A 57,671-nucleotide genomic window follows, 5' to 3' on the forward strand; every position below is an offset into this window, starting at 1 on the left:
AACAGGTCAGGAATAACCATTATTTCGCTTCGACGACCTTGTTCAGGCAGGCAATCCATCGTTTTTTTACGGAAATATTACCGGAACTTGCCGGGAACCTGTCGTGCCGTATTAATGACAACTTCCAAGTTCTGAATCCTGCATCTTCAAGTTAAGCGGGTATAAAATGAGCCCAGATCACCTTCCACACTACACTAAAATTTTAGAAGACGGAACAGATATACGGCTTGATGCAGCATTTACACTTGCTTGGAATAATTATGATAATAAAGAAAGACTGGCCGAAGTTTTAAATCTAGAACAGAAAAAAAACGGAGGAAAACATATCATGACAGCGGGGGGGCACTATCTTGAATGTGCTTTCCATTTATATCGAGAGATGTTTAGCGGATCATCTAAAAAATCCAAAACTTTCAGAGCATCAGGATTGCTAGATCTGGCCCTAATACGAAAAAATATTGATTATCACTATTATGATAGCCTATTCCCAGAAGTTAATATAATTTCTAGAATACTTAATGATTTTCTGGATATTGATATCCCAGATGATCAGCTGTTGAATAAAAATTATGGTGACATTCTTAACAAAGTTAAAACAAAAACGATATGGTATTTCGCAAGCTATAATAACATATGATAAAAAAAATTATAAAAATTATTATAATAGACGATATAGCCTCGGACAGCTCAAAGGAAAAGACGTTGAGGAAACATTCCAATTATTACGTGATAAAAGCCCACACTTAGGTGCAAAGGGAACTCCGATTTATTTATCTATGCCACTATTAAGTTGTGATAGTATATTGATATCAGATATGTAATATGGAGAGACTCAGATTTTTCCTTAGACATATTATTAATCGTAAATCAGAGGATAATCGCCGATCATAAAGTATCATCAATCATTCCGTAGCTATATCTGTAATATACTGACTTTAAACCGTTTGTATAAAATTCATGTGTTTGTTAATTCTTAATTAAAACAAAAAATTACGAATGCTGTGCGGAGTGTTGGATCATTATAATTATCGATACTTTCCAACCTTGGGAAAATAGTGAAAAAGCTGATCTTATAACAGCACTTGGAGTGCTTAGCTTATGTGAAAACTACACGCGATTTAATGATTGCTTCAGATACGCGCTGACAATCATTGATGAAAAATGAGCATTTGATTGGTGGCAACTAGCTGCTCGCTGGTGAATATCCCAGAAGAATAAATATGGATAATAGTTTTGTATTGCGTGAAAATATTTATCAAGATTGCGAAGGAAAATAATGCAAGATTTATTGATTGAGATCGAACTCTACGATAAAACTATTCAAACATAATTATTTATAACTTAATAAGGAAGTAGAATGAAATTTCCTCGGGTAGGTGTTACACATCTTATTGAAAGAATAGAAGACTTATACTTAGATGAAATCTACAGCGCCGAAAGCATCACGTTAACAACATCTTCACAACCCAATAGTGCTCCTCATGTTGGAACATTGCTTACTTTTTCATATGTTTTTAACATTGCAAGTTATTTTAAAAAAAAGTATGCCAAGAAAGTAAATATCGTCATCGACTTATTAGATAATGCCCCAAGCCAAAGAAAGGTGGTTAATGGCGTTGAATATCAGTATATGTTGAAGCAGAGTAATAATGGGTTGAATATATTTGGAGTTAATAGAGAAATATATAATAACTGCCTAAGAATTTTATCATTATTTTCAGCTGCCGATTATAAAATTCGCGATTACAGTGATTTTTGTCTTAATTCGAATTTCTACTATGCTTTAAATGAAATGTTAGTCGAAAACATTTATTTCAATAAAATAACCAATCCGGGAGGAAGGTCTGTTCATATCAGAGCTCCTTGCCCGGAATGTGGGATAATTGAAAAAGACCCATCATCCTCTCCTGTCGTGCTTAATGAAGATAAAGAAGTAAAACTCAGTGCAATATGTCCTATACATGGTACGCATGAAACCATAGTTAAATCGAGTAAACCTGTTTTCTTAGATACCGGAACAGCACCACGAGACATAGCTAAGCAATATACGTTAGCAAAGAATAGTATAGACAACGGTACGCTCGAAATTATGATTGATGGTAGCGACTGGGCTGGAAACTGGTTTCATGATGTGATATTACCCGGATACTGCAAATTAGGTATTTCTACGAAGTACATACCCAAAAAGATTTATACTCCAGTGGTTATCACCGATAATGGCTTAAAGCTATCCAAATCTATATATATGAACAAAGGGTATGGCAGCGATATACCACCATTTCTTCTAGACATAACCAAGCTGGACGATTTAGGCATGGAATCCTATCTCTGGACTTTGTATATGCTAACCGCTCAGTGGGTTGAAATGCCGGAGAGATTATTTCATGCGCTTCCCATAAATGAAATAGTGAGTAAACTATGAATCCATTTGAACACCATTCTCTATCAAAAATTGTTGAACGCTATAAAAGAGATGGTTTTTACATAATAAAAAAATGTGTAAATGGCACTGATCTGAAAATAATGTCGGATTATTTAACAAATAAATGGCAAGCTTATTTCCAAAAGGAAGGTTATAAGAAACCACATACTAAACTCGAGCTTCATGGTGATACCTTACTTATTTCTCCAGCCTTCAGAAAGTTGGCACTCAACGATCATCTACTAAAGCTTGCTACTCTGTTACAAGGTGATGATATTCAGATTAATTATTTTGGTGCCCAGATAAATCCAAAACAGAAACCCGAAAAAAATGGAATGCCCATTCATAGAGATGGCGGTGAATTGTATGAAAATTTAGGTTATCCGTTCCCAGATCTTGGCGTAAAGTTTGCACTGTGGCTAACAGACGGTATGGAGTTAAATCGTGGAAACTTTATAGTAATCCTTGGTACACAATATCGTGAAGTAGAAAGTAATAATGACGAAACGTACAGTTTGAAAATAGAAGCTGGCGACGTGATAATGTTTGATCCGAGAATGTTACATGGCAGAGGTCCTAACCATAGTGATATTATACGGCAAGTGATATTTATGGAATATGGTCCTAGGTGGTTAGAGCCGAAATGGAATAATAGCAACTTATTAACAATTAAAAGTAATTTAAGACCAATTGAGTTTCAGTTATATTCATTATTTGATGATCCTTGGCGCTCTTTTGCACCACGCTGGATAGAAAAACCCCTTCACCGTCATCTGAATAAGGATTGAATTAATGAGCATCAGTATTTCGACATTAAATTATCTTTGCGAACTTAAAAAAAATCACGATATACAAGGAAATATATTAACTCTTGGAAAACAGATGGTATTTTTCGATTATGATACTTTAAACAGAGTGCTAAAAGAAAAAGATATACCAAATTGCAATGTAAATAAGAGTTGTGAATTTTCCCAAGACTTTGAACACCTGAAATTTGTTGAACCATATTCGCAATACTGTAATGATAAAGCTGTAATATCATCCTTATTTGGAGTTTCACCAAAAGTAATGGACATTACTGACGAATCCTATGTCGACTTTAGGCAGGATCTTAATTATAAGGTTGGCAATTGCTATGAACAGAAATTTTCTTTTATACTGGACGCAGGTACTATCGAACACATTTATGATATCCGTACTGCTCTTAATAATATTGATGCGATGTTAGTAAAGGGTGGCCTTGTCGTTCATATAACACCTGCTCATGGTTTTTTGGATCATGGCTACTATCAAATCAGCCCTCAGTTATATTATGACTTTTATTCATCTCGTGGGTATCAAATACAGCACTGTTACCTAGCCGAGATGTCTGTCAGAAAAACAAATCATTCTCAGCAAACATTTTGGCACTGGGACTGGAGTATTTCCAGGAAGAAACTAATATCTGAAAAAATGCTATTAGTCTACTTCTGTGCCAAAAAAATAAGTAATAGTGTCAATAACTTTGAAGCACCTGTCCAGGTTTTTAATGATCAGATAACCAATTCAAACATTAATAATGAGTCAATTCCTTGGGGACTAAAAAAGGTTGCCAACCTTCAACCTTTAAATGTATGAGAGCAGATATGTCGATTGGTATTCTGAAAGAGCTTATCACCAGCGAACGTCGCGTTATTGCCAACCCTGAAACTGTAAAAGCTTTATGTGATTTGGGCTATGTTGTTATTGTTGAGGGAGGTGCAGGTGAGGCCATAAATATTTCTGATCAAGAGTATATGTTAGCAGGAGCTAACATTAGTGATGCGGAGACGATTTGGAATAACTGTGATTACATCATTAAATACAAAGCGCCTATCCCAGAAGAGTACAACAGAATTCAGGAAGATCAGCATATATTTGCGATTTTTCATGCAGAAGACAATGAAGACCTTATCCGGATCTTATTAGAAAAAAAGGTTACTGCGGTTTCTCTTGAATTTTGTCATGATGGCAATAGTTTCTGCCTTGCCAAAGCTGGCGGAGCCATGGCAGGACGAATTGCGGCTATATACGCACTCTATCACTCGTTGTTACCAAGCGGTAGAGCTGGCAAGATTATCTGCAATGATAAGTCGATTAACCCAGTGACAAATGCCCTGATAATTGGTAGCGGCAATGTCGCAAAAGCTGCGGCCAAAACTTTCATTGAGAATGGATGTGAGGTGACTTTCTTGGTATCTGGAGAACGATCTCTGGATAAATTAAAAACTGAGATGTTTGACTTCGATTTTAATGCTTATATCAATGAGCCTAAGCGCCTGACAGAGATGCTTAAAGTAGCTGATATTGTGATTGGCGCTATACTGATATCAACCTATGATACGCCAACAATGATCTCTGAAGATATGGTTATTAGTATGAAGCGAGGTTCAATCTTAATTGATGCTACTGCCGGTTATGGTCCCGGGTATATAGAAACCTTTGCGCATAATACAAACTTGCGTGACCCCTATTTTTATCTACATGATGTAATGCATATCAAGATCGACAATCTTCCAGCCGCTGCCCCTATTAGCAGTGTGGCATATGCTAACGAAGTTTACCGACCTTATCTTATCGAGTGCTTTCAACACATTCAATCCAGCGGAATAATGAGTGAAACTTTTCGCAACGGTATGATTACCGAAAATGGAGAAGTTACTCATAGTGTAATTAAACATCATCAGGAAATACTACAATGGAATTTTTAAAGAAAAGCCTCACACAAGAATGTGAACCATTTATCATTGCTACGGTTGGGATGCCATGCTGTGAACCTGACGGAATTGATTTACTTCTGCGAAATGGTGTAAATGTATTGCGATACAATATTGCAGCTGATTTAGGCTATTTAGAACATAGTCGAAGAATAAAACTGGCGCGTGGCGAGATATCTAAAGCTGGCAAGGCAGGTAATGTTGCGATTATGCTTGATTTGCCGTTTCCCGGAAGAAAAATCAGGATTGGAATGCTGCCTGAAAGGAAGCATACAGTGAAGAAAGGTGAAATTGTGACCTTCAAAACTGGCAAGGAAAGTATTAATTTTCATGACTTTATTCCGGTTAATTACCCTAATATTGCACGTTTTGTCGAACCGGGAAAAGATATTAGCATTGGTGATGGGGAACTGGCTCTTAAGGTTAAACAGCAACTGTCAGATGAAAGCTTCAGTGCAGTTGCCCTGAATGATGGTTTTATACCTTGCCAGAAGTCGGTTAATTTTGGGCATATCGTTGAAGCAGAAATAGATGAGGAAATGTTGGCTTTTGTAGCGGAAACTCGACCTGACTGGATTGCTCTTTCATTTATCAATGATGTTCAGCAGTTAACTAAGTCTTTCGAAATAATGTCCCGATACGGGATTACACGATTAAACACTTCCTTCGTTATTAAAATAGAGACACAGCAAGGGGTAGATAACATTCATCAATTTATAAAATTAGTTGATGCAGTTATTATTGCACGTGGTGATCTTGCAGTTAGCGCAGATTACTTCAGACTTGGTATTAACCAAAAACTTCTAACTGATGCTTGTAAGAGAGCCAAAATGCCAGTTATCTTATCAACACAAATTCTTGAAAGCAGTTGTGAGTGGCATGTACCGGCCAGAGCAGAAATTTCAGGTCTAACGTATGCTATTCTTGACGGTATTAATGGTATTATGTTAGCTAAGGAAACTAGCAGTTTGAATAATATCTCACGTCCATTGATAGTGATGAACGAAATTATCAATGAGTGTAAGAAATTTAAATTACAGTAGAGAAAGGAGTGATATAGTTTGAAATTACTTTCCGCGGCAGATACTATTATATTAAGTCTTCATGAAAATGCATGGAATATGATAGTATCAGGAATGAAAACTCATGAATTCAGAAGACGATTTCGCCGAGAACAAACATTGGCTTTTATATATGTAACTCATCCCGTAAAAGAAATTAAGGGTGTGATTTTTTTGGATAAACCAATAGAGGGAGATGCTGAGAAAATTGCCAAAATAGCTGAATCTTCTATTCCTGGGAATGGAAAGTCAGTTTATGAATATTTTATTGAGAAAGATTTTGGTCTGGCTATTCCCGTGAGAAGTATACGTAAAATTAAACCTCTAAGGTTGGACTACTTACGAGAAAAATATAATTTTACTGCCCCCCAGTTTTACTTATCACTAAAAGACAGAGATTCGCTGTATTGTGAATTAATTCAGGCAATTTTGTAATCCCTCTCTAGTTCCTCGACAGGAATTTAGCCATACTGGTTGTTTTCTGTTTGAGGAATTTATTTGCGCTATTTTCATTCTGTTTACCTAATGGAAGCATCAGCGTGTATGGCTGAAATGCCCACTGTTCCGCCGTGCTGGCGACCCGCTTCCAAGCATCCTGGAGAAGCAAAGCCCCTAACTTTTTCCCTTGATATTCCACATCGACAGCCAGACGGCCGAGAAGCACTACAGGGATAGGATCTGGCATATTGCGTTTAAGCGATGGTGTAGATTCAATATGATTAATTGAACCGGCGCTTAGACAATAATAACCGATAACGTCTTTTGTGTCTTCCTTGCAAATAACAAATGTGCGGCTCGCGCCGAGCTTATTATTTTTTAAAGCCCGGCATGAAAGCCATTCGTTTAATGTTTCATGCTGGCAATAAAAATCATTTATATTATGTTCAGCCATTAATATTTCAGGTGCGCTTATTCCCATGGTACTTTATATTCCATGAGTTTTTAAAACCTGCATTATCAGAAAGCGGTTGCTCCAGCATCTGCATGAACGCATGATATTTTTCGTCGTTAATGAAAAAGTGGCTCTGATTGAGTATGGCCTATTCGGCAGCACGTCAGGCAGCATCCAAGATGAAATCAGTTCGGGTCTTTGAGTGCAGGTTTGCTGCATGGTCAATAAGCTCCCGCTGGAAGGCTTTCGCCCGGATGTTGATCGGGGTTTCTTTAGGTTGTGTTCTCATGAATCATCTGTGTAGCAAATTGATAGACAGCCATTATAGCAGTCGTGTAACTAACAGCTAATTTTGTCCGTGAGACTAGAGTCACCATTCAAGATTGTAAAGAGGTAGGAACATACACCGATTCTAGGTCAACAGAATATTATTGTTTGGCAGGTATTGCACAAGGTATTGATGAATGGGAGGATGTTGTCAGAGACAAATCTATTTCAAATAGAGCATGGGCCCACCATGGAATGGGCGACGGTAATATTTATTACAACCCCATTAAGGGACAAATCCTATTTTCACATTGGGCGGGTATGGTTCGTGTTTATAGTTCAAGGGGCTTTAATGACAGCTACACCGAAGATCATCGGCTCGTTTCCGTGTAAGAAAGTGGCGGATTAATCCGATGTATCAGATGTGAAACAGTAGCAAGAACACACAAGAGGTCTGAATGAGTTCAGAGAAAATAGCTTTCATTTTTCCTACCGCAAAAGATGCCGAAGGTAGGGAAGGGCCGATCCTTAATTTTCAATGTGCAGCATTACCTGTTGAAATGAAACTCGCTATTGCAGCTGCTTTTGTTGGACTTCAACAATCTAAAAACTACCTGATTTCTATAGATGTTACTGATAGAAATGGCACAACAGTTTTAAACGGTCAGGCAAAAGAAATACCCGTAAAAATACCAGTAACCGCTAATGATCCTGAGGCAGAACCAACTGACGTGCCTGGGTTTTTGAGTATTTCAGTTTTGACTAGAGTAGCAAATACCGGTGTTCATATAATAAGATGTTCTATAGCCCATGCTGATACGCCTGACGAGACTATTCATGAAACAGAAGCCCGCTTTAGGGTAAATCTTACCGGAGGCGTGCAATGAACAATGAAAATTCTGTCATTGATGGTATGCAATTTTCTAATGGTCGGTGGTTAGCTAGTAATATTTCACCAAGTAGACATTCACATGATAATGGTTCATCATTAAAACCGGGTAGCGGAGATGGTGGAGGTGGAGATATGTTGGAAGCTCGTGTTGCGAGACTTGAGTCTGATGTTGAGCATATTAAAGCCAGTATGAGCGATATGAAGGCCGATCTGAAATCGGTTACTGGTGATGTCAGCTCAATGAAGACCGACGTTGCTGTTATCATGCAAAAATTAGATGGAATAAGTAGCGTACTATCTAAGGTACCAACAGATGACAAATTGAACGTCAAATTTGAGATGATTAACACCAAAATTAGTGAAGTGAAAAGCGAAGTTACGCTACAGGAAGCCAAGACGGAAAGTAAAATCAAAGACGCAAGATTACATATAATTTTGTGGATACTTGGCTTACCATCTCTCGCTTTTGCGCTCTATCACGCTTATCTGCTACTCTAAAATCATACATCAGCCCGCAAAGCCCACGAGGGGCTTTTCATTTCTAGGCCGCTTAACTGCGGTTTTTTTATGGAGTTTCCCCATGCCAGTATCAACAGAATCAGAATCCAGAACTGGCGATTTGTCCGAAACGCTGAAAGCGATAAAATTCACGTTCCGTAGCTGCTGTTTAGCTTCCTTAACCGTTAACGGCACACGGGTAATAAGGCGTTGTTTTTGTTGATGAAGTGAAGATATTCGCTTCACTATACAGCGTGGCATCCGTGACAAAATAGCGGCTGTTTTGCGCCGCTTTCAGACAACTAATGTGGTGTTTTGTGACTTCCGCGAACGCTTTGGCATCGTTGGTATTCCCACTCATTTCAAATGGTTTAATCTTTCTTGGTGCTAAGGATATTTTCAATGAGTAAATATGAAAAGCTTGGTATTGGTGTTAACTATAAGTCATCTTTTTCGAAAGAAATTTATAAAAATATTCAACATATTGATGTTCTTGAAGTACACTCCAAAAAATTTTTTTGGGATAAGGAAGACACTTATTTAGAAAAATGCTGTAACGAGGTACCGATTATATTTCATGGTCTTGATATGTCATTGGGAAGCGAGGAGAGCTTGGATAGTGAGTATATATATCTGTCATCTTTCAAGTTGCTTCTTTGTTGGCTGCACTCACTCACCCCGGTCACATCGTTATCTATGCTCCCGGGGATTCGCTCCCTTGCCATCGCGATCCATCTTGAAATCCATAGGGTATATAACATTTTTAATTGAATCGCTGATTTCTCTTGCAGAAGAGAAAGTGGTTATTTTTAGTTCTCATGATGATAGATTTTTACAGAATTGGATTTTATTACTTATGAAATAAAAGGTAACAAAATATCCTGTTCCTCTATTTAGAACTCACAATGTAGTTTATATTCGCTCGTTAACATTAAACGAGCGAATATGGGTTCAATTACATAATCACGTCAGCGGCCGTATCATTTTCATCCTCACTCACAGTAAACCACGGGAAATATTGGCTCTGTCGCAGCCAGCCTTTTGCGGTAATAACTCGGATTTCCCGCCCAATCGGATCATAAATATGCGTATCGGCATAGGCCCCTTTTCTGGCGCTATCATCACTCACATATCGCCAGTCGTTGAGGAAATAGGGCTGATAAGTTCGTATCGTCTGTCCCTTATTGTCATATTCAGTGCGTCCCGTGACCGCCCAGCGCGTTTTGGTATCTTCCATTTTTGTCACCAGAGAACCATCTTGGTTACGTTGCCAAGCTTCGCCTGCCTCATGCCGTACAGATGCTTGCAACAAACGGCCAAAACCATCACTGAATGCGACTTGCTGATGAATTTGCTGCCCAGAATCGCGGTCATAGCGATCCGGGGTCAGCGTAAGGTTATGGGGAGGTAAACCGATGCTGTTAGTTAACAGATTAACCAATGGCGTACTAGCCTGTTGACTTTGCAACCAACGGCGGCGAGCCAGTGCACAAATACGCCAATCTTTCGTGATAATCCGTAAATCACGCAGTGTCTTTTGCTCTTCCTGCGTTAATGTGTTGAAGGTTTCCTGACTGAATAGTGGCATCCAACTGTCTGGTGCATAGACCAGACACTGCGCGACAGGGAGTGGTCCGGTCAGAGCAATGGCAGTATTGATATCGATTGGTGGAGAGAATGGTTTTTCTTCCGGTGAGGAGTAACCTGTTTTCACACCATTTTCGATTCCCCAGAAACGTTGTGTGACAGGGCGTCCTAATGCATCCAAGATTATGAGATGCACATTATCATTGATATCAGTCAGTTGCACAGGTGTGAGAAAACGCCAGTCATAATTGGCTAAGACAGTCAAACCAGCCGCGTCTTGGGTTTGAGTGATGACACAGTAGTGGGTATCCCATTGCAGCGTCGTTTTCCCGGTTAACAGGGTGTTACGTTGTGCGACAGGACGCCAAAATTGTGCCTCAGTTCCGTAATCGGTATAGCCTTGACGTGCTACCCAGACTTTGTTTTCGCCGGTGCGTGGAAACAGATAAGGCTCTTGTTGATATCCTGCTTGTGTCAGAATGCCGGGTAATTCATCTGGCGTGATACCGCCATCAAATGCGGATAACAGAGATTCTGTTAATACCGCCGTTTCGGTAAAGGCGATTAAAGCTTGTCGTGTCGGTATTTCCAATGGTGCTTGGTTTTTCCCATCGGTATAGAACGTTCTTTGCTGATTAAGGTATTCGTGTGGTTTGTCATCGGCAATCAGACTATTTTCAGCACATAGGGCTTCCAGATTTAAACCATCAACAGGCACCTGTTTGGCATCGTAAGTAAAGGCATCACTGCGTGTACCATCCGGTAATCCCAGCACTCTGAGTTCATTACCGGTTAGATGGTGCCAACTGGATTGCTGGCAGGTTAATCGCAATAGTTGTTGTTGATCGTCATAACTGCTGGCAAATAGCGTATCCGGTAGTGTATCGGGATACGGATTGGTTGTTGGTTGATTGCGGCGGGGATATTGCATTGAAACCTGTTTCAGAGGTTGCCCGAATTGGTCGCTGGACAGCGTAATATCCTGATTGCACTGAGGATCACCGATAATACGTTCATAGTGATAACTACGGCTTTCCACGACCGAGGCCCAAAGCACCGGGGAACCGGTAGTGCCATCTTGTAATTGGCGCACTTGTGGACGAGATTCAGTCACTGCATAGGGGATATTTTGCTGTTCGCTGTCATCCAGCCCGTAGAGCTCACTACGCAGTAGCTGACCTTTTAGTGCCCGGTTGAACCAGTACAGATTATCATCATTTTCCGGTGTCGCCGGAACATCTTTGCCCTCTTTCCAGCGAGTAAAGCGTGGCGTAAAACCGGTGAACGCTTGTTTATCACCACGCCAATACCCGGCAGATAGCGTATTGTCTACCTCCGAGACTCCGGTGGCATACCAGTTTTTGGTGAGTGCCGGTGGTGTGCGTTCCGGGGCATTGCCTTGAGCGAGTTGATGGCTGTCTGTCTGCTCAACATAACCAAAGCCACGAAATTCCCGTTCACGTCCATCCCAAGCGCCGTGAGCGTAACGTAACGTGGTCACTAATTTATTGCCGCTGATTTCATCCTCGGTCTCTGTTTGCCACAGAGTATGGACCGGGAAGGGCAGGTAACAGACCGGTGTTTGTCCGGTCGCCAAGGCTGCGGCTTTGTCATCCAACCAGAACTGGGAGGAGCTACGGTAATGCAGGGTGTGATGAGCGCCCATATTGTTGTTCATTTCACTGAGCAACCACGGTTTCGCATTGGTCAGATCGCAGCGCCAATGATGTGGCGCCATATGCGGTACGCTCAGGATCAGGCTGACAGCCCCTAATCCCTGAACATCAGCCACTTGTAGCTGGCAAGTATCATCAAAACGCAGGCCGTCAGGAAAACGGAGTGTGAATGGTTTTGCAAAGCTGTTACCACTTTCATTCTTGAAAATCTCCAGACGGTCAGTATGAACATAAATCAAATCGGCAGGACCACTGCCATCCAGATCGGCCAGATGAACTCGGTCGGGATTAAAGTTGTTGGCAGATTGGCTGAATCCCGGCAATGTAATTGGCTGACCAAAACGGCCATGTCCCAGATTTGGCCAGCAGGTGACTTGAGTTGCACTAACTTCAACCAGATGTGCTTGGCCCGAACCGAGTACGTCACTAAATGCTACTAACTTACGGGCATCGGCACCCGGTAACGGCAGGGTGATATCACCGGATTGCACCACATCCCGCCCTTGGGTAAAACCATCACGGTTATTAGCATACAAGCGCACACTTTTGGGGCCAATCAGTACTAAATCGGACAGCCCGGCCCCCATTAAATCGGCAAGTTGAGCACGGGGATGAGAATATTCTATCGGCAAGGCATCTAATGGTGTAAAGCGTGTCCAGCTACCATCTGGGTGTTGGCTGTGATAACCCCTTAGCCCCGGTCCGGTGATAACCCAGTCCAGTTGCCCGTCACCGTTAATATCCATCAGTGAGGCGTTATCCTGCAAAGCTGGCGTGATGAGAAGGAGTTGCATTTTCCCCCAGGTGACCGCATTCATCTCTTCCCCGGCTTGGCGTTGGGCAGATCGATACCACCAGCCATTTCTATCCTGATATAGAATACCGGGTACGCCTTCTCCTTTCAGGTCAAGCAGTTGCCAGCGCTGAATGGCGTTGAAATTTGCCAGTACATCCATTGATTGCCAGCGTGCTTTTTGTTCTGGCTCAAAAGGCTGGTAAGCCAGCTCCAGTGGTGGCAGTGAGATGACGGTATTGTTGTCCTCATGACCTATCCGACGGACAGAAACGAGCGTGCTGATCACCGCGTTTTCATCGTAATCCAGTATCAGACGTGAAACCAACGCGGGTTCATCGTCCCCTTTTGCTTGACCAGACAGGGTTTGTAGATGGTGAAACATCAGGATTTGACGGCATAAGCGCCGGGTGCGCAATTCAAAACCGTATTCATAACGGGAAAAACGGTCTTGGCGGCAAAGCCAGAGACTTGAGGCTTTAAACGGCGGTATTTCAGATAAGCTGTTTTTGCGTTCACCGTAATCAAATACTAAACAGAACAACCAGCCAGATTTGAGTGGGTCATCTCCGTTGAGCGTGGGAAAAACGTCGCTGGCGGTCAGGTTACCGTAATGTATTGCTTGCAGATAGCGTTGAACGGTTGCATTCGAGTGGGCTGCGAGCTCGTCAGTTTCGCAATCTGTTTCATCTTCGGCTCGATATTGATAATAAATCTGTTCGCCGTGGGATGATACCGAAGCTTCCAACAGCCATTGTGCCGTTTGGTTAACATATTGCGCTGTTTGCGTAGCATCTAGTGGATTGCTGATACGTGCTTGAGGATTTTTGCCCAGTAAATGGACCTGTCCGTCGGGGCTGTATATCAGCCAGAAATCGGTTGTGCCGGTTGTTTGGGGTTGCCAGTATTCCAACCGGCTAAAGTGGCTTTCTAAACGAGAACGATAACCGGTAACGGTGAATGTCGCCCCTAAATTGATGCCCTGCAATGAGGATTCATTGCGGATATCAGCTTGACCTGCCTCATTTAATGCTACGACCAACACTTCACCTTCCGGCCCCAGAAAAGTATCGGTTTCATCGTAATTCGGCACGCCGGTACTGGTGCGACGACGAATTGTCATGACGTTGCAGTCCCAACCGAGACCAAACGGGCTGTTACCGGTTCCACTGTTGTAATTCAGAGTGAGTGAGGGGGCGTAACCACGCCCGGCAGAAATGGGTAATGGCAGGGATAAGGCAGCCATACCATCCGGCCCGGTGGGTGTTAACGCTTCACCCATACCGGTAATAGCACCGCCGCCCTTGGGTAATGACAACTCGGCAACACTGAATGTCTGTGAATTCTGCATGAAAACTCCTTACAGGCTCCGATTCGGAGCCTGTTTTAGTACGTTGGGACGGTTATTTAATGGTGTAGCGAATATGCAAAATGATATCGTTCAGGGTTTTTAGCATAGTGGCTTGTTTACCTTTGTCCGGCGTTGATGCATTTGGGAAGCTCAGGGTCAGCGTGCCTTGATCAATGGCGATACCTTCGAATGGCAGGAATTTGCCATCGTTGAAATCGAGCTGAAACTGGCCGCTGTCATTCATACCGTGAGAAATTGCCAATGCTTCACAACCGTTAGCTAATCCGGCTTTATCGCTGTAAGACAATATTGCCTGCACATCCTGATAGGGTCCTAGCAGCGCGGGCAGGGTGACACTGATCTGTTTGATACGTCGGATTTTGCCAATGGATTCCGGGTAATCCTCACGAATTTTCAAATCAGCTAATGAAATGGATGCCTGCAAAGAGGTTTTAGTGTCCGTGCCGGTGCCAAATGCCAAATTATTATTACCACTGCCGGCACTGCCTGAGCCTTCATTCACCAGCTTCTCGATTTCCTGAGTTAGGGAGAATGGGCCTTTATCTTGCGGTAACTCAGCATAAACTTCGGCCAGCGACACTGTGCGTTCGACCTCCAGTGCACGTTTATCGCGTTTCAAATGGGCATCTTCCATTTGTGCCAGACTTAGCATTAAAGTTTCACCAGCAAGCAGGCCGGCATAGGTTCCTTGCCAGGCACCCGGTTTAATGAAGCGGGCAGAGTCATCATTGAGTTCCCAACGGTAAGCCTGTTCTGCCATTAAACAACGTGCGACAGCCAAATCGTAGAACTGGAAGTAAATCGCCGCCAGCCGGCCACGTAGCCAGTTGTACAACGCTTGATTGCTGAACTTACGTTGCAGGAAGGTCAGTTGAGATCGGGTCTGTTCTTGCTGGGTTTTCAGGCTGTTTTTTTGCAATACGGCGGCTTCACGGCGTACTGCCAACGATTTAAGTTGGGCGTCGAGTTGTTTCAGCTCCGCTTCGGCATTATTACGCTGGATCTCCCACTCCTGACGGCGGCGACGGTAGGTTTCAGATTGGCTAATTTTATCCGCTTCGGTGTTCATAACATTAGCGGAGAATTCCATCACATAACCTGTTGCCTCAGCGATAGCTCCCCAGCGACTACCACCACCGGCGAAGCCGAAGATGTTAGGCACCAAATCAGCCGCCGCGCCAGCCAGACGGGATGCTTGAACTGCCGTGGTGAGCCCGGCCGCGGTCGCTCGTAGCGTCATGGCTTGGTTTTCGCCAGCGTTGATGTTTTCATCGTACAGCTTGCTGTAACTCTCAAAGCGCGATTGTGCCCCCGCTTTGGATTTTTCCAGCACGGTTTTCTCGGCATCCAATTCTTCAATGGTTTTGTCCTGAATGCTCAGGTTAGTCAATATCAGCTCTGCGGCCTGATTTTGTAATAACGCATTGAGTGCTTCCGCGTCCTGACGTTCGATAATATTTTGTAATGTGGAGCCGAACTGGGTGAGCTGGCTAACCATGCCGCGTGCATTTTCCAGCATGTGCGGGAAACGCCACAGGGACATAAATGGCTCTGGTAGATTGCCTCCGCCTTGAGATGTGGCAACCGCCGCGCTGAGTAACGCTTTCGGGTCCGCCGGCGTGGCATAGATTGGCAGATAGAGCGGCTGACCGTCGATAGAGAGGTTATGACGCAGGTTGTATACTCTCTGAGCTAATGTCTGCCAGTAATTCATCATCACTTCATTGATTTGTGGCAAGAAGAGATCGGTCAGGGTATTGGCGCTGAGCAATGCTAAAAGTGCCGGTGTACTCTGCCGCAGAGCGACTATTGAGCTGGCGTGAGCATTTTGGGTAGTAATATCAGCGGCTCTGTCCAGCCGTGGATCACTCCATGTGGTACTCAGCGGCAGATAAGGTTTATCGCCTAACAGATGCAGCGCTTGCATATACCACATCTTCGCTTCGTTAAGTGTATCTCGCTCCAGTTGGCGGTAAGCGTGATCGCCGCGTGCTATCAACAGATCAAGGGTGCGCATAAAGGTTGAGACTTTGTAGTGCATTGGATCGTGTTGTGCTACCGCGTCAGGATCGACGGAATCTAAAGGATCACTGTTCCAACTGGTGTCTTCCAGTAACGGGCGGACGTTCCACTGGTAGTTTTGAATCTGGCCGTGGACAATGTACCCGGATGGGCTCCAGACATATTTCAGCCAGCGGTTAGCTTCGTCAAAGTTTTGTTCATGCAACAAACGTTGAGCAACCAGCATCGGGGTATAGTAGAACAGTTCCCAGAAATAAAGGCTGTTAGCGCCGGTGAAATCCATCGGTTCAGTTTTTTGATTTTCTATAAAAATAGGATCACGGTTTTTTTCATTACCTTTGGGATAATAACCTTGAAAATTCGTACCATTCTTAAACCAAAACTCGCCAATTTTTATTGGATCAGCAGAATATTTTACAAATAAATAAATCCAGCTATCGTTCCCTTTATTATCCACTGGTTTTGTATTGTTACTACGCTCTTTTACGGATATATAAGTTTCAGAGAGATTAATTAATTGATTTTTATCTGTTAGTTCACCCTGATAAATGACATTTTTTTGATCAGATTGTTTTTCACTGTTTCCTAACATAATTGTGATATTTTTGCTGTTACCATGAAGACTTGAGTCGTATATTGGTAATGTTGCAGTAAAATTATCACTCCATAAAACAGGCTCCTGAATATTCTGAGTTTCCATACTCAGAATTGTATCGATTCCGGTAGAAGCGCGTGCAACCAACTGGCGGGCGAATAGAGTATTCAGGCGAGTACGATAGGCTTGCCATTGCATATATTGCGCACCATTTTCATTATGGTGAAGGGTCAGGGCATTATCGGTACTCACCTTGCGGGTGACAGGAATAGTGAAACTTTCATAACCTAGCTTGCGCCCATCCTCCGCCAATGCAGTAAAGGTGACATCAATACTGGCTGAATTATTATTAAAATTCAGACCAGTGCCATCTATTTCGAGGGTATTAAATTGATAATACATTTCATCAAAACTAGGTGATGGCTGAACGGAGACATCTTTATCCGCGGTAAAAGTTTGTTCTTTGCTACCCGCTTTTACTATTACCTGAACTTTTGCAGCAGGAATTGCAGTTTTGATCTCTTCCGCGTTATAGACATCAGTAGCAATAATACGGAGCCCATTATTTGTGTCCTCCATATAGAGATATTGCTTAAATAAAGGTTCTTGATCAGAAGTGTCTATAATGTAGCCGTTATCACTATTGGTAACTTCTGAATATAGGCTTTTCCCCCAATTAGGAAGAAAGACACTTACTTTACCAATTTGGTTATCCCGATAAAACAGTAATCTACCCTGACTATTATTAGTGGTGTTTCCACTATATTGATAAACCGGGTATATTAACTTCTTATTTGATGTCCATTGTGTATTGACACTCAGATTGGTATAGATAATAAATTTATCACCTAATTTGCCATATTTTTTTATCAGGTCGCACTGATGACGAGTTCGCTCATCAGCTCCTTCATAGGTAATTCTTAACTTAGGTGAGATATGGATTTTTAAATCACTTGATGAGGCTTGGTAACGGATAATTGGAATATCTCCGCCATGCACCATACTGAGGTTATATTCTCCTCTGCCATAACTGTTATTGCTATTTACCGATGAAGGGATTTCATAATCCTCTGCATAGCGATTATTCACTCTTCTGACATTATTAGTATCGAATTGTTGATAACTATTATCCCGATAAACATTGCTCTGTTCTGGGGTCATATCTTTGGATGCCATATCGGCAAAGATATATAGCCCTTGCATTGCAGCGGTTTTATAACTATCCAGTGTATCCTGTTGATTATAAAACATCACCAGCAACGTATCTTCACCCTGATAACCGGCACAATAGAGCCCAGGCGCTTTATTTTTTGCCAGCCCTAGTTTGGATATTTTTTCATTGACATCAAAGGTAATTGGCGTATTCCAGGTGCCGTCATAACGGATATGCGCTAATTTCAGCTCATAACGATAATCTGTCTCGGTTTGATAGCCATCTTTACTATTTCCGGTCTGTTTGGTGATCTCCTTTTGTTCCAACCAGAGCAGATACAAGCGGGATTTGTACATTACTGGCCGAATCGTGCTTTGGTAAGGATTAATTGGACAATCAATTTTGTGCCACTCGCTCCAGGCGTTAGCCGCGAATTTACCGTCGCTGAATTTACTGTGATCGACACTGCGCCAATAATATTCACCGGTATCAGTTTCACTGAGGCCGATAAAATAGGTTAGCCCTTGATCGTTATTAATATTATCGTGATACGCGCTAACAACTTTAAGATTAGCCACCTGTTCAAACGAAGTCAGATAAGACATAAAGGCGTCTTCGACCGTATCGGCGTTTAATTGGCTTTGGCTGACGGATTGCAGTAATGCGTCCATCATTTTGGTTTGCCCGATGCGCATGGTCGGATCAATATAGTTTTCTGGATAGTAAACTAATTGAGAAACACCCGTCCAGGTGCTGTAGCGTTTGTTGTATTTGTCCCAGTCGATAAAGAATTGGCGGCTGATAACCCCTGAATTAGCATTTTCTTCCACATTTTCCAATGCCCGGTTGACGTACAGTTGAATGCTGGCAATGGCTTCAGCGATCCGGGTGGTTTTGATTGCAGCGGAAACTTGATTATCAATCAGTAAATATTGATACAAGTCATCACGGCTTTTAATAGCCGCCGCTGCCTTAGCAACTTGACGGATATAGTAGGTGCTTAATGCGGCACTGCGAGATTCATCCAGAAAAGCGTGTAATGTATTGGCCTGTTGTGAATTCAATCCGGCGGTTAACACGCCTGCCGCATTTTCCCACTGGGCATAGGTCGGTGTCTCTTTCATTGATTGAATATAATCCAGCCCGACCAAAGCGGAAACGCCCTGCGGGGCGACATTCAATTGTTGTGCAACATTAATCCATTGCAGGATAGTATCGATAGATGTCCAACAGGAGAACGCATTTTCTTGCGTCACTGGCGGAAGATGTTGATGGTTTTGTGCTTGAGTACTGGCTTGCAACAGCAAATTAGCATCAAGATTCATGGCGTCAGCCAGTTGTTCTGCCGTTAACGTGTTAGCTTCAAATGCCGCTAATACAGAAGAGGCTTTTTCACCTAGAGCGTTCACCCAATCTGCAAAACGCGTCAGCATGATCAATGAAAGGACATCATGTGCAGGTATTGCCTCAGTTGACGTGCTAAACATCTCTGGTTTTGTCACAAACAGGCGGAAGGCGTTTTCGTTGATGCCGGTGGAATGGTAAACCATTTCTAATTGTGCCAGAGCCTGACAATACTGAACGATATGTTCCTGCGTTTCTACTGCTTCCGATGAATCCGGCGTATATTGAGTATTCAACCAGTCCCAGAATTTTTCTGCTGTCATTGCGCCGTCGCCGGGCTGTAACTTATCTGCCCAAAGCAGTACTGAATGGGCGACATTTTCCGATGATAATTGCAAGGTGGCCGCAATATAGGGCGCCATGGCATGTAGTAAATCTGCTTTGTCTTTGTCAAAACCTTGTAAACCATGGTAGACGGCATCTAGCAGATTCTTAATTTCAGGCGTGAGCGTTTTGTTATAGCTGGTGGCGGTCATGACAAATAACTGGAATACACTCCACTTCTGTGTCTGTAACCAGCCGGTAATGGTATTGAGTTTTCTGATCAAGGTAGCCAATTGCTTATCACTGATAGCGGATAAATTAGTTTCCCCTTCACCCACAGCAACCAGCAATAAATCCAATTCATCAATGGTTAATTGATGGATTTCTGCCAGTAATTTCCCGATATATAAATTGGAAAGATTCTTTAGGCTATTTTTAATCTTTCCGTCTTTGTTATTATGGTCGGTAATTTTAAGCAAGCGGTAGAGTGAGACATCATCGATATTAAATGCACGCTTGAGTATGGTTTTGCGCCAATCACCGGTGCTACCTAGATTTAAATCAATCTCTTCATCTCCGGTAGAAAAATATTGACCGCTCAGTAATGGTGTATTAAACAGGCGATCAAATTGGCTAGGTTGATTATTATATGAGCGTTGTGAAATAAGCGCGTTGCATAGTATTAGGGCAGTGTCAGCATTAACAGCATAACGCTGCATATAATATTTAGTCAGAAAAACTTTACCTAATACTTCTGTGTTGATATCCAGTTGTGGATTAACACTGCGCACAATGCCTTCCAGAATAGTGGGTGACAATTCTGTTGCACGGGATAAGCGAATTGCTTTATTGAGTTTTAGCAGGAAAGAGTATTGGTTATATTCCTCAACGGTAAATTTTGCGGCAGCATAGGCGTAATTAGTATTAGGAAGTACTCTTGTTAGGCCAATTTCAAAAGGTTGACTGATATCTGTGGTACTTAATGTGATATGTTCTGAATATTCTATGTTGACCTGAGGAGCTCCTTCAGTTCTAACAAGTTCTCTTTTGTCATTTAACTTAATGGATAAATAAGAGGCATTCCAGAAATCTTTGAATTTGTAATTTAACTGGTAATTCTCACCACCGTGGGGAAAGAGTTCTACGTCTACTTGATAAGCATTTGTTGTATATTCGCGGGTAATCCGATATACCTTGACCGTGCCATCACTGTTATTGACTACCGGAGTAATGAGCTGGTTATTACTATATTCCTGTTGACCGAAATTACTGGCTTTACCAATAAATTGGCTAAGTTCTTCATCACTTAAATTGTAATAACGTTTAAGGTATTCCGGCATAGCCAGTGAGGCCGGTTCGATATTGCCAAAATTTTTCTTATAAAGTTCCTCGGCATTACCTTCGGTAATCTCCTCCGTCAGAATATTAAACAACTCAGGTGAAATTGAAGCGTTAATACCCAATAGGGAGGCTTGATGCATTAGCCCGGCAATTGCCGATGATGCATTGAGTTGCTCAAGTCCAGGATCTTGTAACTGGATAACTTTACGCACGTTTTCATAAGCGTCGTGGTAAGGCGTTTCGCCGGAAGGACGGAAAGTGGAGAGCATTTCCATCACTTTTGTATAATTATCCAGCTTAGACTCAGTTTTAATACTTTCCAATAATAGCTCGTTGGACAAAGAGAGTGTGGAAAGTTCTGTATCCATATTTTGTTGACTGAGCGCCATTGATTTGAGATCTGGGCGGCGGGTCTCCAGATAATAAACGGAGTCACTTGCGTGTAAATTGCGTGCCTCACGATAAAGCTCAGTCAAATAAGCAGCGGGGGAGAACATGGAGGAAACGGTACCCGGCGCGACATATTGACTGGCTCTGCCGCCAAATTGACTGTTATAGCCTATCAGTTCGGCATTAGGGGCGATGATGGCAAGATGTACGGCATTTTGTAATTGAGGATTGGCGCGTTTGAGAATACGCGCTTCATATAGCCGATTATCCTTTTGGGCCTGTTGTGCATCATGATATAAGTCGTGTGCTTCGGACCAAGAGAGGTGAGCAGAGACTTGCTGATGAAATTCGTTAAAAGAACTGTGGCTAATATCTGTCAGACAGTGAAAACCACACTGGCTTTTTAATACATCAGGCATCTCTTTTACAGACTCGTTCATATTTATTCCTTTTAAATCATAAAGTAAATGAAACAGCCTTGTTGCTTTTACATCATGGATCAATAAAGAGAGTGATTCCGTTCCATCGGAAGAAGGGATAATCAAAGATAGGTTTTGAGAAATCGCTGAGATAATAGTTTGCGAATGAAAAATAGACCTAATCTTGATCTCTCGGAGAATCACTATCTCACTGTTTTCTTTAAATAGCTGTTGCAAAAAAAGCAGATGCGAAATTTGCAACTGACTTGCTAATAAGCGTTGAATGGAAATGGCACTCTGTCGTTCACATAATGAACTGTGCGAGAAGGGTAAAGTTCAGTGATGGTGAATATAGATTATGTAATTTAATTGATGTTAAATATGTGATTATTTTATGTTGAACATTATGAGTGTTTTTACAACCAATTGAAATATTTAATTAAATTGTTAATGTTGCCTGTTTTTTCTTAATAATAACATGTGGTGTTTATTTAAAAATATTATTGTGATGTAAGGGTGAATTACGTTTATTTTGCAACAATAATAAAAAATGTTTGATAACTGCTAAGAATAAAGATGATAAAACTCAATCTCAGTTAATGCATATTTCAATGTTAAATAATGCAAAGAAGAAAAGTTGTTGTAATGTTTCATTGTTAATATTCCATTCTATCTCGGATGGAACAATTAATTAGAATAGAAGGATATATGATGCTATTTTGTTCAAAGCACTTGAAATATTTTATGGAATCGGCGAAAAGAGAGTCATTCACTTTAGCAGCGGATACGCTTTGTATTACTCCTTCCCCCCTAAGTAGGATCATATATCAATTGGAGCAACGTGTGGGCTGTCAATTGTTTGAAAGATTGCCGGGAAGGACTAAATTGACTGACGAAGGGATGGCCTTATATCAGGAGCTATTGCCGTGTTATGAGAGAATTCAACGAGTTGAGGATAATTGGCATTATCGTAGAAACGGGAGATTAGTGAACGCCGGCAAACTTATTATTGGGACCAGTGGAGAATATATTAATAAAATTTCGGCAGTGATAAAAAGAGCGGTGCAACGTTATCATTATCGTGATATTTACATAAAAAACAATTTTCTGGTTGATGATTCAGCAAGAAAAGAGGCAATATTTTCTTCTTTAATGAAAGAAGATATAACCGTCTATGTGACGACTGAACATTATCCTGACAACGATGATATTATAAGAATAGATGGAACTTATCAGGTGCTGCGTCTTGCTATCGCTAATGATATTTTAGGATCGGAAAATCATGCTGATGATATTATATCCACATTGCCTTTGGCTCAGCATAATAGTGCTTTCTTGAAACAATGTGACGGCCTTACTCCACTGAATTGTCTACCTAAGTACCAAAATTTAACTTTGCTAACTGTTCCTGATTTTACTCATCGGTTGGATTTAGTGAGATCAGGTATCGCGATAAGTTTAATGACACCTAATGAAGTGCTTTGTTCTGCTGATATTGATAAAGGTATTGCCTTTTTAAATTTTAAATCGTATCCAACACCATTAGTGAAATATTGTGCTTATACTCTCAGACATAAATATAAAGAGCCATTGAATTTACTTATTTCTGATTTAATTATTTAGAAATAGATTAAATGGATAGATTGCAGAAGGTTTTGTTAATTGTTTTATAGCTAGAATATTTATTTTTATGTAATTAAAATAAGTAAGAAAATTATTAGGTAAATTTCTTCTTATGGTTTTCGGTAAAATTATTAAATCCCCTAAAATATTTTTTAGGGGATTTTCTATTACTATATTAATTAATGGCTATTTTATCCAACTCAATTTTCTCTGGATGACGTCAAGTTGCCTGTATAAGTATTACGTACATTCCTATGAGTGGCAGCAGATTGATTAATATCTTGTAATAATACATAGGTATCTCTACCTTGATGTTTCATTGAAATAACCTCGAACGGTGTTTCTCTGGGGAATAGTATTTCTGCTTGTCCCGCTTCTGGTCCATTGGCTCTTATTTTCAATTTTTCAACAAAGCTTTTCCTCGAATCATCTAAATCCATTTTAAATACTTTCTCCGCACTTTCGTTATTATACTTAGATTTTGCTGCCACATTGACACCTGCATTGGTTAAAAATGCCATTTTGACATATCGAGTTTCACTGGTTTCTTTTTTATGCACAAAATTCAGAAAACCACGATGGGCCGATGTTGATAAATAAGCATTATCTGAAACGATATCACCAACGTTGATGCTATTTCCTTCCTGTGGAGAGTGCCAAGGTGAGGGGGTGGAATTATCCACATAGGTCATCACTCGATAAGTTACCCGCATTTGTCTATCTTGCAGGGCAGATAATGAGGAATCTAAATCTTTCACTATCGATGTAATACTGTTTTCTCTTATTGCAGTATTAATTTGCGAGCTATCCGTGGTGTAATCTTTAATTGGGCTAGTATCTACACCGGGATTGTTGGTCAATAATTGATGGGCTTCTTGCTCTGTTTGGGCAGCGATAGCTCTTTGGCGTTTGAAAGTTTGAGGTTTCGCCATTTTTTTATAAACGGCTTCTTCCATTCCTGTAAAGGAACCCTGTTTTATTATCGCTTCTTCTGTTCTGTTAGCCGGAGATAATCCCTGAACATCAAATTGTGTCACCGGATTATTTCTCACCATGCGATATAAATTCAGCCCATCAATTGTTCCGGCCGGGTCCGCACTTAACCATCTGCCTGCCCACGGTTGGTAATAACGGTAGCCGTAATAATACAGCCCGGTAGCATCACGCTCTTTACCTGAATAGCGAATGGTTTTATAGCTAGATTCAATTTGATTCCTTGCTGCCCACAGTGCTGTACCGCCAAATGGATAATATTCTTCCTCACTGATAATTTGTCCTTCGCTATCTAATTCAAGTTGGCTGGAACCAATAAGATTATCGTAGCTGTAACGAAGTTGATTGTTGTTGATATCTTCGGGTTTTCCGCTCTCCCAATGTAATACCCGGACTTGCGCACGACCAGCTTTACCGAGTGTGATAACTTGCAAATATTCCGTGGTAGTGCTGCCATGTTGTGTTGTGCGTAGTTCTAGCCCCGGCAGATAAGTGACTCTTTGCTGTTGCGCGATATTCTGAGTTTGTTGTTCATTCACTTTTAGCTGTCGTGTGCCGTTGCTATCGTAGCGATACCACTCATTTCCTGCGCTACTGTTGACTTGTTTCAATTCGCCTCGCGGTGTCCATATTAGAACTTGACCGGATAATAAGTTGGTTTGATGGCCTCCCGCATCAAATAAGGCATCAACTTGGGTTGGATCTTCGGTCAGTGTGCTGAGTACCGCACGGTTGCTGTAATTAGAAACCGTTATATTCGCCGTGTAGTTATTTTGCGTGGCAGGTGAACTATGCTGAATTTTCATCAAATTGCCGCCACGGTCATAACTATAGGTACGAGTATAGTTAGTGTAGGTGTTGTTATCAGCAGGTAGCGCAGGAGAGGGAAGCTGGTTATTTTGCTGACCAATATTGGCCATTTCACGCCCGGTGGCACTGATAAGCTGATACAGAGAATCATAGGTATAGCTATTCTCCGGGACCACTTTCTGATTACGCCAAAAGCGGGTAGCTTCCGCATCGTTACGGATATTGATCACATTGCCTACTGGATCATATTGATAGCGTAGGTCTTGCAACACCTTAGCGTCTGATGGACGGCGAGTGGTAATGCCGATAAGCCGCTGAGTTTCCGGTTCATAGCTGTATTCGGTGATAACCCCGTTACCGTGCTCTTCGCGTAATTTTTGTCCGGCGGCGGAGTAGGTCAGCGATTTGATAATCACTTGTTCGGCCTGACCTTTTAATGTTAACCAACAACCTTTTAACTGCCCGGCCACATCATAGGCTTGCCGCTGAATGTTGCCTTTGGCATCGGTTTGGCTAAGTAAAGCCCCGGAGGCATCGGTTCTATTTTGGGTGGTATAGACATCACTACTCAGTTTTTGCGGCCAGAGGCTTTGGTCTTCACCTGTCCAATCGGCATCTTGGTTATCGACGAGCAGTTGCTGAGATTGTGATAAAACGGCGCCGGTCAGGGCAAGGCTGTTGAGTTGAGTGAGCCCTGCGGTATCGTAATGGCGGACACACTGACCAGCAAGGTTGTGTTCTTTTTCCTGCGGCGTATTGCCGGCCCAGATAAGGCGCTCGGTCGTTTTCTCTTCTGTCTGTGCTTGTTCGGTGATAGCGAGCAGGCGACCGGGTAGGGTGTTATCTTCATAAAGGTGGTTTTGGCGGACACCGGTTGCGTTGATGGTTAATACCGGGCGACCTTCAATATCGTTGAGGGTAATTGTTCTGCCTGCATCGATGCTCTCTGTTCGCAGGATATTGCCGGTCAAATTATGCAGCCAGATAAAATTCGGTTGTACGGCGTTGTTAGTCTGTTTGGCGTCATACAGGCGAGGATCAATGCTTTGGTTCAAATATCCGCCGGCATTATATTGATGGCGGGTAATACGGGTATCGGTATTTGTTTCTGCGGTAGCGCGGTGAAAACTAATATTACGGATAGCGAGTCCACGGTTATCGTGAACACTGACGGTGGGCGTATGGTGATAAAGTTTTGGGTCAATGTTTTTCATCATTTACTTCCTTTGTTATGTTAATTGAATTCAGTCCTTTTACATAATAAGGATAATTTTTCTATTGAGGTAATTGAAATAACGTTGGTACGTAAAATGATTTCTAATGACAGGCCCTGATTAGGGCCTGTTGCAGGTGATGGTTATTCGAGAATAGTGTAACGAATGTGCAGAATAATATCGGTCAGCATCTGTAATATGGTTTTTTGTTTACTGGTGGCATTGGGGAAACTTAGCGTTAATGTCCCCTTGTCATTAATATCGATCCCTTCAAACGGTAGGAATTTGCCATCGTTGAAATCGAGCTGAAACTGACCGTTGTCATTCAGGCCGTGGGAGAGCGCCAAGGCTTTACAACCTTTAGCTAAGCCGGTGGCGTCGCCACCATAAGACAGAACAGCTTGAACATCTTGATATGGTCCCAATAGTGCCGGTAAGGAGACACTAATTTGTTTAATGCGGCGTGTTTTGCCTAACTGCATGTCATCTGGGTAATCATCTTTGAGTTTCAGGTCTTGCAGGGTTAGTGTCGCGGATAGCGTATTGCTGGTTAATTTCAATTGATTGCCGTCGTTACCGGCGGCAGTCTCTTTACCTCCTTGTAGCAACGCTTCAATTTTATCTTTCAAAGCAAAGCTTTTTTCCCCTAAGGATTGGTACACCTGCGCCAGAGAAACCGTGCGTTCCACTTCCAGTGCACGTTGCTCTTGTTTCAGATGGGCATCTTCCATTTGTGCCAGATTTAACATTAGAGTTTCACCAGCGAGCAGGCCAGCATAGGTTCCTTGCCAGGCTCCCGGTTTAATAAAGCGTGCAGAGGAATCGTTAGTTTCCCAACGGTAAGCTTGTTCTGCCATCAGACAACGGGCGACGACTAAATCGTAAAATTGGAAATAAATGGCAGCTAACCGACCACGTAACCAGTTGTATAGCGCTTGATTGCTGAATTTTCGTTGCAGGAAGGCCAGTTGTGCTTGAGTTTGTTCCTGTTGGGTTTTCAGGCTGGTTTTCTGTAATACGGCTGCTTCGCGGCGTACCGTTAGCGATTTGAGTTGAGCATCGATTTGTTTCATCTCTGCTTCGGCATTATTACGCTGGATTTCCCACTCTTGACGGCGACGGCGCCATATTTCAGATTGAGAGACTTTCTCCGCTTCAATTAATAGACCGTCTGCGGCGATCCCGCCACCAATAGCAATGGCATTGGCAATTGCTCCAAAGCGCGTTCCCCCGACCGCAAAGCCGTAGATATTGGGTACCATCTCCAGTGCGGCGGCAGCCATGTGCAAACCTTTCAATCCGCTGGTAATACTTTGGGAAGCTATTCGCATATCCAGAGCTTGACGTTCACCGGCGTTGACATCTTCGTCGTATAATTTGCTGTAGTTATCAAAGCGCGATTGTGCCCCGGCTTTGGATTTTTCCAGCACGGTTTTTTCAGTGTCTATTTCTTCAATGGTTTTGTCCTGAATGCTGAGCGTCGTTAATATCAGCTCTTTGGCTTGATTTTGCAGCAGAGCATTTAGGGCCTCAGCATCTTGGCGTTCAATAATATTTTGCAACGTGGAGCCGAACTGTGTGAGTTGAGCGACCATGCTGCGGGCATTTTCTAACATATGCGGGAAGCGCCACAGGGACATAAATGGTTGTGGAAGCGAGCCTCCTCCCTGAGACGTAGCAACGGCGGCGCTGAGTAACGCTTTCGGATCGGCCGGTGTGGCATACATCGGCAGATAGAGCGGTTGACCATCGATGGAGAGATTATGACGCAAGTTATACAGGCGCAGTTCCAGTTTGTTCCAGTAGCTCAACATAACGTCGTTGATTTGTGGCAGGAAAAGATCGGTCAGGGTATTCGCGGAGCGCAATAATAATGCTGGTGTTTGCGTGCCTTGTCGTAGGGTGGTTATTGCGTAGGAATATGCTTTTTGTGTGGTCGTGTCTGCGGCATTGTCCAGACGTGGATTGTTCCATGCAGAACTCAACGGCAGATAGGGTTTATCGCCCAACAGGTGCAGTGCCTGCATATACCACATTTTGGCCTCATTCAGCGTATCCCGCTCCAGTTGGCGATAGGCGTGATCGCCACGAGCCATCAGCAGATCGAGAGTGCGCATAAAGGTGGCCACTTTGTAGTGCATGGGATCGTGCTGTGCCACCGCATCGGGATCGACGGAATCCAAAGGATCACTGTTCCAACTGGTATTTTCCAGTAACGGGCGCACATTCCAGTGGTAGTTTTTAATTTGACCTCGAACAATATAACCGGATGGGCTCCAGACATATTTTAGCCAACGGTTAGCTTCATCGAAGTTTTGTTCATGTAGCAAACGTTGAGCAACCAGCATCGGGGTATAGTAGAACAGTTCCCAGAAATAGAGGCTGTTAGCGCCGCAGAAATCCATAGGATCCGTATAATGGGATAGAATAGAAACATCAAAGAAGCCTTTATATTTTATAATTCCTTTTGTTTCACCATATTGAGTCGTTGCTGAGTCATAATTGGCATCATTAATTAGAATAAATTTCTTTTGAATTTCATTGAAATAGAAGAAAGCGGGTTCCCAGGTACCTTGATAGAATACTTTGTTGTATTCAACCCCTAATTTAACGCCTTCATTGGTATAAAATTGTTGCTCATAAGGGACAAAAAGAATAACATTGGTTTCGGTGTCAGCCAATATTCCTTGGTAATATGGCCGCATTGCAGTATTACCGTCAATATTCCCTATGTAAATTTTAAACTGGCGCTTATTACCATGTGTGTTTTGATCGTATTTAGGGAGAGTAAATTTAACATAAAAGCCTTTACCTAACTGTGGTTCTTGAATATTCTGAGTTTCCATACTTAGAATCGTATCAATACCCGTAGTGGCGCGTTCAACTAATTGGCGAGCAAATAGGGTATTAAGACGAACGCGATAGGCTCCCCATTGCATATATTGAGCGCCATTCTTGTCATGAAAAAGCGTTAGAGCATTATCGGTTTTAACCTTTTGGATAACAGGGATATTGAAAATTTCATAACCCAATTTGCGTCCATCATCTGCCAGTGCGGTAAAAGTGACATCAATACTGGCTGAATTGTTAGTAAAATTCAGATTAGAGCCATCTATTTCGAGAGCATTAAATTGGTAACACATTTCTTCAAAGCTAGGTGATGGTTGAACGGAGACATCTTTATTCGCTGTAAGAGAGTATTCTTTGCCAGCGTTGATTGTGATTTGAACCTTTTCAGAAGAGATTGCTGTGTTGATATCTACTGGCCCTGAGACATCAGTAGCAGTCCCTTTGTGATCAGTCATATAGATGTATTGCTTAAGATCATCCGGTTTATTCAGAGAATCTTCTACATAATCATCACCAATGGTTTCATCGTCCTTGTTAAGAGAGCGTCCAGCTCCAGGAATCCAAGCTCCTACTTTAGATGAATAATTTGTGTCTCGGTGGAATAGTAGTCTCCCTTGATTGAGATCACTAGCGTTTCTACTATATTGATAGACCGGGTAAAACATGAATTTATTTGATGAGTTATTCGGATTGATTCCCAAACTGGTATAAATAATAAATTTATCTCCCAGTTTTCCATATTTCTTCATTAGCTCGCATTGAATACGTTCTCGTCCTTCTTTTCCCTCATGAATTATTCTTAATTTCGGTGAAATCTTGATTTTTAAATCACTTGATGCAACTTCATAGTTGATAACTATATTACCGCCATATACTTGGCTCAGATTATATTCCCCCCAATCATGGCTGTTGCTATGATTGATCAATGAAGGAATTTCATAATCCTCTGCATATCGGTTATTTATTCTTATGACGCTATTAGTATCAGAATTAGTATCGAAATGTGTATAACCGTTATCTCGATAAGAGTTGCATTGCTCATTGGTCATCTCTTTGGAAGACATATCGGAGAAAATATAAAATCCTTGCATTGGAGAAGTTTTATAATCGTCCAATTTCTCTTTTTTTCTATAAAACATTACCAGTAGTGTATCTTCCCCTTGATAACCTGCGCAATAGAGTCCGGGAGCTTGAGATTTTGCCAGTTCTAATGCTGATATTTTGCTATTCACATCAAAGGCTATTGGTGTATTCCAGGTACCATCATAACGAATATGAGCCAATTTTAATTCATAGTAATAGTCAGTAATGACTTTATTATCTTTATCTTGTTTAGCTATTTCCTTTTGTTCCAGCCAAATCAGATATAAGCGGGATTTATAGATAACTGGGCGAATGGTGCTTTGGTAGGGATTAATTGCGCAGTCAATTTTGTGCCATTCACTCCAGGCATTAGCAGCGAATTTACCATCGTTGAATTTACTGTGATCGACGCTGCGCCAGTAATATTGATTAACTTCTGTTTTGCTGTGTCCAATAAAGTAGGTCAGCCCTTGGTTATTATTAACATTGTCATGATAAGCACTAATGACTTCCAAATTAGCGACTTGTTCAAACGAGGTCAGGTAAGATTTAAATGCATCTTCTACCGTATTGGCATTTAATTGGCTCTGGCTGACAGATTGCAATAGCGTATCCATCATTTTTGTTTGTCCAATACGCATTGTCGGGTCGATATAATTTTCGGGATAGTAAGCTAATTGTGAAACGCCAGCCCAAGTGCTGTAGCGTTTATTATATTTATCCCAATCGATAAAAAATTGACGAGTAATAACATCAGAAATGGCATGGGTTTCTATATTTTCCAGTGCCCGGTTGACGTACAATTGAATACTGGCAATGGCTTCGGCAATGCGTGTGGTTTTTATTGCAGCAGAAACTTGGTTATCAATGAGTAAATATTGGTACAAATCGTCACGGCTTTTAATTGCTGCTGCCCGGTTAGCAATCTTGCCAATATAATAGTTGCTTAATGCAGTACTGCGAGATTCGTCCAGAAATGCGTGTAGAGTATTCATTTGTTGAGTGTCTAACCCGGCAGTTAATACCATAACTGCGTTTTCCCATTGGGAATAGGTCGGTGTTTTTTGAGACGGTTGTATATAATCCAATGCTATCAGGGATGAAATACCCTGCGGGGAGATATTAAAATCATTTGCTACATTGGTCCATTGCAGAATAATGTCGATGGATTGCCAATTGGAGAATGTATTTTCTTTAGTCACCTGCTTATAATTTTGTGCCTGAATACTGGCTTGTTCCAGTAAATTAGCATCAAGGTTCATGGCATTAGCCAGTTGTTCTGCGGTTAAAGTTTTATTTTCAAAAGCGGTTAGAATAGGAGAGGCTTTTTCACCTAGTGTGTTAACCCAATTAGCAAAGCGGGTTAGGATGATTAATGTTGGTGCATTATGGGCTGGTGTCGCTTTATCAGGTTCATCAGAAATGCCAAAAATGGTTGGTTGTTCTATGAACAGGCGGAAAGCGTTTTCATTAATACCGGAAGAACGATAAATCATTGTTAATTGTGCCAGACAGTGACAGTACTGAATAATTTGTTCCTGCATTTCTGGTGGTTTTGATAATTCTGAAATGTCTTTATTTTGTAACCAGTTCCAGAATTTTTTTGCCGTTATTTTATTTTCGCTTGGTTTTATCTTATCAGCCCAGAGAAGAATAGAATGTGCGACATTTTCAGACGGTAATTGTAGCGTTGCGGCAATATAAGGTGCTATGGCAGCCAGAAGATCTGTTTTCTCTTTGTCAAAATTTTGCAAACCATTGTAGACCGTATTTAGTAAGTTTCGAATTTCAGGCGTTAGCGTTTTGTCATAGTTGGTGGTAGTCATTAAAAATAACTGATAGACACTCCACTTTTGTGTATGCAACCAATCGCTTAGGGTATCGAGTTTGTTAATCAGTTCCTGTAAGTTTTCATCATCAATTGTATAGAGATCTCTCTTATCTTCACCGATAGTCATCAGTAACAAATACAGTTCATCAATCGTTAATTGATGAATATCGGCCAGTAGTTTAGTCATATAAAGATTGGAAAGATTATTTATATTATTAGCAATTTTTCCATCTTTATTTTCATGATTAGCAATATGGAGCAATCGATAAAGAGAAATATCATCGACATTAAAAGCACGTTTAAGTACTGTTTTGTGCCAATTATTGGTGCTATTCAGATTTAAGTCAATGTCGGTATTTCCAACAGCAAAATATTGCCCGTTGAGTGGTGGGGTATTAAATAGGCGATCAAATTGGCTAGGTTGATTACGATAGGAATGCTGTGAAATAGGTGCGTTACATAGTATTAAGGCAGTTTCAGTATCAATGTTGTATTTCTTCATATAGTATTTAACTAGAAAGATTTTTCCTAAGACCGTTGGGTTAATACTCTGTTCTGGAACAATTTCATCTATTTTTAAAAATGGCAGGTTTACGGCTCGTGATAATAAAATAATTTTATTGATTTTTAGTAAATGTATTTTCTGAGTGTTGAGTTCATTATCTGGATATTTGTGAATAAATTGGCTGAGTTCTTCATCACTCAAATTATAATAACTTTTCAGATATTCTGGCATTGCCAGCCAGGTAGAGTCAATATCGCCAAAATTCTTTTTATAAATTTCCTCTGCATTAGCCTCGGTAATCTCTTCCGTCAGGAGATTAAACAATTCCGGCGAGATAGAGTTATCAATCCCTAATAGTGAAGCTTGATGCATTAATTCAGCAACAGCGGGTGATTTCTGAAATTGCTCAAGTTGAGGATCTTGTAATTGGATAGCTTTACGCACATTTTCGTAAGCATCATGATAAGGTATCGTACCGGAAGGACGGAAAGTGGATAACATTTCCATCACTTTAGTATCGCTGTCCAGATTAGACTTATTAGCTTTAATTCCTTTCAACAAAATTTCATTAGACAGAGAAAGCGTGGAAAGCTCGGTGTCCATATTTTTCTGATTGAGCTCCATTGATTGGAGATCTGGTCGGCGTTCATCCAGATGATAAACAGAGTCGCTGGCATGTAAATTACGTGCTTCACGATAGAGTTCAGTTAAATAAGCGGCGGGGGAGAACATAGAGGAAACTGAACCCGGGGCCACATATTGGCTGGCTCGGCTACCGAATTCATTATTGTAGCCTCGCAATTCAGCATGAGGGAGGGTAATACCGAGGTGTACTGCGTTTTGCAACTGCGGGTTAGCGCGTTTGAGAATACGTGCTTCATATAATTGATTCTCTTTTTGTTCCTGTTGTGCATCACGATATAAGCGATTGGTCTCTGACCAGGAGAGATGATCAGAGACTTGCTGGCGGAATTCATTAAAAGAATAGTGGCAAATATCGGTCAGACAATTAATACCACATTGGCTTTGTAATACATCAGGTATCTCTTTATTCACGTATGCGTTCATGTTTATTCCTTTTAAATCATAAGGTAAATGAAACATCCGTGTGATCTCTGTACCATTGATACAATAAAAGAATGATTCCGTTCTATGGGAAGATGAGGATAATCACTATGTCACTGTTTTCTTCAAATAGCTGTTGCAAAAAAAGCAGCCGCAAAATTTGCAATTGGTTTTTGATTAAATCTGGATGTGGAAAATCAGTAAAGGTCAGTTTTTTTTATATATCGTGGACTGCTTCTTTTGGGAATGGGGTATTTTGTCATTGCATCCGTCATTATATTTACAATAACTTAATCTTTTGTTGAATTTGTAACACTTCCTTACAAAATCTACTTTTTGTAAATTAAGAAAATGAAAATTTTTCTTGCTATTTGATGATGATTTAATAATCATAACTTAAGTTCCATCATATTAGACAGTATGAAGGACCTTTCAACTCCTGTTCCCTTATTCAAAGGGATTAATCGATGGGAATATATTTCGTCTTCCTGTCGTTCAACTTGCTATTACTCACGGCATAAGCGGTGTTTCTTATCTGTGGTAATAGGATTTTTACTATCTTGTTTCTTTAGTGATGCAATCAATCACGGCTATTCCTGACAGGATATTTATGCTGATGAAGGTGATTGATATCCGGGCGGGGAAATAACGTTAAAAGAAGGAAGTAAAACTAATGGCTATATCAGATCCACGCTTATGCTTTGATTGTAAACGGTTTCTGAAAAACTGGGTGGAATTTCAGTTGGTGGATGAACAGGGAAAGCCGCTGGTTAACATGCCTTATCGCCTGATCAGTCACGGAACCCCAGGTTATGTGCGCCAAGGGAAAACCGATGGTTTTGGTGTGCTCAGAGAAGAGGAGTTGTTGCCTCATCCGGTGACGCTATATATTGATGCTCAGCCGCTAGCCGATGAGATGGAACAGCGTCCGTTGCGGGAAATACGCGGTGAAGAGGCTTCGGTAGTAAAACCAAAAGCAGAAGCCGAAGGCCATCAATATCGCTATGTGACTATCGGGCAGATTAGTGATGGGTTGCCGGTGATTAAAGATTGGAAAGATTCTAAAGATATTCCACCGCCTTATCATTTCCCGGACCCGGAACCAAAAGGCTATCAGGTTCATCCGTTAAATCGCCGGTATGTACTGGAAGTATGTCCTTTCCGGGCTTGGGTTTTATTGTTGCATCATCAGAAAGAGTATTCCATTGTGAATGCTTATAACCAGTGTTTGATGAGCGTGCTGGCTTATGCCGGTAAGGATGTTGATGTTGAAGGTTCTGTACTTCACTTTTTTAACCGGCAAATGGTCGATGTCTCGAAGCTGCCTTATCGGGTGGAAAAAATGTCAGCAACGCCTGTAGTTTATGATGTGCCGTTCAGTGAACGTTATACCCGGATAATGTTTATTGATTCAAAAACGGCAGACAATAAACAGGGTGATACCCGACTGTTTTATATCGCCAGCAACAGTGATGTTCTTGTTAGCTGGCGGGGCACAGCCAGTCTGACGAATGACCTGACTGATATTACCTTCCAGCCGTTAAGTTTGAGTTGCGATGATGAAAAAGCCCTGTGCAGCGGGTTTATTCACCGTGGCAAAGTTCATAAAGGATTTTGGGATGCATTCAGTTTGGTTGGGAAGTTAAAAGTCCCTGGTGAGAAAACTAAAGAAGTATTCAGCGATATTCTGGATTTGGCTACAAGAAAAAGGTTATTTATCTGTGGTCACAGTCTGGGAGGTGCATTGGCATTACTGCACAGTGCACAATTGAAAGAATACCATCCCTGTCTCTACAGTTACGGGATGCCAAGAACATTAACCCGCAGTGCAGTACAGGAATTATCTTCTATTATCCATTTTCGTCATGTTAATGAAAATGACCCCATTCCTTTGGTGCCCTTTGAACAGGATATGGATAATGTTTTCTTCAATTACTGGACGTTGGCGGGGTATGACTGGGAAATCATGAAATTATTGTCACCCTCACCGATTATTCAGGCAATTAAGCAGGCGACAGCCAGTAAAGAAATTTATCTTCATCATGGCAAAGTGATTCATTTTTTAAAAGCCAGTGCCTGCCCGGAATGGCTGATTGCCGCCAGTAATGTGTCACTGATAACCAGATTGAGTGCAGAGGAAATATTAAGTAATACGACAAAACTGTATTTAATTCCTGAGCTGGATAAAGAAACAGAACACTTTTTCTCTCAGGCCGGTGAACAACAAAATGCCCTGTTTAATCAGCTAAGCCCGCAAGAGCAGGATAAACTGTTTGATGAAAATAAAAATCCTGAATTAAAAGATAGAGTAAGTATTCTTAATCACAGTTCATATAAATATGCCGGTTATATTGATGCACGTCTTAAAGAGTTATGTGAACCGGATAAAATGACGGCTTATCAGGACAGTCAGCGTCAATTTAAGGAGAAAATGGATGTTTATAAGAGACTGATACCCGATGCTGTTTACTACCGTAATCTCTGTTTTCTGGAAATGGATAAACAGTTAATAAAATCATTGGCCGTCAGTCAGCAAGAAGAAAAAGGGAAACTGGCTTTACAGTACTACTGCGATGATAAGGAACTTTCAGTATGAGGATATTCAAAATCACACTGTCATTATTACTATTATCTTTTATTTACTGGTCGATGGGCGATACCTTTTTTAACTGGCTATTTCCCTTTTCATCTAAGGGGCCGTGGATAACAGTGGAAGGCGTCATGCCGAAATACACCGAGCCGTATGTAGCGGCAAGGTATATCTCAAAATCTTGTCTTGAATATGAGTTTGATGCGGGTATGTCACCTCATAAAGTACCGACTCATAATGTTCTTTACCGAGAGGTAACTACTGATCCCCAAACCGGTTATTTTCAGACGAAATTGCCTTTTAGTGGCGGAGGTTGGTGTAAATGGAAAATTGAGCAGGCTTATGTATCGGCGAATTATACCGATGTCAGTCACCTGGTGAAAGATGCTGTACCCTATTCGGGGACAGGTTTAACCGCTTTTATCAACGATGCCGAACGAGAAATTTACTCTGAAGCCTCTGAGACGCGCGCAGTGAATACTATAGACTACAGACCGGTTATTTACCCTGTTTTGAAAATGGTTGAGGGACGTCCAAACAGAGTTTCCTTACTGGGTGTAGTGGATTCGTTTCCTTTTCGGCTAAAATTAATTCCAGGAGCGGAATGGAAAATCACTTTTAAACCTAAACTGGATGAAACTAAAATGCCGAAAGTTATAGTAACTAGGAAAGGTGAATGGGTTGAATATCCCGGAGGACATATTGAAATCAATACCCAAATGGCAGATACCCGTTACATAAAGTAACTCCACCAAGGCTATATTACTAATTTATTTAAACACCAACATCAGAAATAAGGAGTCCATATGAACGATGGATTACACTTTCTCTGTCATATTATCGATTTGCCGGAGAAAACTTTTGCGGTAGCTGAATTTTCCTTGCAGGAAGAATTATCCGAATTATTTACCCTATCCTTAACAGCTGGTCAGTAAACGGGCTGATATTGATCTGGAATCATTGCTATTACAGTCTGTGAAATTCCGGGTGGTTTTCAACGATATTGAGCAACGTCAGGTTAGCGGCATTATCACACAGGCTGTACGGGGGGATACGCATGCGCATCGCACCCTTTATTACCTCACCGTCCAGCCCGCTCTCTGGCGGATGAACTTGAATCAGGACAGCCGGATTTATCATCGGCAAAGCGTGCCGGAAATTCTCACTAGTTTGCTGAAAAAACATTGCATCCTGTTTGATTGCCAACTGGATGAGTTTCATTACACACGGGAGTATGTGACGCAAAAACGGGAGTCCGATTATGCCTTCTTTGCCCGGTTAGTTGCCGAAGAAGGGCTGAATTTCTGGTTTGAAGACGACAAGCTGTTTTTCAGTGACAGCCATTTAGGAATGACGGCCAATTTACCGCTGGTCTACAACCCGCAGATAGAGACGGCCACCGAAATGAATGTGATTAATCAAGTGCGTCTGGGCGTCTCCATGACCCCGACGCGGGTCATTTATAAGGACTACAATCCCCAGAATCCCGCTTACCGCCTGACACACCGGGCCAATGTTGATCCGCGTGTCGAGGGGCAGAAAACCCTGTTTGAGCTTTTTGAAAGCTACGGCCGCTTTCAGAAAGACGCGGAGGCGAAACCGTTTGTCCAGCGCCGTCAGCAGGCCGTCGAGAATCAACGTCAGGCCGGTAGCGGGCAAAGCAACTGTTTTAAACTGATGCCCGGTAAAATCTTTGGCCTCAGCGAACACTCGGTTGATGCCATGAACACTCGCTGGCAAATCGTGACGATTCACCATTACGGCAAATGTCCGCAGGCACTGCAAGAAGGTGGCGGAGAATCAGGATTTTATCTGCATAACGAATTCAGTTTTATTTCGGGTTATAACGATTGGCGAGCGCTATATCGCTACAAACCGCTGGCGGATGGTGATGAAGTGGCAACCGTGGTTGGCCCGGAAGGGGAAGAGATTTATGTCAATGAAGAGGGGTGTATCCGCATCCATTTTCACTGGGATCGTTATGATAAAGCCGATGAAAACGCCTCCTGTTGGGTGCGGTTCGCCCAAGGCTGGAATGGCAGTGGTTACGGTTTTATGGCGGTTCCTCGTATCGGTCAGGAGGTGATTGTCTCCTATCTGAACGGCGATATTGATCGTCCGATTGTCACCGGTTGCACCTACAACGGTTTAAACCGGCCACCGTTAAATTTACCCGTTGAAAAGACCCGCACGACATTTAAAACCCAGACCCACAAAGGGGAAGGTTTTAATGAATTGCGCTTTGAAGATGAGAAAGACCGGGAGGAGATTTACCTGCACGGGCAAAAAGATCTGACCGCCCATATTCAACACGATGCTTACTGGCATATTAAACATGACCATAAACAGCGCATCGATAATAACCGCTATAGCGAAATTTCAGTGGATGATCATCAACATATCAGGGGATCGGGGAAATACAGCACCGATGGAGATGTTTCACACCGTATCTCAGGCAGTCAACATTTACAGATCGGGGATGCATTGGTGGCTGAAAGCGGTCAGGAAACACACCTGAAAAGCGGCGGTAAAATGGTGTTGGAAGCGGCGTCAGAGATTACCTTAAAAGTCGGCGGTCATTTTATACGGATAACCCCCGGCGGTATTCTGACTTCCCCTAATTTATTGGTCGGGCAAGGTTCTGCCGGTACTGGCCGTGGGTTGTCTCTGCAACTACCGGAAGGAGTTGCGCCTCTGCCGGGGGTTAAATTCCCTGCCAAACCGTTTTGTGCTGTGCTGGCTCGACAGGAAGCAAATTGGATTATTGATAATCCGGAGGATAAATGAACAAGTCAATAAATTGGCAACAGTGGCTGAGTATCCCTAATAAACCATCGGTTTTCTTTATGCTCAATTCACTCGCGAAACCTAACCCCGTGGCGCTCTTTTATAGCAATGACTGGGTAGAACAGGCTTTTCCGCTATACAGCAATACACCGATGGATCACATGCTGACGCAAAGTCCCTGGCTGGTTCAGCCCAAGTCAGGCTGTCTGTCAGTAATCGGTCATCTGCTTGATAACCATCCTCCAAGCAATAATAGTTGGGGTTGGGCTTACCGCAGTGATGAGTCATGGATACAGCAGCTTAATCATTGGCGCTCACGCCAGCAGGTGATATTACAGGAGAAACAGGTGCTTTTACGCAGTATGGATGCGCGTATCCTCAGTCAGTTATTACCGGTAATGATCGTCAGCGATTGGTCAGGGTTCCTAACACCAGTGTGTGAATTAATGATAGATACACCTGAGCCACAGATCTATTGCCGCCCCGAGAATTGTGGTCACGGTGGGAGTGAACAACCCTTTGTTTTGGGGCCTCATTTACTTGAGGCGTGGTTCCATTCTGATTACGCCTTACAAGGGCAGGTATTCGTACTTATTAGCGATTTATGGGAAAACCACGGTGAATTGGCGGAGAAACTGAATAAGCCAGAAGGGAAATTACAGGAACGGATTATTGATTGGCTGAAATCGCGTTTAGAAAGTGGAGGTAGTATTAGTCACCTGACCAATGCAGATTATTTACAGACGCTCGATGAACAATATACGGCCATTAAGTAAGAGTATGATGGTTAATATTTTACGAATTTATAAGTCGGTCATTGTGGCGATTTTAAACAAGAAGAAGTGCGGTTAACTTCTTCTTGTGAAATATTAAATTTAAATCTCTAATTAATGAAATAATGGTAAAGTCAAGTTGTGGTTGGTGTAAATTAGTAATTTATTTAATGTTATACTGGGGTTGGTTTAATGGGAATATTGTCGGTATTTTTTTAATTAATTGAAATATAAAATATGAATTTTAATTAAAATAATTAATCTAACATAGTGATAAGTTATATTTATTTTATAATCATTATACAAGTATTAAATAAATATTAATAATGGAAGTGGTGAAATCCAATATCAATTAATACATGTCCTAATGTAAAAGAATGCAAAGTAGAAACATCATTGTCATGTTCTATGGTTAATATTCTATTTCTGGAATGAAAACAAGAGGGTATGTGATGATATTTTGTTCAAAGCAACTAAAGTATTTTATGGAATCAGCTAAGAAAGAGTCATTCACGTTAGCAGCGGATACGCTTTGCATTACTCCCTCTCCACTTAGCAGGCTCGTATATCAACTGGAACAGCGTGTAGGTTGCCAATTATTTGAACGATTACCGGGAAAAACAAAGCTTACGGAAGAGGGTAAGGCATTATATCAGGAGTTGTTGCCGTGTTATGAAAGGATTCAGAAAGTTGAGGATAACTGGAATTGTCGTCAAAATTATAAATTATCAAACAGAGACAAACTGGTTATTGGCACAAGTGGAGAATATGTTAACAAGATATCTACAGTCGTAAAAAGAGCGGTGCAACGTTATCATTACCGTGATATTTGTATAATCAACAATTTTCTCTTTGATGATTTAATAAGGCAAGATGCGGTATTTTCTTCCTTAATAAAAGGAGATATAACGGTTTATGTGACGACTGAATGTTATCCAGATAATGATGATATCATCAGGATAGATGGTGCTTATCAAAAGTTGTCTCTTGCCGTATCCAATGATATTTTAGAACCAGAGAGTCATGTTGATGAAATAATATATAGCTTTCCTTTGGTTCAGCATAATAGTACCTTTTTAAAACAGTGCGATAATTTTATGCCATTGAATTATCTGCCTGAATACCAGAATTTAGCGTTATTGACGATCCCTGATTTTACTAATAGATTGGATCTGGTAAAAGCGGGTGTCGCGATAAGTTTAATGACAGCTAATGAAATGCGCTACTCTACCCATATTGATAAAAATATAGCATTTCTGGATTTTGAATCACGTCCAGCACCATCGGTAAGGTATTGTGCTTATACTCTCAGGAATAAATATAAAGAGCCATTAAATTCATTAATTTCTGATTTGATATTTTAAATATTATCATAATTATATGATGTTTAATGTTAAAATAATTTATTAACATTCAATAAAATAATAAGAATAATCAAGCCATGAGATAAATATTCTCTCATGGCTTGTTCCTAATTATTTCTGGATAAAGTTTATTTTACTATTGTATCCTTTTCTATAAGCGTGGCGAATTTCAGAGAAAGTTATTGCCTCGGCATATTCATTCGGGCCTTCTTTCCTTCTTTTTCCTGTTTTCCAAGGCTTGTCTGAATTTAGTTGCTCGATAGTCAATTTTTCACCGTTATATCCAGCCATAACAAATCTGAAATCAGGTGATGCTAATTGTTTTATAAACCAATCCATACCTAATTTACTTGTTTGTCTAAAGAATGCCGTTGCAATAGTATTTTTTAGCCATGATTGATCTGCTGCGGATAAAGTGCTTTCAAGTTCTCCTGCATTTCCTGCGGAAGCAAATTTCGTTAATATATCTCTCTGCCTTTGAATAGTGAAATCGCTACCATCACTATTTTTTAAAATAAATGCGTCTAATTTCTGGAATCGTTTTTGGCCGGATAACCCACTGAAAAGTCCCTTTGACGGTAGAAGATTTTTTATTTTACTTTGAATATCTAATTTTCCTTTATTTTCTACCATATGAAAACTCCATGACGCAGTGTAAGCATATTGTTGTTCATAGGCTTCCTGTTTAATTTTATCCGTAGCTGAATCCGCCTTTATACCTATAGCATCCAGATATTTACGTGAGTTAATTCTTATATTTTTCTCATTCAATTTAGGTGGACTGTCTTCTTTAAGATTTTGAGAAATTCTAAAATAATCAGACAGACTTAATTCACCCATGATACCAAGCCCGGCATTATATTCATCGATGGTAACAGGATTCTTATTAGCCGCGAATGCCTTCCCCATTTCTGATCCGCGGTGATGGCTGAAACCATATATCACAGTGTGTTCGACATCTTTAATTTCAGGTGCTCTACCATCAGTATCATGATATTTAATGGGATTATTCCTCACCATGCGATATAAATTCAGCCCATCGATTGTTCCCGCTGGATCGGCACTTAACCATCGTCCTATCCACGGTTGGTAATACCGATAGCCGTAGTAATACAACCCGGTCGCATCCCGCTCTTTGCCTGAATAACGGATGGTTTTATAACTGGCTTCTGTCTGATTCCTTGCTGCCCATAATGCCGTGCCACCATAAGGATAGTACTCTTCCTCACTGATAATCTGTCCTTCGCTATCTAATTCAAGTTGACTAGAGCCGATAAGATTATCGTAGCTGTAACGTAACTGATTATTGTCGATAGCTTCCGGTTTACCGCTATCCCAATGCAATACTCGTACCTGCGCCCGGCCCGCTTCGCCTACGGTGATAACTTGCAAATCTTCGGTTGTGGTCGTGCTGTTTTGTGTTAGACGAAGTTCCAGGCTCGGTAAATACGTTATTCGCTGTATTTGAGCGTTGTTGCTGGTCCGTTGTTCATTGACTTTTAATACCCTTCTTCCGTTACCGTTATAACGATACCATTCCCGATCATCATTGGCGCTGTTGTCCCGTTTAACCAATGTTACTTGTTGCAGTTCACCGCGAATATTCCAGTTCAGGTTTTGTCCCGGTATCAAGGTATTTTGATGTCCGCCTACATCAAACAAAGCATCTACTTGCGCTGGATCTTCGGTCAGTGTGCTTAACACTGCGCGGTTACTGCGATTTGAAACCGTTATATTGGTGGTGTAGTTATTTTGCGTAGCCGGTGAACTGTGCTGGATTTTGTTCAGATTTCCGCCACAGTCATAAGTATAAGTACGGGTATAGTTGGTATAGGTGTTGTTATCAGAAGGTAGCGCGGGTGAGGGAAATTGGTGACTTTGTTGACCTATATTCGCCATTTCGCGCCCGGTGGCACTGATAAGCTGATACAGGGAATCGTAGGTATAAGTGTTTTCCGGCACCACTTTCTGATTGTGCCAAAAGCGGGTAGCTTCTGCGTCATTACGGATACTGATGACATTGCCTACCGGGTCATATTCATAGCGCAGATCTTGCAGCACTTTAGTGTCTGACGGATTGGCATCTGACGAACGGCGGGTTTTGATACCGATAAGCCGTTGGGTTTCCGGTTCATAACTATATTCAGTAATAACACCATTGCCGTGTTCCTCGCGTAATTTTTGTCCGGTAGCGGAATAGGTCAGGGATTTAATAATCACTTGTTCCGTCTGGCCTTTTAATGTTAGCCAGCTCCCGTTTAGCCGCCCGGCCACATCGTAAGCTAGCCTCTGAATGTTTCCTTTGGCATCGGTCTGAGTCAGTAAAGCGCCGGTGGCATCGAAGGTGCTCAGGATGGTGTAGATGTCATCAGCCAGCATGTTTTGCCAGACAGTTTCGTTATCACCTGTCCAGTTTGCCTCTTGAGTGTCGATCAATAGTTGGCTGGATTGAGATAAAACAGTACCGGTCAGTGATAAACTCTCCAACCGGGTAACTCCCGCCGTGTCATAGTGGCGCACACACTGGCCGGCAAGGTTATGGTTTTTCTCTGCTTCGCTATTGCCAGCCCAAATCAAGCGTTCGGTGATATGGGATGTTTTTTCCTCTGGTATTTGTTCGGTAACAGATAACAGACGACCGGGCAGAGAAGAAATTTCATATTGCCGGGTTTGTATGACACCTGTTGCAGTCACTGTCAGCAGCGGACGGCCTTCAATATCATTCAAGGTGACAGTGCGACCTGCATCAATGCTCTCTGTACGTAGGGAATTACCGGTCAAGTCATACTGCCAAAGAAAATTGGGTTTGATCGTACTGTTGGTTTGTCTGACCTCATATAGGCGCGGATCGATGCTTTGACTTAGGTGTCCGTGAGCATTGTATTGATGGCGGGTAATACGGGTATCGGTATCACCGTTTGCGGTGGTACGGTGAAAATCGATATTACGGATCGTCAAACCACGGTTGTCTTGGACGTTGACGATAGGGGTTTTTTGATAAAGTTTGGGATCAATGTTTTTCATGAGTTACCTCGTTGTTGTGTGTAATCCTTTCTGCAATCGCAATTTTTGTCTGCATGTTAGTTTTCTTACGATAGTGTAGTAGATAATTTCCCAGTTTAGCTGGAGACAGATGGTTTGCTGTGGCAGTGGGCATACCTTATTGCTTCCTTCCATGATCATGATGATGCGTAATGAGGCGGCGCCAGAGCCAATTCAGTCCGGTACTTCCTGTTGTGCCGAATAGACCTGCAATCGCAAAAGTCATATAGATACTGCTGCCACTTTCAAAACTCAGCAGTCCTCCCAGTACACCGGTAAAACAGGAGATGATGAGTTGACAGAATACGTTGATCCAACTCCATTTATATTGTTTGTGTTGCATATCAATGAGGTACCTTACTAACCCGCCCCAGGCCGCAATAAAACCAATGATCAACCAGATAATAAGTTGAGTATCTGACGGTATTATGAACAACACCTTTCACCTCTATCTATGTTTCCCGCCTGTCAGCCAGGCGGGGTTGATCAAGTTACATCTTTACCTTTTTCACCTCAGCGGCTGTGTCATTTTCATCTTCATTGACAGTAAACCAGGGAGTGAACAAGGTTCGACGGAACCAACCTTTTGCGGTGATAACCTTGATTTCTCGACCAACGGGATCATAGACATGGGTATCCGCATAAGCTTCTTTTTCCCGCCGGGCACTGTCATTACTGACGTATCGCCAGTCATTGAGGAAATAGGGCTGATAGGTGCGTATCGGTTGTCCCTTATTGTCATATTCCGTCCGTCCGGTCACTGCCCAACGATTCTCGGTATTCTTGACACTTATAATCAGAGAACCATCTTCATTACGTTGCCAGGCCAAGCCTGCCTCATGTCGGGCAGCAGCTTGCAGCAAGCGGCCAAAGCCATCACTAAACGCCACCTGTTGACGGATCTGTTGCTCAGGATCGTGATCATAACGATCTGTCGTCAATGTCAGGCTGTGAGGAGGTAAACGGGTACTGTTGTTCAACAAGTTGAATTGCTGATGGGTTGCCTTTTGGCTTTGTACCCAGCGGCGATAAGCCAGTGTGCAGATACGTCCATCTTCGGTGATGATTTGGGCGTTGTATAACTTTTGCCAATCTTGTTCTGCCAGTCGATTGAAGGTTTTCTGACTTAATACTGGCATCCAGCTTTCTGGTGCGTAGACCTGACACTGTGCTACAGGGAGCGGTTTTTTTAACTCAATAGCGGCATTAACATCGGATGGTGGAGAAAATGATGCTTTTTCCGGTGAGGAATAACCTGTCATCTTGCCGTTTTCAGTTCCCCAAAAGCGTAGTGTGATTGGTCGGCCCAACGCATCCAGTGTGATAAGGTGCTGATTGTCATTGACATCCGTGAGTTGCACAGGAGTCAGAAAACGCCAGTCATATCTGGCTGAGGTTGTTAGTCCAGCAGCATCCCGGGTTTGTATCACAACGCAATAGTTTGTATCCCAGGTAAGGGTGATTTTACCGGTGAGTTGGGTGTTGCTCTGTTTTTGCGGGCACCAGAACTGTGCCGCTGTACCGTAATCGGTATAGCCGTGACGGGCTACCCAGACTATGTTTTCACCAATACGAGGGAATAGGTAATTGGCCTGTCGATATCCAGCTTGCTCCAGCGTCGTTGGTAATTTATCGGACGGGATGCTCCCATTAAATGCTGATAATGTGGACTGATTGAATACTGTTGTCTCGGTAAAGGCAATCAGAGCTTGCCGTGTTGGTGTTTGCAATGGCGCTGCATTTTGTCCGTCGGTATAAACGGTTTGTTGCTGGCCAAGGTATTCACGTGGTTTATCGTCCGCGATCAGGCTATTTTTATCACTCAGAAGTTCCAGATTTAAACCACCAGCAGGTACATTTTCAGCGTCATAAGTAAAGATATCACTGCGGGTACTATCCGGTAATCCCAACACTCGAACGGTATTGTCGGTCAGATGATGCCAACTGGATTGTTGATAGGTGAGCCGTAATTGGCGTTGTTGGTCATCATAGCTGTTGGCTAACAACTTATCAGGCAATGTATCAGGATACAGATTGATTGCCGGTTGCTGGCGGCGCGGATACTGTACCGAAAGCTGTTTTTGCGGCTGACCAAATCGATCACTGGATAGCGTAATATCTTGGCTGCATTGCGGGTCGCTGGTGATACGCTCGTAATGATAGTTGCGGCTTTCAACTACAGATGACCAAAGTACAGGGTATCGGCTGTCGGTATGCTGTAATCGACGTACCTGTGAACGAAATTCAGTGACAGTATAGGGAACGTGTTTATTTGTACTGTCGTCCAATCCGTACAGTTCACTACGTAGCAGTTGACCTTTCAACGCGCGGTTGAACCAGTACCGACTGTTATCATCTTCCGGTGTTAACGGAACATCTTTGTTATCTTGCCAGGTCGTAAAGCGCGGTGAGAAACCGGCAAAAGCCTGATCATCACGCCAATACTCGGTTGATAATGCGTTATCTATCACCGGCAGCCCGGTGGCATACCAGTTTTTGGTCTGCGCGGGTGGTGTGCGTTCTGGCGCGTTGCCTTGAGCCAGTTGATGGCTGTCTGTCTGCTCTACATAACCAAATCCGCGAAATTCCCGCTCGCGTCCATCCCAAGCGCCACGAGCATAACGCAGTGTTGTGACTAATTTGTTGCCGCTGATTTCATCTTCTGTTTCCGTTTGCCATAGGGTGTGGACCGGGAAGGGTAGATAGCAAACCGGTGTTTGTCCGGCAGCCAGCGCCGCGGCTTTTTCATCCAGCCAGAATTGGGCGGAACTGCGGTAACGTAAGGTGTGATGAGCCCCCATATTGTTGTTCATTTCATTGAGTAACCACGGCTTCATGTTGGTCAGATCGCAGCGCCAGTGATGGGGAGACATATGCGGCACGCTCAGTATCAGGCTGGCGACGCCTAATCCTTGTACATCGGCTACTTGTAACTGACAGGTATGATCAAAACGCAGACCTTCCGGGAAGAGCAATGTCACCGGTTTAGCAAAGCCATTGCCACTTTTATTCAGGAAGATATCCAGACGGTTGGTGTGAATATAAATCAGATCAGTTGGGCCGCTGCCATCCAGATCGGCCAGATAAACTTGAGACGGGTTAAATATAGCTTCTAGCTGGCTGAATCCCGGTAGGGTGATGGGTTGACCAAAATGTCCGTGCCCCAGATTAGGCCAGCAGGTGACTTTAGTCGCGCTCACTTCAACCAGATGCGCCTGACCGGAACCCAATACATCACTAAACGCCACCAACTTACGCGGATCGGCACCGGGTATTGGCAGTGTGATATCGCCGGATTGCACCACATTTTTCCCTTTGGCAAAGCCGTCGCGGGTATTGGCATATAAACGCACACTCTTAGGGCCGATGAGTACCAAATCGGATAGCCCGGCTCCCATTAAATCGGCGAGTTGCGCGTGCGGATGGGTATATTCCACCGGCAGAGCATTGAGTGGGGTAAAACGTGTCCAACTGCCATCCGGGCGTTGACTATGATATCCCCGTAATCCCGGTCCGGTGATAACCCAGTCAAGTTGGCCGTCTCCGTTGATATCCACCAGCGAGGCGTTACTTTGCAAGGAAGGGATAGCAGACAAAGGCTGCATTTTTTCCCAAGTGACGGTATCTGAGCCAATTTCACCCAAGCGCTGTGCGGAACGGTACCACCAGGCGTTTTTATCCTGATATAGCAGGCCCGGTAATCCTTCGCCTTTTAGATCAACTAGTTGCCAGCGCTGAATAGAGTTGAAATTAGACAGAACGTCCATCGGCTGCCAGTGAGCGTTATGTTGCGGTGAAAAATCCTGATACGCCAATTCTAATGGTGGCAGGGTGACGGCAGTACCGTCTTGCTCGTGTCCCACTCGACGAACAAATGCCAGCGTGCTGGCGATTTCGCTTTCGTTATAATTGAGTATCAGGCGTGAAACCAGCGTTGGTCCGTTGTGTTCTTTTATCTTATTATCCAGCGCTTGCAGGTGATGGTACATCAATACCTGACGGCATAAGCGGCGGGTACGAATCTCAAAGCCATATTCATAACGGGAAAAACGGTCCTGACGACAAAGCCAGTTACCCGTTGCTGTAAATGCTGGTGGCATTTTCAGGTTGTTACTGCGTTCGCCGTAATCAAATACCAGATAGAACAACCAATCTGCTTGTGATGGGGCGCTGCCATCCAGACAGGGTAACGTTTCGCTGGCTGTACGGTTGCCGTAATAGACGATGTGTAAATAACGTTGCGCTGTAGCCTGTGAATGGTGCGTAATTTCATCTGCTTCGCAACCTGTGTCATCTTCGGCGCGATATTGATAATAAATTTGTTCGCCACGTGGTGATACAGAGGCTTCCAGCAGCCATTGTGCTGTTTGTGTCGTTTTGGATGGGTTGCTGATCCGCGCTTGCGGTGATTTACCCAGTAGATGCACCTGCCCATCTGGGCTATATATCAACCAAAAGTCTTTTTTGCCTGTTGTCTTGGGCTGCCAATATTCCAATCGGCTGAAATGACTTTCCAGACGGGAACGGTATTCGGTAACGGTGAAGGTAGCGCCTAGGTTGATACCGTGTAATGTCGATTCATCACGCGGTTGATCCGCTACTACCAGTACTTCGCCTTCCGGCCCAAGGAAAGTATCGGTTTCGTTATAATGGGGAACGCCAAAATGGGTGCGTCGGCGGATGGTCATAACGTTGCAATCCCAACCCAGACCAAATGGACTGTTACCGGCACCGCTGTTGTAGTTTAAGGCGAGTGACGGGGCATAACCGCGCCCGGCAGAAATAGGCAATGGTAGAGATAGCGCGGCCATACCATCCGGTCCGGTGGGGGTTAACGCTTCCCCCATTCCCGTGATAGCGCCTCCCCCTTTGGGCAATGATAGTTCTGTAATACTAAAATCTTGTGAATTTTGCATGAAAGACTCCTTGCAGGCCCCATTTAGGGGCCTGTTTTAGCACTTAATTGAAATCGTTATTGGCGAATGGTGTAGCGAATATGCAGAATGATGTCGCTTAGACTCTCCAGCATGGTTTGTTGTTTGCCCTCTTTGCTTCCTTCACCAATTGCATTTGGGAAGCTCAATGTCAGCGTACCTTTATCGATGTCGATTCCTTCAAACGGCAGGAATTTTCCATCGTTGAAATCCAACTGGAACTGGCCGCTGTCATTCATTCCATGAGAAACCGCCAACGATTTGCAACTTTCGGTTAATCCAGTGACATCTCCGCTGTAAGACAGAATCGCCTGTACATCCTGATAGGGGCCTAACAGTGTTGGCAGGGTGACACTGATCTGTTTAATTCTGCGAACGTTACCGACTCCACTACCTTCTGGGTAATCGTGACAAATTTGTAAGTCAGCTAACGAAATAGACGCTTGCAGAGAAGTTTTGGCGCTTTTGGTACCAAACTTCAGGACATTATTTCCGCTACCGGCAGTGCCTAATTTATTCTTCACCAGTTCTGCAATTTTCTCAGTCAGGGAAAATTGACTTTTCTCTTTATAGATATTTGCCAGTGAAACGGTACGTTCTACTTCCAGTACGCGTTGATCCTGTTTCAGATGCGCGTCTTCCATTTGTGCCAGATTCAGCATTAAGGTTTCTCCCGCCAGCAAACCGGCATGGGTTCCTTGCCAGGCACCGGGTTTGATAAAACTTGCCGTGGTGTCATTAGTCTCCCAGCGATAGGCCATTTCAGCCATCAAACAGCGAGCTACCGTTAAATCATAGAACTGGAAGTAAATGGCGGACAGCCGACCACGCAGCCAGTTGTACAAAGCTTGATTGCTGAACTTATGTTGTAGGAACAGCAGTTGTGCTTGGGTTTGTTCCTGTTGCGTTTTCAGGCTGGTTTTCTGCAACACCGCGGCTTCACGGCGTACTACTAGTGATTGAAGCTGAGCATCGATTTGTTTCAGCTCTGTCTCGGCGTTATTACGCTGAATTTCCCATTCCTGACGACGCCGACGGTAGGCTTCAGACTGGCTGATTTTATCCGCTTCGGTGTTGATGACACTGGCGGAGAATTCCATGACATTACCTGTGGCTTGGGCGATCGCACCCCAATGGCTACCACCATCAGCGAAGCCAAAGATGTTGGGGGCCAGATCAAGTGCAGCGCCCGCCAGATGTGATGCTTGAAGGGCAGTAGAGATGCCAGCGACGGAAGCACGCAACGCCATCGCCTGTTTTTCACCCGCGTTGATGTCTTCATTGTAGAATTTGCTGTAGCTATCAAAACGTGATTGGGCTCCGGCGCGTGTTTTTTCTAGCACAGTTTTTTCAACATCCAGCTCTTCAATGGTTTTGTCCTGTATGCTGAGATTGGTCAATACCAGTTCCGCCGCATGATTCTGTAACAGTGTGTTTAATGCCTCTGCATCCTGACGTTCGATAATATTTTGTAATGTGGAGCCGAATTGAGTGAGCTGACTGACCATGCCGCGGGCGTTTTCCAGCATGTGTGGGAAACGCCACAGTGACATAAATGACGCTGGCATATTGCTTCCGCCCTGTGAGCTGGCAACAGCGGCACTGAGTAACGCTTTTGGATCGGCTGGTGTCGCAAAAATAGGCAGATGCAAAGGTTGACCATCAATAGAGAGGTTATGGCGCAGGTTATACAGCCGTTGTTCCAGTTTCTGCCAATAGCTCAGCATCGCTTCGTTGACCTGTGGCAGGAAAAGATCTGTATTGCTTCCACCTGTAGACTGGCCTTGTCGTAAATCTGCTACTGCTTTGGCATGTGTCTTTTGTTTCTCAAGATCCGCGGCCTCTTCTAGTTCTGGATCATTCCATGTTGAACTGAGTGGTAAATGAGGTTTATCGCCTAATAGATGCAGAGCTTGCATATACCACATTTTGGCTTCGGCGAGTGTGTCCCGTTCTAATTGGCGATAGGCGTAATCTCCCTGTTCGATCAGCAGATCAAGGGTGCGCATAAAGGTGGCGATTTTGTAGTGCATTGGATCATGTTGAGCTATGGCATCAGGATCAAATGTATCTAATGGATCATCGTTCCAACTGGTGTCCTCTTGTAATGGGCGGACATTCCAGTAGTAATGTTGCTTCTGACCATTGACAATATGACCAGATGGGTTCCAGACATATTTCAGCCAACGGTTAGCTTCATCGAAGTTTTGTTCGTGCAGCAAACGCTGAGCAATCAACATCGGGGTATAGTAGAACAGTTCCCAGAAGTAGAGGCTGTTAGCGCCGTTGAAGTCCATTGGTTCGCTACTCACATTATTTAGGACATTGACGCTTTCAAAATGGGTCAAAATGGAGCTGGGGTTTATTACTACTACCCCTTTATCATCCCTAATAAAGTGGGGCCCCCACCAAGTACCATCTGATAGCGATTGCTTGAAGGTCATATAAACCTTGGCGTGGTAATCTCGATTCAATGGAACGTCATCAAGAGGAATAAATAATGTGATGCTTATATTTGTATCTTTTAGCTGGCCTGAATAGATAATATGTGAGTCATTATCAGCGACATGTTTGATATATAGCTTAAACCAACGTTCATCACCATGAGTTGATGGGTTATAGGGAGGTATTACGAATGTAGCATAGAAACCTTTGCCTAATTTAGGCTCCTGAATATTCTGAGTTTCCATGCTCAAAATAGTGTCGATCCCCGCGTTGGCGCGGCTAATTAATTTACGGGCAAACAGCGTATTAAGGCGAGTACGATAGGCTCCCCATTGCATATATTGTGCCCCGCTTGGATCGCTGTGAAGGGATAGGACATTATTAGTTTCCGCCTTTTTGATAATACGAATACTGAAGTGTTCTTCTCCCAGCTTACGATAATCTTTATCACCTTCAAATTTCTCAGCAGATGCTGTAAAAGTGACATCAATACTTGCTTCATTATTATTATATGTCAGCTTGGAGACATCTATTTCTTTGAGAGCTTTAAATTGATAATACATTTCTTCGAAGTTAGGGGTTGGCTCAGTAGGTACATTGTTGTTCTCGCTTGCTATAAACGTTTCTTCTTTGATACCGGTAGCCTTTATTATGACTTTAACATTTGAAGACTTAATATCGGTATTAATAAACATTGGTCCAGAAACATCAGTGTCAATACCACCGTGGTCATCCATATAGAAATATTCTTTGAATGGATTGTTGTCACTATGTTTATTATCAATATAACCATAGTTACCACTAATGTTACCGCCAGTGGTTACGGACATTTCTTGAGAGCCAGAGAGAAGGTTAGGGAGCCAGGCTCTTACAAAGTTAGTGGCACTATCCCGATAAAACAGTAGCTTCCCTTTTTCGGGGGTGTCTCCATATTGATAAACAGGGTAGATAAATTTTTTATTTGATAAATTATTCGGGTTAATACCTAGCGTGGTATAAATAATAAATTTATCACCGAGCTTGCCGTATTTCTTCATCAGATTGCATTGATTACGTTGTCGACCTTCATATCCATTATGAATAATTCTTAACCTCGGCGAAATTTGGATTTTTGAACCATTTAATTGGGGACGGGTAATTAAAATACTCCCTCCGTATACCATACTCAGGTAGCCTTCGCCCCAATCATAACCGTTATTACTGTTTACTGATGAAGGGATTTCGTAGCTTTCTGCATAGCGGTTATTGACTCTTATAACACTATTGGTTTCAGTACGGGTATCAAGCTGTTTATAGATATTAGTTTTATAATTATCAGGCACCATCTCTTCTTGTGACATATTAGAGGAGATATATAACCCTTGCATGGTAGCCTGTTTATAATCTGCTTGTTCGGGCCGTTTTTGATAAAATATGACCAGCAATTTATCTTTGCCTTGATAACTTGCACAATAGAGCCCTAACATTTTATTCGGTTCTAGATTTAGATCAGATATTTTTTTATCTACATCAAAGGTAATTGGTGTATTCCAGGTGCCGTCATAACGAATATGTGCCGATTTCAGTTCATAATGATAGCTTGTGGTCGTTTTGCTTCCTTGTTTGACATCTTCTCCTTCTGCTCGATTAGTTACCTTCTTCTGTTCCAGCCAGATAATATACAGGCGGGATTGGTAGACTACCGGGCGGATAGTATCTTCGTAGGGATTAATTGGGCAATCAATTTTGTGCCACTCGCTCCAGGCATTAGCGGGGAATTTACCTTCGCTGAATTTATTGTGATCCACACTGCGCCAATAATATTGATTCACTTCCGTTTTACTGCGTCCGATAAAATAGGTCAATCCTTGGTCATTATTAATGTTGTCATGATAGGCGCTGATGACTTCCAGATTAGCCACCTGTTCGAATGACGTTAGATAAGATTTAAAGGCATCTTCTACGGTATCGATATTTAATTGGCTTTGGCTGATGGATTGCAGTAGCGTATCCATCATTTTTGTCTGGCCGATCCGCAATGTTGGATCGATGTAATTTTCAGGATAGTAAAGGAGCTTAGCAATACCAGCCCAAGTGCTATAGCGTTTGTTGTATTTATCCCAGTTAGTGAAGAATGAACGGCTAGTGACACTTGTGTCGGTATCTCCCTCCATATTTTTCAATGCGCGGTTAATATACAGTTGGATACTGGCGATAGCTTCCGCAATCTCCGTGGTTTTGATGGCGGCGGAGACTTGGTTATCGATCAATAGGTATTGATATAGATCATCACGGTCTTTAATTACCGTATGTTTTCTTTCTTCTCGATCTTTTTGGTTATGAGAATAAATATAGTATGTACTTAACGCAGCACTGCGAGACTCATCCAAAGACGCATGCAGGGCATTGGCTTTTTGGATGTCCAGCCCGGCGGTTAATGTCGCCGCGACGTTTTCCCATTGGGTATAGCCAGCGGAGGATTCTGCGGTCAGTACTTGCTCTAGTGTGGAAACGCCTTGTGGCGAGATGTTCAATTGACGCGAGATGTTAATCCACTGCAATAGGCTGTCGATAGATGACCAGTTGGATAAATCAGTTTCTGCCTGGGTCTTGGCTTGTTCCAGTAGATTTTTATCAAGATTCATGGCGTTAGCCAATGATTCTGCCGTTAATGTTTCTTTTTCAAATTTGGTCAGTACAGAAGAGGCGTTTTCACTCAGTGAATTAACCCAATCAGTAAAACGCGTTAGTGTTGTCAGTGTTAATACATCATGTTTTGGTGTTGCTGGTGTTGTCTCGGTTTTAGTGACAAAACGTTGAGGGTTTTTCACAAACAGATTTAAGGCGTTTTCGTTAAGGCCGGTGGAACGGTAAATAAACGCCAGTTGTGCCAGGCATTGGCAGTACTGGACAGCTTGTTGAATTAGTGTAATTTTTTCAGTTGTTTCAGTTGCTTTCAATTGAGTTTCAATGGGTTTTTTCCGCAACCAGTTCCAGAATGAATCTGCCGTCATTTTGTTTTCTTTGCCAGAGTTTAGTTTATCTGCCCAGGCCAGCACGGAGAGAGCAACATTCTCAGATGGCAATTGCAGAGCGGCGGCGATATAAGGAGATATGGCTTTGGGCAGATTTTCCTTGATTTTTAGCAAATTCTCTTTAATTGCTGGCAGATCTTCTCCGGCTTTCAACAGATATTTCTCGTGTTTTTTCAGATTTGTCTCGTATCCCTTCTGATTATTCTCGGCTTCTAGCGGATTTTTATTGGCTTCCAATAGACATTTCTCGGCTGCTAGCAGATATGTCTCGGCTTTTGGCAAATTATCTTTATCTTCTGGTAAGCTTTCTTTGGCTTTCAGTAGATTATCTTTGATTTTTAGTAGATTATCCTTGTCAAAATTCTGCAAGCCATTGTAGATGGTATCCAGAAGGTTATGTATTTCCGGGGTTAGAGTTTCGTTATATTTATCGGTCGTCATCATAAACAGCTGATATACACTCCATTTTCGTGTACGTAGCCAGCCAGTGACAGCATAGAGTTTTTCAATTAGAGCAGCCAGATTATCATGAGTAATCTCAGATAAATTGGTTGTTCCTTCATTTATGATTTCCAGAAGTAAACTCAGTTCATCAATAGTTAACTGATGGATGTCTGCTAGTAATTTGGTTAGATCGGGATGAGAAGGATTTTCTGAAATGGGTGCTTTGCACAGTATTAATGCAGTCTCAGCATCAATACCATAACGTTGCATATAGTATTTAATACGAAAGATTTTTTTTAACACTTCTTTATTGATGTTGAATTCTGGACTGATGCTGCGGAGGATGCCACTTAATACCGTCGGTGATAAGTTTATGGCTTTGAATAGACGAATAAATTTATTAAGTTTCAACAGAGCGCGATAATCAGGTGTTTCAGTAGTATGCGATGCAAGCTTGGTAATTGTTATTTCTTCTTCTGGGAGAAGTATAGTTCTTATTTTAATAAAATCGCTAGACTCTTCATCACTCAGATTGTAATAACTTTTCAGATATTCAAGTTTTTCTATCAGAGAAGGTTTAATATCACCAAAATTATTCTTATAAAGAGTTTCAGCAGTAGATTCGGTAATTTCTTCTGTCAGAATAGTAAATAACTCTGGTGAAACGGATGCATTAATATCCAACAGGGAAGCTTGATACTTCAATGGAGAGAGTGTTGTTTCTGGAAATACACTTAATTGCTCAAATACTGGAGCCTGTAATTGAATAATCTTATGTACACTTTCATAAGCATCGTGATATGGCATTGAGCCAGAAGTGCGGAAAGTAGATAATTTTTCCACCACTTTAGCGTGGCTGTCCAATTCAGGTTGAGCCTTAATGCTGTTTAACAACATGTTATTAGACAGAGAAAGCGTGGAAATCTCCGTATTCATATTTTTCTGGCTGAGTACCAATGATTTTAGATCTGGGCGGCGCGTATCCAGATGATAAATGGAACTTTCAGCATGTAAATTTCGTGCCTGACGATAAAGTTCAGTCAGATACGCAGCAGGAGAAAACATGGAGGAAATTGCGCTAGGGGCTGCATATTTGCTGGCGCGATTGCCAAATCGGCTATTATAACCTTGCTGGTCAGCATGAGGTGTTGTCAGGGCAAGATGGACCGCACTTTGTAAATGAGGATTGGCACGTTTCAGAATACGGGCTTCATGCAGGATATTATCCTTTTGCATCTGCTGTGCTTCAAGATATAAGCTCTGGGTCTGTGACCATGAGAGTTTGTCCTTCACTTTTTTGCGAAGTTCGTCAAAAGAGAGATGGCAAATATCGGTTAGATTATTAAAATCTGCTCCTAACGCTTGTTGATATTCGGGTTTGAGTGTGTTCATGTTTATTCCTTTTAAATGTTGAGTCAATAAAACATTTATGCTGGCCTGCATATCGAGGAGATAAATAAGGTTATTTATCTCCATCAAAATAAAGGCAACACAGGTAACGTCTGATAGCGGCCTGAAATTAGGTTGAAAATAACGGTAAATAAAAAACACCATTTAACTATCAACTATTTCGTAGAGTTATTATTTATTTAAATGGCTGTTGTAATGCAATAACAAAAATTATAATTACATCATAAGTAATATAATCAGTTAACAATAACCAAATGAAATAGTTGCATTTGTTACATGTTGCATGCTACGAAAAAGAAGAAGGTTGATATTTTATAGTAGGCAATCGGACGCACGAGGAAAGGAAATATCTCTGTTATAACGAGCGCTGGACAGGTTAAGAGGGCAGACTTGTATATTCGTGAAAGGCTCAGGCCCCGTTTAGGAGCCTGTTTTTACTATTTGATTGAGATGGTTATTGGCGGATGGTGTAGCGAATATGCAGAATAATATCGCTCAATGCCTGTAACATGGACTGCTGTTTGCCAGTCGCATTCGGGAAACTGAGTGTTAATGTGCCGGTATTGTTAATCGCTATCCCTTCAAACGGCAGAAATTTACCATTGTTAAAATCCAACTGGAACTGGCCGTTGTCATTGATCCCATGAGAGATCGCCAGTGATTTACAGCTTTCAGCTAATCCGGTTTCACTTCCTCCGTAGGACAGAATGGCTTGTACATCTTGGTATGGTCCTAACAGAGCTGGCAGGGTGACACTGATCTGTTTAATGCGTCGAATGTTGCCTACGCCGTTGCCTTCTGGGTAGTCATTATGTAGTGACAGTCCAGACAGTGAGATTTTGGCACCTAGTTGGCCGTTTTCTAATGTAACGGGATGATCGTCAACGGGTTCAGTTGTACCCCCTGCTAGCAGGGCAGAAATACGTGTTGCCAAATTAAACGATTTTGCTGGCAGTGCTCCATAGAGTTGCGCCAGTGAAATGGTCCGTTCTACTTCCAGAGCGCGTTGATCCCATCTCAAATAGGCATCTTCCATTTGTGCCAGATTCAGCATCAAGGTTTCACCAGCGAGTAGACCAGCATGTGTCCCTTGCCATGCGCCGGGTTTGAT

Annotated in this window: 26 protein-coding genes and 4 pseudogenes (1 of these 30 running past the window's edge); 17 read left to right on the top strand and 13 right to left on the bottom strand. The window is 42.3% G+C overall.

From position 1 onward, the window contains the following. From CKY02_RS12140 to CKY02_RS12175, 8 genes and pseudogenes are all read left to right on the top strand, one after another. Positions 1–155, top strand: a pseudogene (locus CKY02_RS12140) (IS630 family transposase); the annotation flags it as partial. 11 nt (positions 156–166) lie between these two features. Beyond that, positions 167–637: a hypothetical protein gene (locus tag CKY02_RS12145; protein ID WP_112895477.1), complete on the top strand. Its 471-nt coding sequence runs from the start codon at positions 167–169 to the stop codon at positions 635–637. A gap of 720 nt (positions 638–1,357) precedes the next feature. Continuing rightward, positions 1,358–2,422, top strand: coding sequence for a hypothetical protein (locus tag CKY02_RS12150; protein ID WP_112895478.1), 1,065 nt, complete (start codon positions 1,358–1,360; stop codon positions 2,420–2,422). Then, a complete protein-coding gene (locus CKY02_RS12155) occupies positions 2,419–3,210 on the top strand; it encodes a phytanoyl-CoA dioxygenase family protein (RefSeq protein ID WP_112895479.1) in 792 nt (263 codons plus the stop codon). The genes CKY02_RS12150 and CKY02_RS12155 overlap by 4 nt, the downstream gene beginning before the upstream one ends. A 4-nt stretch (positions 3,211–3,214) precedes the next feature. Beyond that, on the top strand, positions 3,215–4,039 hold the full coding sequence (locus tag CKY02_RS12160) for a class I SAM-dependent methyltransferase (RefSeq protein WP_112895480.1): 825 nt from the start codon (positions 3,215–3,217) through the stop codon (positions 4,037–4,039). Between the two features lie 8 nt (positions 4,040–4,047). Next, positions 4,048–5,151, top strand: coding sequence for an NAD(P)-binding domain-containing protein (locus CKY02_RS12165; protein WP_162120460.1), 1,104 nt, complete (start codon positions 4,048–4,050; stop codon positions 5,149–5,151). Beyond that, positions 5,139–6,200 (top strand): pyruvate kinase, encoded by a 1,062-nt coding sequence (locus CKY02_RS12170; RefSeq protein ID WP_112895482.1) that lies wholly within the window; start codon positions 5,139–5,141, stop codon positions 6,198–6,200. The genes CKY02_RS12165 and CKY02_RS12170 overlap by 13 nt, the downstream gene beginning before the upstream one ends. An 18-nt stretch (positions 6,201–6,218) precedes the next feature. Next, the gene (locus tag CKY02_RS12175) at positions 6,219–6,653 is read left to right on the top strand and encodes a hypothetical protein (protein WP_112895483.1); all 435 of its coding nucleotides are present in this window, start codon (positions 6,219–6,221) and stop codon (positions 6,651–6,653) included. A gap of 7 nt (positions 6,654–6,660) precedes the next feature. On the opposite strand, the gene CKY02_RS12180 is transcribed toward CKY02_RS12175, so the two are convergent. Continuing rightward, complete coding sequence (locus CKY02_RS12180) at positions 6,661–7,137, bottom strand: GNAT family N-acetyltransferase (RefSeq protein WP_238399176.1); 477 nt, start codon at positions 7,135–7,137, stop codon at positions 6,661–6,663. Positions 7,138–7,273: 136 nt separating this feature from the next. Beyond that, positions 7,274–7,399 carry a type II toxin-antitoxin system TacA family antitoxin gene (locus tag CKY02_RS25730; protein ID WP_238399177.1) on the bottom strand — a complete coding sequence of 42 codons (126 nt, stop codon included), beginning with the start codon at positions 7,397–7,399 and terminating at the stop codon, positions 7,274–7,276. 436 nt (positions 7,400–7,835) lie between these two features. Between CKY02_RS25730 and CKY02_RS12195 the strand changes: the two genes are divergently transcribed. Together CKY02_RS12195 and CKY02_RS12200 are read left to right on the top strand one after the other, a co-directional pair. Beyond that, positions 7,836–8,264 carry a hypothetical protein gene (locus tag CKY02_RS12195; protein ID WP_112895485.1) on the top strand — a complete coding sequence of 143 codons (429 nt, stop codon included), beginning with the start codon at positions 7,836–7,838 and terminating at the stop codon, positions 8,262–8,264. Further along, positions 8,261–8,767, top strand: coding sequence for a hypothetical protein (locus CKY02_RS12200; RefSeq protein ID WP_112895486.1), 507 nt, complete (start codon positions 8,261–8,263; stop codon positions 8,765–8,767). The genes CKY02_RS12195 and CKY02_RS12200 overlap by 4 nt, the downstream gene beginning before the upstream one ends. Positions 8,768–8,899: 132 nt before the next feature. Here CKY02_RS12200 and CKY02_RS12205 read toward each other — a convergent pair. Beyond that, positions 8,900–9,128: pseudogene (locus tag CKY02_RS12205) on the bottom strand (IS1634 family transposase); the annotation flags it as partial. A gap of 41 nt (positions 9,129–9,169) precedes the next feature. Here CKY02_RS12205 and CKY02_RS26705 point away from each other — a divergent pair. Then, a pseudogene (locus CKY02_RS26705) lies at positions 9,170–9,337 on the top strand (hypothetical protein); the annotation flags it as partial. A 5-nt stretch (positions 9,338–9,342) separates the two neighbouring features. Here the strand turns inward: CKY02_RS26705 and CKY02_RS25735 are convergent. The 3 genes from CKY02_RS25735 to CKY02_RS12220 form a co-directional block, all read right to left on the bottom strand. After that, a complete protein-coding gene (locus tag CKY02_RS25735; protein WP_238399178.1) occupies positions 9,343–9,528 on the bottom strand; it encodes a hypothetical protein in 186 nt (61 codons plus the stop codon). Positions 9,529–9,722: 194 nt separating this feature from the next. Then, positions 9,723–14,174, bottom strand: a complete 4,452-nt coding sequence (locus CKY02_RS12215) for a SpvB/TcaC N-terminal domain-containing protein (RefSeq protein WP_112895488.1) — start codon at positions 14,172–14,174, stop codon at positions 9,723–9,725. A 52-nt stretch (positions 14,175–14,226) separates the two neighbouring features. Beyond that, the gene (locus CKY02_RS12220) at positions 14,227–21,804 is read right to left on the bottom strand and encodes a Tc toxin subunit A-related protein (protein WP_112895489.1); all 7,578 of its coding nucleotides are present in this window, start codon (positions 21,802–21,804) and stop codon (positions 14,227–14,229) included. A 690-nt stretch (positions 21,805–22,494) separates the two neighbouring features. Here CKY02_RS12220 and CKY02_RS12225 point away from each other — a divergent pair. Then, on the top strand, positions 22,495–23,406 hold the full coding sequence (locus CKY02_RS12225; RefSeq protein WP_275658217.1) for a LysR family transcriptional regulator: 912 nt from the start codon (positions 22,495–22,497) through the stop codon (positions 23,404–23,406). Positions 23,407–23,606: 200 nt separating this feature from the next. Here the strand turns inward: CKY02_RS12225 and CKY02_RS12230 are convergent, their stop codons facing one another. Together CKY02_RS12230 and CKY02_RS12235 are read right to left on the bottom strand one after the other, a co-directional pair. Then, positions 23,607–26,423: an RHS repeat domain-containing protein gene (locus CKY02_RS12230; RefSeq protein ID WP_112895491.1), complete on the bottom strand. Its 2,817-nt coding sequence runs from the start codon at positions 26,421–26,423 to the stop codon at positions 23,607–23,609. Between the two features lie 143 nt (positions 26,424–26,566). Then, positions 26,567–33,760, bottom strand: a complete 7,194-nt coding sequence (locus CKY02_RS12235) for a Tc toxin subunit A-related protein (protein ID WP_112895492.1) — start codon at positions 33,758–33,760, stop codon at positions 26,567–26,569. 670 nt (positions 33,761–34,430) lie between these two features. Here CKY02_RS12235 and CKY02_RS12240 point away from each other — a divergent pair. The 5 genes and pseudogenes from CKY02_RS12240 to CKY02_RS12260 all read left to right on the top strand — a co-directional run bounded on the left by CKY02_RS12240 (position 34,431) and on the right by CKY02_RS12260 (position 41,271). After that, positions 34,431–36,353 carry a lipase family protein gene (locus tag CKY02_RS12240; RefSeq protein ID WP_112895493.1) on the top strand — a complete coding sequence of 641 codons (1,923 nt, stop codon included), beginning with the start codon at positions 34,431–34,433 and terminating at the stop codon, positions 36,351–36,353. Continuing rightward, entirely contained in the window at positions 36,350–37,093 is a 744-nt protein-coding gene (locus tag CKY02_RS12245) for a hypothetical protein (RefSeq protein ID WP_112895494.1), read from the top strand. Before CKY02_RS12240 ends, CKY02_RS12245 begins: the two co-directional genes overlap by 4 nt. A gap of 60 nt (positions 37,094–37,153) precedes the next feature. Continuing rightward, positions 37,154–39,134, top strand: a pseudogene (locus CKY02_RS12250) (type VI secretion system Vgr family protein). Then, positions 39,131–39,910: a DUF4123 domain-containing protein gene (locus CKY02_RS12255; protein ID WP_112895495.1), complete on the top strand. Its 780-nt coding sequence runs from the start codon at positions 39,131–39,133 to the stop codon at positions 39,908–39,910. Before CKY02_RS12250 ends, CKY02_RS12255 begins: the two are co-directional and overlap by 4 nt. 449 nt (positions 39,911–40,359) lie before the next feature. After that, the gene (locus tag CKY02_RS12260; RefSeq protein ID WP_112895496.1) at positions 40,360–41,271 is read left to right on the top strand and encodes a helix-turn-helix domain-containing protein; all 912 of its coding nucleotides are present in this window, start codon (positions 40,360–40,362) and stop codon (positions 41,269–41,271) included. Positions 41,272–41,382: 111 nt separating this feature from the next. Here the strand turns inward: CKY02_RS12260 and CKY02_RS12265 are convergent, their stop codons facing one another. The 5 genes from CKY02_RS12265 to CKY02_RS12285 all read right to left on the bottom strand — a co-directional run. Continuing rightward, on the bottom strand, positions 41,383–44,295 hold the full coding sequence (locus CKY02_RS12265) for an RHS repeat protein (RefSeq protein WP_112895497.1): 2,913 nt from the start codon (positions 44,293–44,295) through the stop codon (positions 41,383–41,385). Positions 44,296–44,431: 136 nt separating this feature from the next. Beyond that, positions 44,432–44,752, bottom strand: coding sequence for a phage holin family protein (locus CKY02_RS12270; protein ID WP_112895498.1), 321 nt, complete (start codon positions 44,750–44,752; stop codon positions 44,432–44,434). 52 nt (positions 44,753–44,804) lie between these two features. Beyond that, entirely contained in the window at positions 44,805–49,229 is a 4,425-nt protein-coding gene (locus tag CKY02_RS12275; RefSeq protein ID WP_112895499.1) for a SpvB/TcaC N-terminal domain-containing protein, read from the bottom strand. Positions 49,230–49,285: 56 nt separating this feature from the next. Continuing rightward, a complete protein-coding gene (locus CKY02_RS12280) occupies positions 49,286–56,542 on the bottom strand; it encodes a Tc toxin subunit A-related protein (RefSeq protein ID WP_112895505.1) in 7,257 nt (2,418 codons plus the stop codon). A gap of 472 nt (positions 56,543–57,014) precedes the next feature. Continuing rightward, on the bottom strand, positions 57,015–57,671 hold the end of the coding sequence (locus tag CKY02_RS12285) for a Tc toxin subunit A-related protein (RefSeq protein WP_112895500.1). Its footprint extends 5,973 nt past the window's final position; the window shows 657 of its 6,630 coding nt (coding positions 5,974–6,630); the start codon falls outside the window, past its right edge; its stop codon occupies positions 57,015–57,017.

Source organism: Photorhabdus bodei (assembly GCF_003287735.1).
Lineage (GTDB): Bacteria > Pseudomonadota > Gammaproteobacteria > Enterobacterales > Enterobacteriaceae > Photorhabdus > Photorhabdus kayaii.

Bases quoted from the DNA above. Each gene is read 5' to 3' on its own strand.
- CKY02_RS12200 (WP_112895486.1), top strand. From the start codon at position 8,261: ATGAACAATGAAAATTCTGTCATTGATGGTATGCAATTTTCTAATGGT.
- CKY02_RS12150 (WP_112895478.1), top strand. From the start codon at position 1,358: ATGAAATTTCCTCGGGTAGGTGTTACACATCTTATTGAAAGAATAGAA.
- CKY02_RS25730 (WP_238399177.1), bottom strand. From the start codon at position 7,399: ATGAGAACACAACCTAAAGAAACCCCGATCAACATCCGGGCGAAAGCC.
- CKY02_RS12265 (WP_112895497.1), bottom strand. From the start codon at position 44,295: ATGAAAAACATTGATCCCAAACTTTATCAAAAAACCCCTATCGTCAAC.
- CKY02_RS12160 (WP_112895480.1), top strand. From the start codon at position 3,215: ATGAGCATCAGTATTTCGACATTAAATTATCTTTGCGAACTTAAAAAA.
- CKY02_RS12230 (WP_112895491.1), bottom strand. From the start codon at position 26,423: ATGAAAAACATTGACCCAAAACTTTATCACCATACGCCCACCGTCAGT.
- CKY02_RS12165 (WP_162120460.1), top strand. From the start codon at position 4,048: ATGTCGATTGGTATTCTGAAAGAGCTTATCACCAGCGAACGTCGCGTT.
- CKY02_RS12155 (WP_112895479.1), top strand. From the start codon at position 2,419: ATGAATCCATTTGAACACCATTCTCTATCAAAAATTGTTGAACGCTAT.
- CKY02_RS12255 (WP_112895495.1), top strand. From the start codon at position 39,131: ATGAACAAGTCAATAAATTGGCAACAGTGGCTGAGTATCCCTAATAAA.
- CKY02_RS12215 (WP_112895488.1), bottom strand. From the start codon at position 14,174: ATGCAGAATTCACAGACATTCAGTGTTGCCGAGTTGTCATTACCCAAG.
- CKY02_RS12145 (WP_112895477.1), top strand. From the start codon at position 167: ATGAGCCCAGATCACCTTCCACACTACACTAAAATTTTAGAAGACGGA.
- CKY02_RS12170 (WP_112895482.1), top strand. From the start codon at position 5,139: ATGGAATTTTTAAAGAAAAGCCTCACACAAGAATGTGAACCATTTATC.
- CKY02_RS12240 (WP_112895493.1), top strand. From the start codon at position 34,431: ATGGCTATATCAGATCCACGCTTATGCTTTGATTGTAAACGGTTTCTG.
- CKY02_RS12180 (WP_238399176.1), bottom strand. From the start codon at position 7,137: ATGGGAATAAGCGCACCTGAAATATTAATGGCTGAACATAATATAAAT.
- CKY02_RS12220 (WP_112895489.1), bottom strand. From the start codon at position 21,804: ATGAACGAGTCTGTAAAAGAGATGCCTGATGTATTAAAAAGCCAGTGT.
- CKY02_RS12260 (WP_112895496.1), top strand. From the start codon at position 40,360: ATGATATTTTGTTCAAAGCAACTAAAGTATTTTATGGAATCAGCTAAG.
- CKY02_RS12225 (WP_275658217.1), top strand. From the start codon at position 22,495: ATGCTATTTTGTTCAAAGCACTTGAAATATTTTATGGAATCGGCGAAA.
- CKY02_RS12245 (WP_112895494.1), top strand. From the start codon at position 36,350: ATGAGGATATTCAAAATCACACTGTCATTATTACTATTATCTTTTATT.
- CKY02_RS25735 (WP_238399178.1), bottom strand. From the start codon at position 9,528: ATGTTATATACCCTATGGATTTCAAGATGGATCGCGATGGCAAGGGAG.
- CKY02_RS12280 (WP_112895505.1), bottom strand. From the start codon at position 56,542: ATGAACACACTCAAACCCGAATATCAACAAGCGTTAGGAGCAGATTTT.
- CKY02_RS12195 (WP_112895485.1), top strand. From the start codon at position 7,836: ATGAGTTCAGAGAAAATAGCTTTCATTTTTCCTACCGCAAAAGATGCC.
- CKY02_RS12275 (WP_112895499.1), bottom strand. From the start codon at position 49,229: ATGCAAAATTCACAAGATTTTAGTATTACAGAACTATCATTGCCCAAA.
- CKY02_RS12235 (WP_112895492.1), bottom strand. From the start codon at position 33,760: ATGAACGCATACGTGAATAAAGAGATACCTGATGTATTACAAAGCCAA.